Source organism: Pseudomonas sp. QLc11A (genome assembly GCF_052112305.1).
In the GTDB taxonomy this organism is placed as follows: domain Bacteria; phylum Pseudomonadota; class Gammaproteobacteria; order Pseudomonadales; family Pseudomonadaceae; genus Aquipseudomonas; species Aquipseudomonas laurylsulfatiphila.
Genome location: NZ_JAVAJJ010000011.1, coordinates 173015 through 230685, shown reverse-complemented (window position 1 = coordinate 230685; position 57671 = coordinate 173015). Strand labels below are relative to the sequence as shown.

The following is a 57671-nucleotide window of genomic DNA, read 5'->3' as shown; positions in this document are numbered from 1 at the left end:
AACCGGCGCCGGTCGTTGAAGTTGAAGAAAAGAAGCCGGCAAGCCACAGGGAAGTGATCGTCGCCAAGGGCGATACCCTCTCCACGCTGTTCGAGAAAGTCGGGCTTCCAGCCACATCGGTGCATGAAATACTGGCCAGCGACAAGCAGGCCAAGCAGTTCAGCCAGCTCAAGCGCGGCCAAAAACTTGAATTCGAACTGAGCCCTGACGGCCAGTTGACCAACTTGCACAGCAAGCTCAACGACGTCGAAAGCATCAGCCTGACCAGGAACGACAAGGGCTACACGTTCAATCGCATCACTGCGAAACCAACCGTGCGCTCCGCCTATGTTCACGGCGTGATCAACAGTTCGCTGTCGCAGTCCGCAGCCCGAGCGGGCCTGTCCCACAGCCTGACCATGGACATGGCCAGTGTGTTTGGCTACGACGTGGACTTCGCCCAGGACATTCGCCAGGGCGACGAATTCGACGTGATCTACGAGCAAAAAGTGGTCAACGGCAAGGCCGTCGGCAATGGCCCGATCCTGTCAGCGCGCTTTACCAACCGCGGCAAGACCTACACCGCAGTTCGCTACACCAACAAACAAGGCAACAGCAGCTACTACACCGCTGACGGCAACAGCATGCGCAAAGCGTTCATCCGCACACCGGTGGACTTCGCCCGCATCAGCTCGAAATTTTCCATGGGCCGCAAGCACCCGATCCTGAACAAGATCCGCGCCCACAAAGGCGTCGACTACGCAGCACCGCGCGGTACGCCGATCAAGGCCGCCGGTGATGGCAAGGTCTTGCTGGCCGGTCGCCGTGGTGGCTACGGCAATACCGTGGTCCTCCAGCACGGCAACACCTACACCACGCTCTACGGCCACATGCAGGGCTTCGCCAAAGGCGTGAAGACTGGCGGCACGGTGAAGCAGGGCCAGGTGATTGGCTATATCGGCACCACAGGCCTCTCCACTGGCCCGCACCTGCACTACGAGTTCCAGGTCAATGGTGTGCACGTCGACCCGCTGGGCCAGAAACTGCCAATGGCCGATCCGATTGCCAAGGCCGAACGCGCACGCTTCCTCGCCCAAAGCCAGCCCCTGATGGCGCGCATGGATCAGGAAAAAGCCACGATGCTGGCTTCGAGCAAGCGTTAAGTCATGGCGCTCTATATAGGTGTGATGTCCGGGACCAGCCTTGATGGCCTGGATATCGCGCTGATCGAGCAAGCCCCGGCGATCAGGTTGATCGCCTCCCACTACATCCCGATGCCCGACTCCCTGCGCGCCGAGCTGCTCGGCTTGTGCGCCAGCGGCCCGGACGAAATTGCCCGCTCCGCCATCGCCCAGCAGAACTGGGTGAAACTGGCAGCGCAAGGGATTCACACCCTCCTCGCTCAACAGCAACTCAAGCCTGACGACATTCGTGCCATTGGCAGCCATGGCCAGACCATCCGCCATGAACCGGCACGCGGCTTCACCGTGCAGATCGGCAACCCGGCCCTGCTGACGGAGCTGACCGGCATCACCGTGGTCAGCGACTTCCGCAGCCGCGATGTCGCTGCCGGGGGACAAGGTGCACCGCTGGTTCCCGCCTTTCACGAAGCCTTGTTTGAAGAACAGGGCGGGAATCGTGCAGTACTGAACGTAGGCGGCTTCAGCAATCTCAGCCTTATCGAGCCCGGCAAGCCGGTCGCCGGTTTCGACTGCGGCCCGGGCAATGTGCTGCTGGACGCCTGGATTCACCAGCAACGCGGCGACCACTTTGACCGTGACGGCCAATGGGCTGCCAGCGGCAACATTCAACCGGTGCTGTTGAATGCGCTGCTGAGTGACCCGTTCTTTGTGACCAAAGGCCCGAAGAGTACCGGGCGGGAAGTGTTCAACCTGCCATGGCTGACGCAGCATCTGGCGCAGCTGCCAGCCTTCTGCGCCGAAGATGTTCAGGCGACGCTGCTTGAACTGACCGCTCTGACCATCATCGAATCACTGCAAAGCGCCCAGACAGACACGCAGGAACTGCTGGTCTGCGGCGGCGGCGCCCACAACACGGCCTTGATGAACCGCCTGGCCAGCCTGTTGCCAAACGCCAGTGTCAGCAGCACCGCGACTTACGGTGTAGACCCCGACTGGGTCGAAGCCATGGCCTTCGCATGGCTGGCTCATTGCTGCCTCGAAGGCATCGCAGCCAATCGTCCGAGCGTTACCGGTGCCCGCGGGTTGCGCGTACTCGGCGCCATCTACCCCGCATAAATCCTCCACACAGCAAAACGCCGCAAGACCCTGAGGCCGTGCGGCGTTCTGTGAAACAGGTGCGCTGATCAGATCGAGAACGAAGAACCGCAGCCACAGGTGGTGGTCGCATTCGGGTTCTTGATGACGAAGCGCGAACCTTCCAGACCTTCCTGGTAGTCCACCTCGGCACCGGCCAGGTACTGGAAGCTCATCGGATCGACCACCAGGCTCACGCCTTCGCGTTCGACGATGGTGTCGTCATCGGCCACTTCCTCATCGAAAGTGAAACCGTACTGAAAACCTGAACAACCGCCGCCCGTAACGAATACGCGCAGCTTCAAGCGATCATTCCCCTCTTCATCGACCAGGCTCTTCACCTTGTGCGCGGCACCGTGGGTGAATTGCAAAGCCGTGGGGGTGAAGGATTCGACGCTCATGCTGACTATCTCCCGGCGTTACGCCGTCATATTGCGTGATGACGCGCATTATCCGCTTCTCCTAGAAAAGCGGTCAACTATTCTAGGAGCAGCGACAAGCTTCAAGCTGTGAGCTTCAAGCTTGCGGCTTACAACTTGAAGCTTGTAGCTGCTCTCAAGGCAGCATGCCGGCGTGGGAGAGACCCAGACGCTCATCCAGCCCGAACAGAATGTTCATGTTCTGCACGGCCTGCCCCGACGCCCCTTTGACCAGGTTGTCGATCACCGACAGCACCACCACCAGATCACCGTCCTGAGGGCGATGCACGGCAATACGGCAGACGTTGGCACCCCGCACGCTACGCGTCTCCGGATGGCTGCCGGCCGGCATGACATCGACGAACGGTTCGTTGGCATAACGCTTTTCAAACAACGCCTGCAGGTCCACAGAGCGATCAACAACCGTGGCGTAGAGCGTCGAGTGAATGCCGCGAATCATCGGTGTCAGGTGCGGAACGAAGGTCAGTCCGACGTCCTTGCCCGCTGCACGACGCAACCCCTGGCGAATTTCTGGCAGATGACGGTGACCTTTGACCGCATAGGCCTTCATGCTTTCCGACGTCTCGGAGTACAGCGAACCTACGGAAGCACCACGACCGGCACCGCTGACACCGGATTTGCAGTCGGCAATCAGATGCGCAGCATCGGCCAGGCCGGCTTCGAGCAATGGCAGGAAACCCAATTGCGTGGCAGTTGGGTAGCAGCCCGGCACGGCAATCAGGCGCGCTTTCTTGATCTGCTCGCGATTGACTTCCGGCAAGCCGTAGACCGCTTCGTCCAACAACTCCGGTGCACCGTGCGGCTGGCCGTACCACTTGGCCCATTCATCGGCGTCTTGCAGACGGAAGTCGGCCGACAGGTCGATGACCTTGGTCCCGGCCGCCAGCAGTTCGCCCGCCAGGGCATGGGCAACACCGTGCGGCGTGGCGAAGAACACCACATCGCAGGCACCCAGGGTCTTGATGTCCGGAACGCTGAACGCCAGGCCGTCGTAATGGCCTCGCAGGTTCGGGTACATGTCGGCTACGGCCAGGCCAGCCTCGGATCGGGAAGTGATGACAACCACCTCAGCTTGCGGATGTTGCGCCAACAGACGCAGCAGTTCGACACCGGTGTAACCCGTGCCGCCGACGATTCCGACCTTGACCATAAACCTGCCCTCAACGAACCCACTGGAAAGCCGTCGATAATAGGGGCCGCGCGCCCCTGCGACAACCGTCAAGGTGACGTGCGGACGCTCAAGCCTCTACTATTCCCACTACCGTGAATTGGGGAATAACCAAAAATGCTCTATCTGTGGCTCAAAGCGTTTCATATCGTCAGCGTCGTGTGCTGGTTTGCCGGCCTGTTCTACCTGCCAAGACTGTTCGTCTATCACGCACAAAGTGAAGACACGATCAGCAAGGAACGCTTCAGCGTAATGGAGCGCAAGCTGTACCGGGGCATCATGGGTCCGGCAATGATCGCCACGTTGATCTTCGGCGGCTGGCTCATCTACCTCAATCCAGGCATCTTCAGCCAGGGTGGCTGGATACACGCCAAACTGACCCTGGTGGTGATCCTGATCGGCTATCACCACATGTGCGGCGCCCAGGTAAAACGTTTTGCCCGTGGCGAAAACACCCGCAGCCATGTCTTTTATCGCTGGTTCAATGAGGTTCCGGTTCTGATATTGCTGGCAGTCGTAATTCTGGTCGTCGTTCGGCCGTTCTAATTCCAATAGACACAACTCACCGGGGTACTTCCAATGTCGCTGCCCGCTCTGCTCGAACAACGTTTGCGTCTGCCCGTGGTGGCTGCGCCGATGTTCCTGATTTCCAATCCGCAATTGGTACTCGCCTGCTGTCGTCAGGGTGTGGTCGGCAGCTTCCCGGCGCTGAACCAGCGCGAAAGCAGCGGTTTCAAGGCCTGGCTGGAAGAGATCGAAGCCGGACTGGCGACCATGGAAAACCCCGCGCCTTATGCCGTGAACCTGATCGTGCATAACAGCAATCCACGCTTACAGGCGGACCTGGAGATCTGTGTAGAGCACAAAGTGCCGATCGTGATCACCAGCCTCGGCGCCGTGAAAGAACTGGTCGATGCGGTGCACAGCTACGGCGGCCTGGTGTTCCATGACGTGACGACACGTCGTCATGCCGAGAAAGCGGCCGAAGCCGGCGTGGATGGATTAATCGCCGTGGCTGCCGGGGCCGGTGGACACGCCGGGACCTGGAGCCCGTTCTCGCTGATTGCCGAAATCCGCCAGTTCTTCGACAAGACCCTGTTGCTGGCCGGCTGCTTGAACCACGGACATGAAATTCTTGCCGCGCAATTGCTCGGCGCGGATCTGGCCTACTTTGGCACTCGGTTTATCGGCACGACCGAAAGTCACGCGCCCGAGGCCTACAAAGAAATGCTGCTGACATCCAAAGCTGCAGACATCATCCATACTCCAGCCGTGTCAGGTGTCCCCGCGAGTTTCATGCGCCAGAGCCTGGAAGCCGCCGGTTTCGACATGGCCGCGTTGCAGGGCAAGGGTGAGATCAACTTCGGTTCCAAGCTCAAACCCGTGAGCGATGAGGCCAAAGCCTGGAAAACCGTTTGGTCTGCAGGTCAGGGCGTGGGAGAAATCGAGGACTTGCCGAGTGTCGAGCAGTTGATTGCACGTCTCGACGCCGAGTACCGCCAAGCCCTGGAGCATGCCGCCCAGCTGCCAAAACGCTGGCCGCGCTGACAGCAAATCTTGGCCAGCCCCTCCCGGCTGGCCTTACACTCATTCGGACACAACCTTCTTTCAACCTCTCGCGACAAGGATGCTTCGCACATGGGCGAAAATCGTTTCAAGATCGTATTCGAAGGTGCCTTGCTGCCCGGTGTTGACATCACCACGGCAAAGCTCAATCTCGCCGATTTGTTCAAAAGCGATGTCACAGCCATCGAGCGCTTGTTCGCCGGGCGCCCGGTAGCGCTCAAACGCAACCTGACGCAGGCCGATGCCCAAACCTATCTCCAGGCGCTGAGCAAGACCGGTATCGACGCGCGCATCGAAGCCGAAACACCGATCGAGTTGAATCTCGCCGACGTGCATGACCATACCCCGGCAAGTAACCAGGCGGCCTTGGCAGAACCGCAGTCTCCTTACGCTGCGCCTCACGCGCCCGTCGGCGAATCCGTGGCGGAATTCGCCACGCTCCAGCCATTCAGTTTCGATGGCCGTATCGGTCGCTTGCGTTATCTTGCCTGGACACTGGTGCTGACACTGGTGCTCTCGGCTGTTTGCGGGGTGTTTGCATTGGTCGCCCTGGCCCTCATCGGTGCGGATTCAACCGCCGGCCTGATCCTGGGTGGCTTGCTGGCCCTTATCCTGTTTGTCGGATTTGCCTTCGTCAGCATCCAGATCACCGTTCAACGTTTGCACGATGTCGGCTGGTCCGGCTGGCTGTGGCTGCTGAACCTGGTGCCGTTTGTGGGCAGTTTCTTTCCGTTCGTGATCATGGTCGTACCGGGCAACGAACTGGCCAACCGCTACGGTCCACCTCCTCCGCCGAACAGTACCGCGGTCAAAGTATTGTCTTCGCTGTGGCTGGTCGTCATCGCACTGATCCTGGTCGGTTCCCTGGCCGGTGGTCTCTCGGCGGTACAGGAGGAATACGAAAACGCCGTCCAGAGCAGCTACGACAGCAGTTCGGTCACCACCGATGAAATCGACGTCGAGGTCGAACCGGTGCCAATTTCCGCCGACGATGCAGCCGAAGAGGCCCAGCCCCCTGTAGACTCTGCGAAAGAATGAACAGCGCTCCTGGCCCGTGACACCTGCGTCGCGGCGCGGAGCTGTTGCGATGGAGAACTGCATGACCCGTTACGCTCTGATCACTGGCGCCTCCAGCGGCATCGGCCTGGCAATGGCCGAAGCGTTGGCCCGGCGCGGCCGCAGCCTGATTCTGGTGGCCCGACAACGTGATCAGCTGGAAAGCATTGCGATTGAATTGACCCAAAGGTTCGGCGTGGAAGTGCTGTTCCGTGCCTGTGACCTGGGCGAACCGTTGCGTCTGTCCGGATTCCTGCTGGAGCTGGAAGAAGGCGACCGGCAAATCGATCTGTTGGTCAATTGCGCCGGTATCGGTACATGCGGCCCGTTTCTGGCCCAGGACTGGATGACCGAGCAAGACCTGATCGAAGTGAACATCCTCGCCCTCACCCGCCTGTGCCATGCCATCGGCAACAGCATGGCCCTGCAAGGCGGTGGGCAGATTCTGAATGTGGCCTCGGTGGCAGCGTTTCAGCCGGGACCATGGATGAGCACCTATTACGCCAGCAAGGCGTATGTGCTGCACTTTTCCGAGGGATTGCGCGTCGAGCTAAAAAAGTGCGCGATCAAGGTTTCGGTGCTCTGCCCCGGGCCGACCCGCACAGCATTCTTCCGTACCGCGCAACTCGACAACGACAAACTGACCAACAGCAAACTGTTGATGAGCCCCGAGGAAGTGGCGCTCTACACCGTGCGCGCCCTGGAAAAGAATCAAGCGATCATTATTCCGGGGCGGCGCAACCGCTGGTTCGCTTTCCTGCCGAGGCTCGGCTCACGCTGGCTGACTCGCACAATCGCCGGCATGGTCAACAAGGCCTACTGCCCGCGCTGATCCAACTCAAGGTAAAAGGCTGGGCGCTGGCATACGCCATGAGTACACTCAGACCAGCCCAAACAACGGAGAAAACAGCTGTGGATACTCTGTTCACCAAGATCATCAACCGGGAAATCCCGGCGAAGATCATTTACGAGGACGACCAGGTACTGGCCTTCCACGACATTTCCCCACAGGCACCGGTACATTTCCTGGTGATCCCGAAGAAGCCGGTTCGCACCCTGAACGATCTGACGGAGGACGACAAGACACTGGCCGGACACATTCTGTTCACCGCCCAGCGCCTGGCCCTGGAACTGGGCTGCGAAAAAGGCTTCCGCGTCGTCATGAACTGCAATGAAGAAGGCGGGCAAACCGTCTACCACATTCATATGCACGTGCTTGGCCAGCGCCAGATGCACTGGCCGCCGGGCTGATTGCTGGCCCCCCTTGTGGGAGCGGCGGTGCGGCGATCCGACTTGCTCGCGAAGAGGGCCTCACTTTCAACATCTTTGTTGACTGACACCCCGACTTCGCGAGCAAGCCCGCTCCCACAAAAGGCATCACAACACTGTCACAGCCTTAGCATCACAATGACCCAGCGCAAACCATCCCCGGCCGATTGGGTTAAACTGGCCACCGAAATTCCCCCGGAGGTCAGCATGACTACCCAACGTCACTACTCGCCCATTGACCGCCTTCTGCTGCAAGCCGATGCCGCGATGCGCACCCTGCTGCCCTTCAGCGGCCAGCCGTACCGTCCGTCGCCGGCCATCGTGCAGCCCGATGCGAAAATGAGCGACGAAGACACGCGCCACGTTGCCGGCCTGATGCGCATCAACCATACCGGCGAAGTCTGCGCCCAGGCGTTGTATCAGGGGCAGGCGCTGACCGCCAGACTGCCGCAGGTGCGTGCTGCCATGGAACACGCCGCCGAAGAAGAAATCGATCATCTGGTCTGGTGCGAACAACGCATCCATCAACTGGGCAGCCACACCAGCATCCTTAATCCGCTGTTTTATGGCATGTCGTTCGGAATTGGCGCCGTGGCCGGCCTGATCAGCGACAAAGTCAGCCTGGGCTTCGTGGCGGCAACGGAAGACCAGGTGTGCAAACACCTGAACGAACACCTGGAGCAATTGCCGGCCGAGGATGAAAAATCCCGGGCGATTCTTGAGCAGATGCGTATCGATGAAGAACAGCATGCCGAAAGCGCGCTGGAGGCTGGCGGGTTCCGCTTTCCGGCGCCGGTGAAGTTCGGGATGAGTCTGATGGCCAAGGTGATGACCAAGAGTACTTATCGGATCTGATATCCCGGTCGCCTGTGAGGGCCTCTTCGCGGGCAAGCCCGCTCCCACAGGGGGCCGCGCTTCGGCAATAAAAAAGGCGACTGCCGTGAGGTAGTCGCCTTTTTTTGTGTTCGAGAACCTTACGCCATGTTGCGCGCGTAGAAGATTTCGAGCATTTCGTGTTTCACCCGCTCGGTCACCTGGGCACGTTGCTCAGAGGACAGGTTGCTGGTGGCATCACCGAACAGGTAGTTATCCAGTTCGAAGTTCTTCAGCAGCATTTTGGTGTGGAACAGGTTTTCCTGATACACGTTCACGTCGGTCATCTGGTACGCGTCGCGAGTGTCATCGGAGAGGTAGTTCTGGATCGAGTTGATCTCGTGGTCGATGAAGTGCTTTTTGCCTTCAACGTCACGGGTGAAGCCGCGCACACGGTAGTCCACGGTCACGATGTCCGAATCGAACTGGTGAATCAGGAAGTTGAGCGCTTTAAGCGGTGAAATGACCCCGCAAGTCGACACGTCGATGTCCACACGGAAGGTTGCAATACCGCTGACCGGATGGATTTCCGGGTAGGTGTGCACCGTGATGTGGCTCTTGTCGAGGTGGGCCAGAATGATTTCTGGCAGCGGGCCCGGAGACTCTTCGATCTGACTGTCGGTCGGGGTTACCGGCTCTTCGGAGATCAGGATCGTGACGCTGGCGCCCTGCGGCTCATAGTCCTGACTGGCAATGTTCAGGATGTTGGCACCAATGATATCGACAACTTCCGTGAGGATCTGCGTCAGGCGTTTCGCGTTGTACTCTTTATTGATGTACTCGACGTAAGCCTGCTGGTCTTGCGGGGTTTCCGCGTAGCAGATGTCATAGATGTTGAAGCTCAAGGTCTTTGTCAGGTTATTGAACCCGTGGAGCTTGAGTTTGCTTTTCACCGTTAAAAACTCTCTATGTGTTTGCGGCCCGGCCGCGTGATCAAGCATGCCCGTCAGATGCGAACAACGCACCTGCGTAGGACGGTTAACACCTCTTCGCGATGGCGATTTTGGTTGTCTGTTCGGGTGCGAGGCCTGTCGGCTGACGGGCCACTACCCTGAAAAAAGTGGCGCATTATGCAGACGTCAGCTTGGGATCGCCAGAGTCTGCACTGCTTTTATGATAGTTGAATGTCGATTCAACCGAGCTCGATGATCTCGTAGTCGTGGGTAATTGCCACGCCAGCCGCGCCGAGCATGATCGAGGCCGAGCAATACTTCTCGGCAGACAATTCGATGGCGCGCTTGACCTGGGCTTCTTTCAGCCCGCGGCCCTTGACCACGAAGTGCATGTGGATCTTGGTGAAAACCTTTGGATCTTCCGTCGCGCGCTCGGCTTCGAGGAAGGCTTCGCAGCTCTCGACGGCCTGGCGGGACTTCTTGAGGATGCTGACCACGTCGAAATTGCTGCAACCGCCGACACCCAGCAGTAGCATTTCCATCGGCCGGACACCCAGGTTACGTCCGCCGGCATCGGGCGGACCGTCCATGACCACGACATGACCGCTACCGGATTCGCCGAGGAACATGGCTTCGCCAGCCCATTGGATGCGTGCCTTCATCGCCAAGACTCCACTGTATAAAAAAGGGTCGCCAGCTTAGCACAGCCCCCGAGATTGACAGCGCCCGGCGTCCTAGGACATATCCCACTGCCTTGTAGGTAAATGCTCGAATATTTCAGGAAGTGTCTGGTAAGCTGACGCCAATTCAATGGCGCATGGCCAGCCTCACTCCAGCGTTCGCTATTTATAAAAACCATACCGTGCAGTCATTTCGGGATACAACCATGGTTGCTATTGCCCCCAACCCCAAGCTCAAGAACCTCGACAAGCTGTTGATGCATTGCCAGCGCCGCCGCTATCAGGCCAAGAGCAACATCATTTGTGCCGGTGACCGCTCGGAAACGCTGTTCTTCATCATCAAAGGCTCAGTCACCATCCTGATCGAGGATGACGACGGGCGGGAAATGATCATTTCCTACCTGAACGCCGGGGACTTTTTTGGTGAGTTGGGCCTGTTTGAGCAAGCCGGCCTGGAGCAGGAGCGCAGTGCCTGGGTGCGGGCCAAGGTCGAATGCGAAGTTGCGGAAATCAGCTACGCAAAATTCCGCGAGTTGTCTCAGCAGGATCCGGACATTCTTTACGTCCTCAGCGGACAAATCGCACAGCGCCTGCGCAACACCACGCGCAAGGTTGGTGACCTGGCATTTTTTGACGTGACCGGCCGCGTTGCCCGCTGCCTGCTGGAGCTGTGCAAGCAGCCAGACGCCATGACCCACCCCGATGGCATGCAAATCAAGGTGACCCGTCAGGAAATCGGGCGGATTGTCGGCTGTTCCCGGGAGATGGTCGGTCGCGTGCTCAAGGATCTGGAAGATCGCAACCTGGTGGACGTCAAAGGCAAGACCATGGTGGTCTTCGGTACGCGATAAACTCGAAAACCTAGCCGCTGAACATCTGTGCCAGCATCAACCGGTAGAGTTCGTCGAGGCGCGCCAGTGCATCGGGTGCTGTGAACTTCTCATGCAATGCGATGTGGCTTTCGGCGCGTACTCGTTGCTCCAGACCACAGGCATCGTTGAAGCGATTGACCGCGGCGACCATTGACACCCGATCGTTATCCATCAGCATCGCACCGTGCACCAGGCCCACCGGACGCTGCCCCCCCTGGCTCTGACGCCAGCGCTGGGCGGTGCCAACCATTTTGCGCCCGTCGAGATTGACGTTGAAGCGGCCATCGCAGAACGCACCGTCGATTTCACCAAGGGACGACGAGCCACCCAATTCATCCAGCAACTGGCAGATGGGGTCGCACAGGCGCCGGTAACCGGCTTCGATGCGGTTCAAATCGCCTTCGCTGCGTGGTGGCGCGTAAACCAGGGCGATATTGATCGTGGTGGCCGATTGTGGAACCGGCTCACCGCCGGTATCGCGCAACAGCACCGGCCAACCTGCCGCCGCCGACACTTCACAGGCAGCCTCGAAACCTGGCAAGCGATTCAAGCGGCGCGGCATGACCAATGCCTGATCACTCGGCTGCCAGAACAACAGGCCGAACTCCGCGTCGCCGGCGCAAACCGAGGCCAACAGATCTTGTTCGGCTTGCAGGCCGGCTTCGATGGTCAGGGAGGTTGGCAGCGACATGGAAGGCTCCGACAGACCTGAGGTCTCTAGGGGATTTGCGGACCTCTTCGCGGGCAAGCCCGCTCCCACAGTGGAAGCGGGCTCGCCTGTGAAGATGTGTTTAGTCGAGGGGCGAGCCGCTGACTGGAACGCCGCGCTCGGGGAAGAACAGTCGCTGCAACTCGGTACCCGGGCTTTCGGCGCGCATGAAGGCTTCGCCGACCAGGAACGCGTAGACGTCGCTGATTTCCATCAGTTCGACATCAGCGCGGTTGAGAATGCCGCTCTCGGTGATGACCAGTCGATCACGCGGAATACGCGGCAACAGGTCAAGGGTGGTTTCCAGGCTGACATCGAAGGTATGCAGGTTGCGGTTGTTCACGCCAACCAGCGGAGTATCGAGGGTTTTCAAGGCCCGCTCCAACTCATCGCCGTCGTGGACTTCCACCAGTACGTCGAGGTTGACGCTTTTGGCCACGGCCGCCAGTTCGGCCATTTTCACGTCATCCAGCGCGGACACGATCAACAGCACGCAATCGGCACCCAGGGCACGGGCTTCGACGATCTGGTAGGGATCGATCATGAAGTCCTTGCGGATCACCGGCAGCTTGCAGGCCGCGCGGGCCTGCTGCAGGTACGCATCGGCGCCCTGGAAGTAGTCGATGTCGGTGAGTACCGACAGGCAGGTCGCACCGCCCTTCTCGTAGCTTCTGGCGATATCGGCGGGCACGAAGTTCTCGCGGATCACGCCTTTGCTCGGCGAGGCTTTCTTGATTTCGGCAATGACTGCCGGTTGCTTCTGCTTGGCCTGAGCCAGCAATGCCTTGGCAAAACCACGAGGTGCATCGGCCGTCCTGGCCAGGCTTTCCAGCTCGGCGAGGCTGACGCGAGCGCTGCGCTCGGCCACTTCCTCAACTTTGCGCGCCAGAATCTTTTCCAGAACCGTCGGTACACTCATCCTTCATTCTCCACTTTGAATACCGCGGTAAATGCACCCAACTCCTCTAGCTTTTCTCGAGCGAGGCCGGTGTGCAGCGCATCGTGCGCAAGTGCAACTCCCTCTTTCAAACTGCTGGCATGGTCGGCCGCATACAGGGCGGCACCGGCATTGAGCATGATCATTTCGGCCGCTTTCTGACCGTTCTCGGTCTTGCGCTTGCCCAGGGCATCGCGAATCAACTCCAGAGACGCTGCCGGGCTTTCCACGGCCAGGCCGTGCAGGCTCTGGCTCTTCATGCCCAGGTCTTCCGGTTCGACCCAATACTCGGTGATCTGGTCATCCTTGAGCTCTGCGACAAACGTCGGAGCAGCCAGGCTGAATTCGTCCAGTCCATCCTTCGAATGCACCACCAGCACATGCTTGCTGCCCAGGCGCTGCAACACTTCCGCCAGCGGTCGGCACAAGGCCTGGGTGAATACGCCTACCACCTGATGCTTCACACCGGCCGGATTCGTAAGCGGGCCGAGCATGTTGAACAAAGTGCGCAAGCCCAGTTCACGACGCGGGCTGGCGGCGTATTTCATCGCAGAGTGATGAGTCTGGGCAAACATGAAGCCAATACCAACGTTGTCAATGCAGCGCGCCACTTGCACCGGCGTCAGGTTCAGGTAGATGCCGGCCGCCTCCAGCAGATCGGCACTGCCGCTCTTGCCCGAGACTGCACGGTTGCCATGCTTGGCCACGGTGCAGCCAGCAGCGGCAACCACGAAAGCGGAAGCGGTCGACACGTTGAAGATATTGGCACCGTCGCCGCCGGTGCCCACCACATCGACCACACCGTCGAGGGTCTTGAGTTCGACCTTGTCCGCCAGTTCGCGCATCACCGACACCGCGCCGACGATTTCGTCGATGCTTTCGCTCTTCATGCGCATGGCCATCATGAACGCACCGATCTGTGCGTCCGTGCATTGCCCGGTCATGATTTCGCGCATCACGTCGCGCATTTCATCGGTGCTGAGGTCGAGGTGATCGACGATACGGCCCAGGGCTGTCTTGATGTTCATGTTTAGTCCTTAGCGCGTGCCGCCGGTTTGTTTGAGGAAGTTGGCGAACAGTTCGTGGCCCTGCTCGGTGAGGATCGACTCAGGGTGGAACTGCACGCCCTCGATGTTCAGGGTCTTGTGACGCAGGCCCATGATTTCGTCGACCGAGCCGTCTTCAAGCTGCGTCCAGGCCGTCAGCTCCAGGCAATCGGGCAGGGTTTCGCGCTTGACGATCAATGAATGATAGCGGGTCACCGTCAGCGGACGGTTCAGGCCTGCGAATACACCCTTGTCCTCGTGAAATACCGGACTAGTCTTACCGTGCATCACTTGGCGGGCGCGCACTACATCGCCGCCAAAGGCCTGGCCGATGGATTGGTGACCCAGGCAGACGCCAAGAATCGGCAGTTTGCCGGCGAAATGCTTGATCGCTTCAATCGAGATGCCGGCTTCGGTCGGGGTGCAAGGACCGGGGGATACAACGATGCGTTCAGGATTGAGGGCTTCGATTTCAGCGATGGTCAGTTCATCGTTGCGCACGACTTTGACCTGGGAGCCGAGCTCGCCCAGGTACTGCACAACGTTGTAGGTAAAGGAGTCGTAGTTATCGATCATCAGCAACATGGCGTTAAGAACCTCTTGAATTCACTGACTTTAAAGATGGCCTTCGAATGATTGACCCGCAGAGTGCTGCGCTTTGTCAGGTGCTGGAGGAGCGCCAGCAAAGCGGCATTTCAAACAGGTAAAGAAGGCGAAGCGGTACAGGTCCGGCGAGGCCGGCAAAAGAATTCAGGCGCGCCAACGCCAGCGGGCGTGTGCCTTGATGGCTTGATCCAGGAGTTTGCTGATGATCAACACGGGGAAGGTCTCGTTCGTACGTCCCGGCACAGTATCGTAGCTGGGCAGAGCGTGCAATATCGCCGGGGCTACTGCCCGCGAAACTCTTAAAGGCTTCGCGACAGATGGCAAAAGGCCAAAAGTTTTTGGTACTGTCGTTTCGTTCACTACAACAATAAATAAACGGACTTGCTCATGATCAAACAGTCGTTGTTTGTACCGCTCGCAGGGTGCTTGCTCGCGATGGCATGCGCCCAGGCGTACGCCGCACCCAATCCTTATACAAACTTCGTGGTTTTCGGGGACAGCCTCAACGACGCCGGGACCTTTGCCGACACCGGCGGGCCTGCCGGGGCGACACAGCGCTTTACCAACCGGACAGGACCGGTGTATCTGGATGGCAGCGGCGAAGTCCGCTCGCTCAACTCCACGCAGATACTGGGTGGAAAACTCGGGTTCTCGGCGGACCAGACCGCGTCATCATCTTCGGCGGTGCGTGCCAGCAATGGCCAGCCCGATGGCAACAACTGGGCCGTCGGCGGTTACCGCACGGATCAGATCCTGGATTCGATCACCAGCGTTTCCGCCACCGGCGAACGCACCCGCGCCGGCTACCTGCCGTCGAACAACTTCCGTGCCGACCCGAACGCACTGTATTACCTGTCGGGTGGTGGTAACGACTTCCTGCAAGGTCGCGTCACCAGCCTGCCCCAGGCCAGCGCTGCAGCCGATCGACTGGCCGACAGCGTGCAGACACTGCAAACCGCCGGCGCCAAATACGTCATGGTCTGGTTGCTGCCCGATATCGGCTTCACCCCGGCGTTCAATGGCACCCCGCTGCAAGCGTTCACGTCCCAACTCAGCGCCCAGTTCAATAGTGAACTGGTGAGCCGACTGCAGAACATCAATGCCGAAGTCATCCCGCTCAACATTCCGGTATTGCTCAAAGAGACGTTCGCCAACCCGGCGCAGTTTGGCCTGGCCACCGACCAGAACCTCATCACTACCTGCTTCAGCGGCAACGGTTGTACCGAGAATGCCCGTTACGGCATCAACAGCGCCACGCCGGACCCGACCAAGCTGATCTACAACGACTCCGTGCACCCCACAGAAGCCGGGCAGCGCCTGATTGCCGACTACGCGTACTCCCTGTTGGCAGCACCCTGGGAGCTGACATTACTGCCGGAAATGGCCCAAGGCACCGTGCGCGCTCATCAGGATGAATTGCGCAACCAGTGGCTGGCCGATTGGCAAAACTGGCAGGGCGTCGGCCAATGGCGAGCCATTGTTTCCGGCGGCGGACAGCATCAGGACTTTGACAGTCAGGACAGCGCGGTCAGTGCCGACGGCAACGGAGCCAACCTGAACATCGGGGGCAGCTACCGCATCGATGATGCCTGGCGCGTCGGCCTGGCGGCTGGTTTCTATAACCAGAAACTCGAAGCCGGCAGCAACGACTCCGACTACAAGCTCAACTCTTACCTGGGCACGGCATTCGCCCAATACCAGCAAAACCGTGTCTGGGCGGACGTGGCGTTGACGGCCGGCCATCTGGATTACGACAGCCTCAAGCGCAAGTTCCAGTTGGGTGCCAACGAACGCAGTGAAAAAGGCGATACCAGCGGCTACATCGAAGCCTTCAGCGCTCGCCTGGGTTACGACATTGCACAACATGCCAGCAGCCCCTGGCACGTGTCGCCGTTTATCAGCGCTGATTTCTCCAAGGCGAAAGTCGACGGCTACTCGGAGGACGGCAACGATTCCACGGCACTGACCTTTGCCGATCAGGAAGTGATTTCCCGACGCCTGGGAGCTGGCCTGCAGGGCAAATACCAGATCACCCCGCAAACCCAGGTGTTCGGCGAGGCGGCAATCGAACGCGAGTACAACGACGATACCCAGGACGTGGGCATCAACCTCAACAGCTTGCCGAACAACCAGTTCACGCTGGAAGGCTACACCCCGCAAAGCCACTTGCAGCGCGTGAACCTGGGGGTGAGCCATAACCTCACCCGCGACCTGGCATTGCGCGCCAGCTACAACATTCGCAGGGACGACGACTTCACCCAACAGGGCATCAACGTAGGTGTTGCTCTGGACTTCTGATGTACAGGCAATAAAAAACGCGGCGCCCTCACAGGCGCCGCGTTTTTTTATGGTGGTGTAATCCCTGTAGGAGCGAGCTTGCTCGCGATTGCGGTGGGTCAGACAACATCAATGTGGTAGTGATGGCCCCATCGCGAGCAAGCTCGCTCCCACAGGGCTTTGCGTGAAATCAGGTGTTCGGGGTTTGCTCGGCCAGTGCCACGGCGCGGAACATTGCGCGGCGCTTGTTCAGGGTTTCTTCCCATTCCAATGACGGCACCGAGTCGGCGACGATGCCGCCACCGGCCTGCACATGCAGCTCACCGTTCTTGATCACCGCTGTGCGGATCGCAATCGCGGTGTCCATGTTGCCGTTCCAGGCGAAGTAACCGACCGCACCGCCGTAGACACCACGCTTGACCGGCTCCAGTTCGTCGATGATTTCCATCGCGCGAATCTTCGGTGCGCCAGACAAGGTGCCCGCCGGCAGAATGGCGCGCAGTGCGTCCATTGCCGTCAACCCAGCCTTTAGTTGCCCGGTAACGTTGGACACGATGTGCATCACGTTGGAGTAACGCTCGATGACCATTTTCTCGGTGAGCTTCACCGAGCCGATTTCCGATACGCGACCAGTGTCGTTGCGACCGAGGTCGATCAGCATCAAGTGTTCGGCGATTTCCTTGTCGTCCGACAGCAGGTCTTTTTCCAGCGCCAGGTCAGCTTCTTCATTGGCACCGCGTGGGCGGGTGCCGGCAATCGGCCGTACAGTAATCAGGTTGTCTTCGACCCGCACCAGCACTTCCGGCGAACTGCCGACGACGTGGAAGTCGCCAAAGTTGAAGAAGTACATGTAAGGCGTCGGGTTGAAGCAGCGCAGTGCGCGGTACAGATCGATCGGCGCGGCCTTGAAGTCGATCGACATGCGCTGGGACGGCACGACCTGCATGCAGTCACCGGCCAGGATGTATTCCTTGATCGTGTCGACCGCTTTTTCGTAATCGTCCTGGGTGAAGCTGGAACGAAATACCGGATCAGCCGATTGTTGCTGGCTGAAGTCCAGGCCACGGCGCGGGGTGATGGGCTGGCGCAGTTTTTCCAGCAGCTCTTCCAGGCGCGCGCGGCCTTGCTCGAAGGCGTCTTCCTGCGCCGGGTCGGCCAGCACGATGGCGTGCATCTTGCCAGCGAGGTTGTCGAACACCACGACGGCGTCGGAGACCATCAGCAGAATGTCCGGCACGCCCAGCGGATCCGGGTTCGGGCACTTGCCCAGACGCTTCTCCACATAACGCACGCAGTCATAACCGAAGTAACCCACCAGACCGCCGTTGAAACGCGGCAGGCCGGCGATGGTCGGCACGTTGTAGCGGGCCTTGAAGGTTTCGACAAAAGCCAGCGGGTCTTCCACGTCGTGGCTTTCGGTCTCGACGCCGTCGACGGTCACGCTGACGTGATGGTCATGAACCCGCAGCACAGTGCGGCATGGCAGGCCGATGATCGAGTAACGGCCCCACTTCTCGCCCCCCTGTACGGACTCCAGCAAGTAGGAATTGGGCTCGTCGGCCAGCTTCAGGTAGATCGACAGCGGCGTGTCGAAGTCGGCCAGGGTTTCGCAGGCAAGCGGAATGCGGTTGTAGCCGGCAGCGGCCAAACGCAGGAATTCTTCGCGGATCATGAGGTGCCTCGTGGCTTGAGGGTCGAACAGTCAGGTATGCAAACGCGCCGGAAACCGGCCAGGATCAAGTCAGGCGCGCCAACGCCAGCGGGCCAGGGCCTTGATGACTTTCATCCAGAGTTTGCGAGTGACCACCACGATGGCGTTTCCAGAAGGGGGTTTGACAGCGTCGGCCAACGTTATCTCAGCGGCCGGATCCAGGCAACCGGGAATTAGCTTGCGCAGGTCGTCGATCACCAGCGCCGGCGATTCTTCGGCGATCGGCCGCCCATGGTTATAGCCGTAGCTCAGGGCCACACACTTGACCCCCGCCGCTTTCGCCGCCAGCACATCGCTGCGTGAATCGCCGACGAACAACGACTGCGAAGCCGGAATGTTGGCCATTTTCATTACGAAAAACAGCGCGGCCGGATCGGGTTTTTTCTGTGGCAGGGTGTCGCCGCCGATGATCCAGCGGAAATAACGGCCGATCTTCATCTGATCCAGCAGCGGCGCGACGAAACGCTCCGGCTTGTTGGTGATCAGCGCCATCTCGACACCCTGCTTTTGCAGCCATTTGAGGGTATCGCGCACGCCGGGGTAAACCACCGTCAGCTCATGGCTCTCGCTATAGGCCTGCATGAAATACTCCAGCGCCCGTTCGGCCTCGGCGTTATCGACCGCCGAATGATCGATGCCGCCGGCCAGCGCACGACGTACCAATACCGGCGCGCCATTGCCGACCCATTCGCGCACTGCTTCCAGGCCGGCGGGTTGGCGACCGAGATTGAGCAGCATCTTGTCCACAGCCACTGCCAGGTCCGGGACCGAATCGATCAACGTGCCGTCCAGATCGAACATCACCAGCCGTGGCAGTTGCCCCGGGAACAGCTGCTCAAAGCCACTCATGGGCGAGCCAGCGCCAGTTCGGAGCGCATCTTGTCGATGACTTCCTGATAGTTCGGCGCATTGAAGATGGCCGAACCGGCGACGAAGGTGTCAGCACCAGCCGCAGCGATTTCGCGAATGTTGTTGACGTTCACGCCTCCGTCGATTTCCAGGCGAATGTCACGGCCCGACGCATCGATCAAGGCCCGCGCTTCACGCAGTTTGTCGAGGGTGCCGGGGATGAACTTCTGCCCGCCGAAGCCCGGGTTGACGCTCATCAGCAGGATCATGTCGACCTTGTCCATCACGTACTTGAGCACGTCCAGCGGGGTCGCCGGGTTGAACACCAGGCCCGACTTGCAGCCGCCTTCACGGATCAGTTGCAGGGAGCGGTCGACGTGCTGGGTGGCTTCCGGGTGGAAGGTGATGTAGGTCGCACCGGCTTCGATGAAGTCGCCGACGATGCGGTCCACCGGGCTGACCATCAGGTGCGCGTCGATCGGCGCGGTCACGCCGTACTTGCGCAGTGCCGAGCAGACCATCGGGCCGATGGTCAGATTCGGTACGTAGTGATTGTCCATGACATCGAAGTGCACGAAGTCGGCGCCGGCGGCCAGGACGTTGTCCACTTCTTCACCCAGGCGGGCGAAGTCGGCGGAGAGAATCGACGGAGCAATTACGAAGGGCTGCATGACGCACCTTTTCTGAGCAGAATCACGATGGCGCGCATTGTATACCTCATGCTTTGACGCGCGCACCGTGAGCGCGATGATTGGACCCTGCCATCATCCATCGACGGCAGCGCCTCTAGTACGCCGCGCGATAGATCTTCTCGATATCGACGGCACTCAACTTGCGCGGGTTATTGCGCATCAGGCGCTCGATCCCCGCCGCTTCCACGGCCATGGACGCGATGGCGTCCTCGGGTACACCGAAACTGCGCAGCCCCTGGGGAATTTCCACGGCGGCACACAGCTCGGTCATGGCTTGCACGGCTTTGTCAGCCGCTTCGTTGACACTCAGATGAGCAATCTTTACACCCATGGCCTCAGCGATATCCTGCATCCGTTCGATGCAGGCCATCTTGTTCCAGGTCATGACATAGGGCAGTAGCAGGGCATTACTCACGCCATGGGCAATGTTGAAACGTCCGCCCAGCGGATACGCCAGCGCATGCACCGCGCCGACCCCGGCATTGCCGAACGCCATGCCGGCCATCAGGCTGGCGGTGGCCATGTCTTCCCGGGCTTGCAGGTTCGACGGGTTGGCGTAGGCCTTGGGCAAGGCCTTGGCGATCAACTTGATGGCGCCGATGGCCAGGGCATCGGTAATCGGTGAGGCATTGACCGACAGATAGGATTCGATGGCATGCACCAGCGCATCGACGCCGCTGGCCGCCGTGACGCTGCGCGGACAGGTCAGGGTCATTTGCGGACTGACCAGCGCCACATCCGGCAACAGGTAGTCGCTGACGATGCCCTTTTTCAGTTGCGCGACCTTGTCGGAAAGGATGGCGACGTTGGTCACTTCCGAACCGGTGCCGGCCGTGGTCGGAATCGCGATCAACGGCGGGCCTTTGCGCGGGACCTGATCGATACCGAACAGATCCTCCAGCGCGCCGTGGTATCCGGCATAGGCCGCCACGCTCTTGGCAATGTCGATGGCACTGCCGCCGCCCAGGCCGATCAGGCCGTCATGCCCGCCCTCGCGATACACCTGCATGCAATCTTCGACGATGGCGATTTCCGGGTCCGGCAGTACCCGGTCGAAAATCTCGTAGCTGCGTTCGCCCAACTGCGCCAGCGCCAGTTCTACCGTGCCGGACTTGACCAGGGCGGCATCGGTGACGATCAGCGGATTATCAATGTCCAGACGTGCCAGCTCGGCGGACAGTTGCTCGATGGCACCTGCGCCGGTGATCAGTTTGTGAGCGATCTTGAAAGAGGAAAGACTCATGTGCGCAGCCTCTTATAGGTAGGGGAGCTGGGCACAATAGTAGCTGGGGATTGGGGTTTGTCTGGTATTCAGGCGGTGAATGTCCGAACAGACACTGGAGAACCCATGTAGGAGCGAGCTTGCTCGCGATGGACTTGAAAACGCCGCTGGGTGTCAGGCTTCCAGCGTTATCGTTGACGACCATCGCGAGCAGGCTCGCTCCCACAGTTGATCGGGGTGAGTCGTTAAACCTGCGCAGTACGCAGTTTCTCGCTACGCCCACGCAGCCATTCCAGGGTCAGCAACAGGATCACCGAGAAGGCAATCAGCAGCGTCGCGGCGGCGGCGATGGTCGGGCTGAGGTTTTCGCGGATGCCGCTGAACATCTGCCGTGGCAGGGTCGCTTGTTCAGGGCCGGCGAGGAACAGCGTCACCACCACCTCATCGAACGACGTCGCGAAGGCGAACAGCGCTCCCGAGATCACGCCCGGCGCGATCAGCGGCAAGGTCACCCGCCGGAACGTGGTCAGCGGCGAAGCACCCAGGCTCGCAGCAGCCCGCACCAGATTGTGGTTGAACCCCTGCAAGGTCGCCGACACGGTAATGATCACAAACGGCACACCCAACACCGCATGCACCACGATCAGCGAGAAGAAGCTGTTACCCAGCCCCAGCGGAGCGAAGAACAGGTAACTGGCCACACCGATGATCACCACTGGCACCACCATCGGCGAAATCACCAGCGCCATCACCAGCGCCTTGCCGGGGAAATCGCCGCGGGTCAGGCCGATCGCCGCCAGCGTACCGAAAACCATGGCCAGCACCGTGGCCGCCGGGGCGACGATGATGCTGTTCTTCAGGGCACGCATCCACTCCGCCGAGGCGAAGAAATCGTGGTACCACTGCAGCGAGAAACCTTGCAGCGGGTACACCAGGAAACTGCCGGAGTTGAACGACAGCGGAATGATCACCAGCACCGGCAGGATCAGGAACAACAGAATCAAGCCGCAGAGAATCCGCAAGCTGTAGAACCACACCCGTTCAATGGGCGACATGTAAGGACTCAGCATTTCGTTCTCCCCTTAGCTCAGGCGCAGGCGGCTCGCGCCCACCAGCCAGCTGTAAATCAGATAAAGCACGACCGTTGCGAGCAACAGCAGCCCACCGAGTGCGGTCGCCATGCCCCAGTTGATGCTGGTGTTGGTGTAGAAGGCGACGAAGTAGCTGACCATCTGATCGTTCGGGCTGCCCAGCAATGCCGGGGTGATGTAGTAGCCGATGGCGAGGATGAACACCAACAGGCAACCGGCGCCGACACCGGCATAGGTCTGCGGGAAGTACACCCGCCAGAAACTGGCGAACGGATGGCAGCCGAGGGAAATCGCGGCGCGCATGTAAGTCGGCGAGATGCCTTTCATCACGCTGTAGATCGGCAGGATCATGAACGGCAGCAGGATGTGCACCATGGAGATGTAGACACCGACGCGGTTGAACACCAGTTCGATCGGCTTGTCGATGATGCCCATGGCCATCAGGCCGCTGTTGATCAGGCCGCCCGACTGCAGCAATACGATCCACGCCGCGACCCGTACCAGGATCGAGGTCCAGAACGGCAACAGCACCAGAATCATCAGCAGGTTACTCTGGCGCGACGGCAGATTGGCCAGCAGGTAAGCCAGTGGGTACGCCAGCACCAGGCAAATCACGGTGATGACCAGGCCCATCCAGAAGGTGCGGGCGAAGATGTCGAGGTAGATCGCCTGGTCCGGGGTGGCCGGGGCGATTTCGCCGAGGTCGTCGATGCGATGATCGACAGCCGCCAGCAGGTAATACGGGGTGATGCTGCTAGTGTTGCGTCGCACCGCTTGCCAGTAGGCCGGGTCGCCCCAGCGCTCATCGAGGCCTTCCAGCGCTTCTTTATAAGAGGCCGGCTCGGTGGCGAGCGGCAAGGCGCGGGCGGTTTTGGTCAGCAGACTGCGGTAGCCGGCCAGCTCCATGTTCAGGCGCTTGGACAGATCGCCCAGGGTCTGATTCTTGCGGGCTTCGGCGAGGTCTTCGGCCGCCGCTTTGTAAACCGGTTCAGCGGGCAGGCCGCGGCCGTCCCAGCTGGCGATGGCGGTCACGGTACGCGGCATGCCGCCGACCACTTCCGGGTTGCCAACGCTTTTGTAGAGCAGCGCCACGATTGGCACCAGGAACACCAGCAACAGAAACAGCACCAGCGGCGCGATCAACGCCTGGGCCTTCCAGCGGTTGACCCGCTCGGCGTGCTTGAGCCGCTGCTTCAAGGTGGGGCTGGTGCCCTCGTTCAGGGGAACGGCGATAGCCATGACGTACTCCGGGAATCTTTGATCAATCGTTAAAGTGGGAGCGAACTTGTGGCGAGGGGGCTTGCCCCCGTTGGGTCGCGAAGCGGCCCTGAAACCAGCGCTCCCGATGCATCAGATACACCGCATGCAATGGTTTGACGACTGCTACGCAGCCGAACGGGGGCGAGCCCCCTCGCCACAAAAGCCCGCCCTCACAGGAGGGCGAGCCCTCTGGTTACTTCGCCGCCCAGGCGTTGAAGCGCTGTTCCAGTTGCTCGCCGTTGTCAGCCCAGAAGCTGACGTCGATCTGCACCTGGTTGGCGATGTTTTCCGGGGTGGTCGGCATGTCTTTCAGGACATCCTTGGCCAGCAACGGCACGGCTTGGGTGTTGGCCGGGCCGTAGGCGATGTTTTCCGAGTAGGTCTTCTGCTGCTGTGGCATCACCGAGAAGGCGATGAACTTCTTAGCGGCTTCAGCACGCTTGGCATCCAGACCTTTTGGAATGGCCCATGCGTCGAAGTCGTAGATGCCACCGTTCCACACGACTTTCAGGTTGCTTTCTTTCTGCACGGCAGCGATCCGGCCGTTGTAGGCCGAACTCATGACCACGTCACCGGAAGCAAGGTATTGCGGCGGTTGTGCACCGGCTTCCCACCACTGGATGTTCGGCTTGAGTTCATCGAGCTTCTTGAACGCGCGGTCTTGACCGTCTTTGCCGGCCAGCACTTTGTAGACGTCCTTCGGCGCAACGCCGTCGGCCATCAGAGCGAATTCCAGGGTGTACTTGGCGCCTTTACGCAGGCCACGCTTGCCCGGGAACTGCTTGGTGTCCCAGAAATCCACCCAACTGGTCGGTGCGGTTTTCAGCTTGTCGGCGTTGTAGGCCAGCACGGTCGACCATACGAAGAAACCCACGCCGCACGGCTGGATGGCGCCCTTGACGTAGTCTTCGGTCTTGCCGAACAACTTCGGATCAAGCTGTTCGAACATGTCTTCGTCACAACCACGGGACAGTTCCGGCGACTCAACCTCTACCAGATCCCAGGACACGCTCTTGGTGTCGACCATGGCCTTGACCTTGGCCATTTCGCCGTTGTACTCGCCGGCCACGATCTTGCCGTTGCCTGCCGCTTCCCACGGTGCGTAGAAGGCTTTGACCTGAGCCGCCTTGTTCGCCCCGCCAAAGGACACCACGGTCAGGTCAGGGCCGGCCGCCATTGCGTGTGCCGCGCCCATCATGCCCAGTGCCAAAGCGGTGAATTTCAGGGATCTCAACATTTATTGTTCTCTCCACGTGCAGGGTTGGTGTTGGTATTGCCGGGGCGATCAGTTCGCCTCTAAAAGAGGATCAAGCGCGCGCACGTGCTCGACCTGCCAGCCAAGCGGTACCACGTCTCCGACGGCGAGCGCAGGATCAAGCTCGGCAATCGGCTGTTTCACGAAGAAGTCGGTCTTGCCGCAGACTTCCATGCGCACCCGGACGTGGTCGCCCAGATAGATGAATTCCTCGACCCGCCCGGAGAAGCGGTTGACGCATTGGTCGCTGGAGCCGTTGAGGCTCACTCGTTCCGGACGAATGGACAGGGTCACCGGTTCGCCGGTCTGGCCAACGTTGACCGCCAGGGCTTCCACCTTCTCACCGCGCCCGAGTTCCACAATGCAACGGTCGCCGGTTTGGCTGTGCAGGCGGCCATTGAGACGGTTGTTCTCGCCGATGAAGTTGGCGACGAAGGTGTTTTTCGGCTCTTCGTAGAGGGTGCGCGGCGGCGCGATCTGCTGGATTTCGCCCTGATGGAACACCGCCACACGGTCGGACATGGTCAGGGCTTCGCCCTGATCGTGGGTCACGTAGACCACGGTGACGCCCAGGCGCTGGTGCAGGTGCTTGATTTCCATCTGCATGTGTTCACGCAGTTGTTTGTCGAGTGCGCCGAGGGGTTCGTCCATCAGCACCAGTTGCGGCTCGAACACCAGCGCACGGGCCAATGCCACACGCTGTTGCTGACCACCGGAGAGCTGCGCCGGGTAACGCTGGGCGAAGCTGTCGAGCTGGACCATGCTCAGCACGCGCTTGACCCGGGCGCTGACGTCGCTCTTGTTCATGCCGCGCACGGTCAGCGGGAACGCCAGGTTCTCGGCCACCGTCATGTGCGGGAACAAGGCGTAGTTCTGAAACACCATGCCGATGTCGCGTTTGTGCGGTGGCACGTTGTTGATGGCGCGCCCGGCCAACAGAATTTCGCCCGCGGTCGGCGTTTCGAAGCCGGCGAGCATCATCAGGCTGGTGGTCTTGCCGGAGCCGGACGGCCCGAGCAACGTGAGGAATTCGCCTTTGCGAATGTCCAGGTTGAGGTCTTTGACGATCAGGTTCTCGCCGTCGTAGCTCTTCTGCACTCCACGAAAGCTGACCAGAACATCATTGGCCCCTGCGCTTGAATCGACCTGGCTCATACCCACACCTTTGTTATTGATGACTGCTGTGGGGTTAAGCCTAGTGGACGCTGGGGACCACGCAAATCGGGGGGCAAGAGAGATTCGCCTCAGCCGGATGGAAGGCTGGGGGTAGGGATTGCCCTACAAGGATGGCGCGTTTTGGCAAACGCAGTGACCGGCGGTCAGCTGCAAGCCGCAAGTAAAGGCAAAAGCGGGTTTGCAGGATGTCGCAAATGGACATGCCAACACGACACCTGTGGGAGCGAGCCTGCTCGCGAAGGCAGTGTGTCAGTCGACATGAATATAGATTGATCAGACGCCTTCGCGAGCAGGCTCGCTCCCACAAGGTAAGGCGGTAGTGTTTAGAGCAGCTTGTGCTCCATCGCGTACTTCACCAGCTCCGCCAGCGAGGTGATGTTGAGCTTCTGCATCAGCCGCGCCTTATGGGTGCTGATGGTCTTGCTGCTCAGTGCCAGTTGCTGGGCAATGTCGTTGACGTTGGCGCCCTGGGCCAGGCGTTCGAACACGGAAAACTCGCGCTCGGAGAGCAACGAATGCAATGGCCTCGAGTCGGTCAGGCCGACCTCGAAGACCATGCGGTCGGCCAGTTCCGGGTCGATATAACGCCCGCCTGACGCCACTTTGCGAATGGCCGTCAGCAACAGTGCCGGATCGCTGTCCTTGGTTGCATAACCGGCGGCCCCGACCTTCAGCGCCCGGGCGGCCATTTGCGCTTCGTCGTGCATCGACAACACCAGGATCGCCGGCGGATTGTTCAGGGCGCGAATCCGCGGAATGGCCTCCAAGCCATTGACGCCCGGCATGGAAATGTCCAGCAACACCACCTCGCAGGGCACATGACGCAAGGTGTCGAGCAACTGTTCGCCATTGCTCGCCTCCCCCACCACCAGCAAGTCCTTGGCCAGGCCAATCAGTTGCTTGATGCCTTCGCGGACAATGGTGTGGTCTTCGGCTACCAGTACACGGATCACGTTCTTCTCCAGATTCAAGATCATTCGCGAGCAAGCCCGCTCTCACATTGGATTTGGGCATCTACACAAAACATTGTGGGAGCGGGCTTGCCCGCGAAGGCGTCGGTACAGTCAACACAACCTGTTCAGGCTGCATCCAGCGGAACGCGCACACTCAGCGTCGTGCCTTCACCCGGCTCACTCTCAAGGGATAACTCACCCCCCATGATCAACACCCGCTCACGCATTCCGACGATCCCAAAGGACGTTGGCCTGCCAGGCGCAGCTACAAATCCTACGCCATCATCGGCGACCGTCAGACACAACTCGTTGCCTTCCAGTGCCAGCGTCAGTTCAACAGTATGCGCCTGAGCATGGCGCATGACATTGGTCAGTGCTTCCTGAAGGATCCGGAACAGGCCGATGGCCTTGGCATCGCTGAGCACCGGCAGATTGTCCGGCACCTGCACCAGACATGGAATCTGCGTACGCGCCTCGAATCGTCGGGCCTGCCATTCGATGGCCGAGGCAATGCCGGCATCGAGAATCGGCGGGCGCAATGCAGTCGCCACGTCGCGAACCAACTGGAAGAGCTGGGCGATCAGGCGTTTCATGCTGCCCAGGCGCTCATTAAGGCCCGGATCAAGTTGCGCGTAAGCCAGTTCGCACATGGAGGTTTCCAGCTTGAGCACGGTCAGCATCTGCCCCAGTTCATCGTGAACCTCACGGGCGATGCGCGCTTTTTCCTCTTCGCGCACGCTTTCCAGGTGCGCGGACAGCTCGCGCAGTTGTTCCCGGGAACTGGCCAGCTCAAGCTCGATGCGCTTGCTCTCGCTGATGTCCCAGACGATGCCGTCCCAGACATAGGCGCCATCTTCCAGCCGACGGGTGATGGCCTTGATTTCCGCCCAGCGCTGCTCCCCCTGACGCGTGAGGATTCGCCCTTGCCACGACCAGTCGCTGTCGGTATCCAGCGCATGGTCCTGGGTCTGGTGATAACTGGCCTTGTCATCCGGATGCACCAGGCTGCGCAGGCCTTTGTCGCGATGCGCCAGTGTGGCCGGTGAATAACCCACCAGGCTTTCGCTGCCTTCGCTGATGTAGGCAAAGTCGATCTGGCCAGTCACCGGTGCCCGCTCCAGGCGGAAAACCAGCCCCGGAACGTTGGCGGCGATGCCTTGCAGCCGCGCCTCGCTTTCCTGCAAAGCGGCCAGGGCGCGGCGCCGCTCGGTGACATCGTTGAGGTAAACCACCAGGTATTCGCCATCGCGAAAACGCAGAAAACTCAACGAAACATCGGCTGGCAAGATGCTGCCGTCGGCGCGCACGCAGTTGGTTTCGAAGCTTTGCGGCCCTTCTTCACTGGCTCGGGCGCGCTTCCACAGATTGAGCCAACGATCCATGTGCAGGCCAGGTTCGAAATCGATCAAGGGCCGATCGATGATCGCGCCGGCTGGATAGCCGAGCATGCTTTCCGCCGCACGATTGGCGTAGCGCACATGGCTGTCCCAGTTGACCCAGAGGATGCCGACGGTGCTTTGATCGATGGAAAACTGGGTGAGCCGCAGCGCCTCTTCGCTGGCGGCACGCAAGGCAATGTCCTCCTGCGCGGCCATCAGGCGTTGTTCCAGGCTGTGCTGCTGGCGACGCTGCCAGAACACGATGGCCATGCAACTCAACGCCAGCACGGCCAGCAACAGGCAGAGGTTTTGCCAGAACCCCGGCGACTCGGTGAGGCGTGGATACTTGGGCTGCAGCCATTGATTGTGCAGTTGCTCCAGATCCTTGGCCGGAATCGCCCGCAACGCGCTTTCGACGATACCCACCAGTTCCGGTTTATCGCGACGCGTGGCTACCCGCAGCAGCTGCGGCAGGCCGACATCCCCGACTACCACCAACCCGGCAAACTCCGGCTCGACGGACAGGCGCCCCAATTGCGCCTCATCGACCACCGCATAAGCCGCCTGCTGGCCCGTCAGTAATTGCAATGCCTGGCGCTCCATCGGGACGCCTTGCAAATTCAGGTGCGGATAGTTGCTGTGCAGGTAATCGGCGATAACGCTGGGCATGCGCACGGCGACGCGGGTCTGGCTGTCGAGCTTTTCCAGTTCGATCGCCCCGGCGCTTTTCTGGTCGCTGACCACCAGTTGCGGCACCCGCATGTAGGGGTCGGAGAATTGCCAGAGGCGCAGCCCGCCAGGTGTCTGGGTCAATCCCGGGGCGATATCGATTTCGCCTTCGCGTGCGGCAGCTTCCAGTTGTTCAAGGTCGGAAAAGTTGCGCCAGCTCAGCTCGACATTGAGGGTCTTTGCCAGGCGCTTCATCAAGTCGACATTCACCCCGGAGAGGCGCTGCAAGCGGCGATCGTATTGCGCATAGGGTGCCTGCAACACCAGTCCGACCCGCAACTCGCCCTGCTGCGTCAGCCAGTGCTGTTGTTTCGGGGTCAGTTGGGCAACGTGCGCCGGGGGCACGACTGCCGCCCAACCCATCAAGGGAAACCACAAACAGCCGATAACCCACAGGCAGCGAAAACGCATCATTGAACTCTCACACACTGACAAATACTGACCAACCCATTAGGCTGCCGGAACAACTTCTGGCCTGGAATATCCGATGCCCCCTGTCTACCGCCTGGCACTGCCAGCATTGTGCCTGTCGTTGATCCTGCCTTGCGCTTTTTCCGTCGAGGCGGCCGAACCGGCGCCTGTCGCAGCAGAAAAGGCCGCCGAAGAAAAACCACTCGAACGTCAGCCACTGCCTGAGCGTAGTCAGGAAGAAGCGGCTGCCCTTGAGCGAAAAATCCCGGCTCAGGAACAGCAACAACTGCAAGCGGGCACCGAGACGTTTCTGGCCTTGTGGAAACCGGCCAATACCGCCGAACCCAAAGGCGCGGTGATTATCATCCCGGGCGCCGGCGAAACCGTTGACTGGCCGCAAGCAGTCGGTCCTTTGCGGCGCAAATTGCCGGACGCCGAGTGGAGCAGCCTGAGTATCACCTTGCCGGACTTGCAAAGCGATGCCATTGCGCCACGAATCGTGGAGGCAACTCCGGCTCCCAAAGCCCCCGAAGCCGACAGCAAGGACTCGACCACCGCAGCCCCGATCGAACAGGTGGCCGGAGGCGAGGCCGATGTGGCCGACAAGGCCATCGCCGAAACCACCGAAGAACAATCCAAAGCAGATGCCGAGCGCATCTTCGCCCGGATCGACGCCGCGATCGCGTTTGCCGAACAACAAAGCGCCCGCAGCATCGTGGTGCTGGGGCATGGCACTGGTGCCTATTGGGCGGCGCGCTACCTGAGCGAGAAGCAGCCATCGCAAGTCGAGAAACTGGTCATGGTCGCCACTCGCACACCGGTGGAAGAGAAGCCCGAGCTGGCGGAACTGACCCCGACCCTGAAACTGCCGACCGCCGATTTTTACTACAAAGACAAAGCGCTGGACCGCAACGCCGCGCTGGAACGCCTGCAGGCCAGCAAACGCTTGAAGTCCTCGACATTCAGCCAGGTCGCGCTCAAGGCCTTGCCCGATAGCAAGGCCGAACAGGAGCAATTGTTCCGGCGTGTGCGAGGTTGGTTGAATCCGCAGCCTGCGACAGACTGACAGACTCTGTCGCCTTCATCGCGGGCAAGCCACGCTTCCACAGGTTTTATGTCGATCACGAAATGGCGGACGACATCAAACCTGTGGGAGCGAGCTTGCTCGCGATAGCGGTATCACTGGCGACGCAAGTTTTCCGGGCTAGCGAAAGTCCCGCCGCTCCCGAATCAGCGTATAGGCACTATGCAGTTCACGCGTTCTCTCGGTTGCCTCACGCACCTGCGTCGCCGTCGCGCCACTGCCGGCGATCTTGTCCGGATGATGGCGACTGAGCAGGCGCCGGTAAGCACGCTTGATCTGCGCCGGTTCAGTGGTGGCCGACACCCCCAACAACTTCAAGGCGTCCTGATAGCTTGGCACGCTGTTGCCCAATGGCCGCTTCTGCGGCTCATAATCGTGGGCCAACGCCTGTACCTGATGCGGCGTCCAGCCCAGCCACTGCCCCCACTGGCGGATCAACTCACGCTCACCGCTGCCTGCACGACCATCGGCCCATACCATTCGCCAGCAGGCGCGTAACACGCCTTCCGCCGCATGGGGCTGGGCACTCAGGCGACGCAGATAACCGCGTAGCCGGTCACGACCCGACTTGCCACGGTTGAACGCGGCAATTGCACGGCGCTGAGCCGGCCCGGACATGTCCAGCGAGCGCATTTCCGCCCGGGCCTGTTCGATGTGCCCGGCCATCACCTGGCCGTCGCACTTGGCCAGGCGTCCCAGCAGGACAAACAGCAACTCATCGTTGCGCAGCACCGGGCGGCCGCCCAGTTTTTCCCGCAAGTGCCCCCAGCTCTGCAGGTGCAAGCGCCGGTCCAGCGCCTGCCCCAACAACGCGCCGAGCATGGCCCCCGGAATACTGGCTATGGCAAAGCCCGCTCCGGCTCCGATCAGAGTCCCTGGCCACAGCATGTCAGCGGCTCGCTTCTATTAATGTTTCAACTTCGGCCAGACGCTCGTGAGTACCGACATCGACCCAGTGCCCCCTCAACTGCTCGCCGGTCACCAGCCCGTCAGCCATGGCTTTGCGCAACAGCGGCGCGAGTTTGAAGGCCCCTGCGGTGCAACCGTCGAACAACTGCGGATGCAGCACGGCGATGCCGCTGTAGGTCAGGGTAGGAGCCTGCGGTTGACCGTCGTGCACCTGGCTTCCGACCAGGCTGAAGTCCCCGGCCGGATGATGCGGCGGGTTGCTGGCCAGCACCAGGTGCGCCAGGCCGTTGATGGGTTGATGCAGCACACTGAAGTCGTAATCGGTCCAGATATCGCCGTTGACCACCACAAAGGCTTCATCTCCCAACAACGGCAAGGCGCGGAAAATCCCGCCGCCGGTTTCCAGGGGTTCCCCCTCCGCCGAGTACTGAATGCTCACGCCATAACGCGAACCGTCGCCCAGATAGTCTTCGATCTGCTGACCGAGCCAGGCGTGGTTGATCACGATGTCGGTGAACCCGCCGGCAGCCAGCGCCCGCAGGTGATACTCGATCAGCGGCACGCCGCCGGCACGCACCAGCGGCTTGGGTGTGGTCAGGGTCAGCGGGCGCATGCGTTCGCCTTTGCCCGCAGCCAGAATCATTGCCTTCATGCTTTCACTCCGGCACGCAGGCTGGCCAGCAGCACATCCAGCTCGGCCAGTTCGGGGCGGCGAGCGATCACGGCATCTATATACGCAAAGAAACGCGGAACATCGCCCAGATAACGCGGTTTGCCGTCGCGATGGCAGATGCGCGCGAAAATACCGATGACTTTCAGGTGACGTTGCGCGCCCATCAAGTCGCTGGCACGCAGAAAGTCCTCGAACTCGGGCTGAACCGGAATACCGAGGGCCCCCGCCTGCTGCCAGTAGCTTTCCAGCCAGCCGCGTACGCGTTCCTCGGGCCAACTGAGGAAGGCGTCCTTGAACAGGCAGGTCACGTCGTAGGTCACCGGGCCATATACCGCATCCTGGAAATCCAGCACGCCGGGGTTGGGCTCGCTGAGCATCAGGTTGCGCGGCATGTAGTCGCGATGCACCAGGACTTTTGGCTGTGCCAGGGCGCTGTCGATCAACAGATCGCTGACCTGCTGCCAGAGCACTTGCTGCGCCGCGTCGAATTCGATGCCCAATTCGCGCTTCACGTACCACTCGGGGAACAGTTCCAGTTCGCGACGCAGTAATGCCACGTCATAGCTCGGCAGCGGTGCAACCATCGGCAACTGCTGGAAAGCCAGCAACGCCTGCAGGGCATCCTTGAACAAATCGTCGGCGTTTTCGCTGTCGATGACATCCAGATAGGTCTTGTTGCCCAGGTCATTGAGCAAAAGAAACCCGCGCTCGAGGTCTTCGGCATAAATTTTCGGCACATTTATTCCGGATTTCGCCAGCAAAAAGGCGATATCCACGAAAGGTTTGCAGTTTTCCTGGGGCGGAGGCGCGTCCATCACGATGAAGCTTTTGCCATCGCCTTCCCAGCGGAAGTACCGCCGGAAACTCGCGTCGCTGCTGGCCGCGGTCAACGTGGCCGGGGGTACGACGCCCCAGCCCTGCTCGGCAAAATGGGTCGCCAATTGTTCATCGAGCCAAACTTTCAGGTGTTGCAAGCGTACATCTTGATCAGGCATTGCAAGGGTCTCCGACGGCGCTAGCCGTCAAGCGGGTCATGCTTTATTATCCAGCATCTTTTTCAGACCATCGAGAGGCGTGCGGCCCACACCGCGGGCAGATGGCACGCAGGAAGCCCGGACTAATAAGATGGCATTGAAATCCCCCGCGTTTCGTAAAAAATTTCCGTTGTTGGTTACCGGCAGTTTGCTGGCGCTGCAACCCCTTGCCACTTCCTACGTGGTCGCCGCGGAACAGTTTGACTGCTCAGTCTCTGCTTCGGGTTCCTGGGACTGCGCGCCAAAGACGCCGGCGGCTGCATTACCACCGCGTCCCGTCCATGACGGCAGCGCAGTTTCCGCCACTGGCGAAGCCTCGGCCGAGAACGGTTCCAGTGAAGACACTGGCGCCAAGCCGGTGCTCGTCACCGAATCCAAAGGCCGTGGCCTGAAGTCGCGTAGCGAAGACTACAGTCACCTCGACTGGGTTCCCCGCGAGCAGCTCACCGCCGCACAATTGGCTGAAACCGGTCCTTATTGCTCTGGTTCCTATATCGAACCGATTCGTCCTGGCATGAATGACAAGACGGATAAAAGTGACGCACCTACCTTTATCGGCGCAAAAGCCTCCCGCTATAAGCAGGATGAGCAGGTCGCAACCCTGGCCGGCGACGTCGTCATGCGCCAGGGCAGCATGCAGGTCGAAGCCGACGAAGCCAACCTGTACCAGGCCGAGAACCGTGGCGACCTGAATGGCAACGTGCGCATTCGCGACAACGGCGCCCTGATCGTCGGCGACCACGCCGACGTGCAGCTCGACACCGGTGAAGCCAAGGTCGACAACGCCGAATACGTGATGCACAAATCACGCATCCGCGGTAATGCGCTGTACGCCAAACGTGCCGAGAACGCTATCATCCGCCTCAAGGACGGTACGTACACCACGTGCGAACCGAACAGCAACGCCTGGCAGCTCAAGGGTAACAACATCACCCTGAACCCGGCCACCGGTTTCGGTACGGCGACCAACGTGACACTGCGGGTCAAGGACATTCCGGTCCTATACACGCCGTACATCTATTTCCCGATCGACGACCGTCGCCAGTCCGGCTTCCTGCCGCCGACCATCGGCACCGGCAGCGATACCGGCTTCATGCTGGTCACCCCGTACTACTTCAACCTGGCGCCGAACTACGATGCCACGTTGTACCCGCGCTACATGGAAAAGCACGGTTTGTTGATGGAAGGCGAGTTCCGCTACCTGACCAAGTCCAGCGAAGGCCAGTTCGGTGCGGCGTACCTCAACGACGAAAGCGACGAACGCGACAAGCAGTCCGACGCCGAAAAAACCCGCTACATGTACAACTGGCAGCACAAGGGTGGCCTCGACTCGCGAGTACTCACGCAAGTCGACTACACCAAGATCAGCGATCCGTATTACTTCCAGGATCTGCAGACCGACCAGATTGGCGTGAAAAGCAACGACTATGTGAACCAGCAGGGTTCCGTGACCTATCGCGGCGACAGCTATACCGCTCGCGCAAACGCCCAGGCATACCAACTGGCAAGCGTATCGAACATTACGCCGTATGACCGCCTGCCGCAGCTCACCCTCGACGGTATGCTGCCTTATCATCCGGAAGGCCTGGATTTCACGTACAACACCGAACTCGTGCGGTTTGACCGGGATCTGCAGAACGGGACCTACTTTGACGAAGATGGCTTCGGTGAACCCCGTATCGATAACAACATTCAAGGTCTGGCTCGCGCCAATGGCGACCGCCTGAATCTCGCGCCCGCCATGAGCCTGCCGATGAACACGACTTACGGCTTCCTGACTCCGAAGCTCAAGTACCAGTACACCCAGTACCAACTGGATCTGGACGGTACCGGCAAAACTCAAATCGCTCAGCAAAATCAAAACGCAGCTGAAAACGGGACTAAAAATTTCAACGGTCAGTTCGACAGCAACCAGAACCGCGGCGTGCCGATCGCCAGTATCGACAGCGGCCTGTACTTCGATCGCAATACCCAGTACTTCGGCAAGAACTACCGCCAGACTCTAGAGCCGCGCCTGTTCTACCTGTACGTGCCTGAGGTCGACCAGGAAGACATCCCGGTATTCGACACCAGCGAATACACCTTCAACTATGCGTCGCTGTTCCGTGACAACCGCTTCTCCGGTTCCGACCGTGTCGGCGACGAGAACAAACTGTCCCTGGGCGTGACCAGCCGCTGGATCGAAGACAACGGTTTCGAGCGCCAACGCATCAGTGTTGGCCAGGCCCTGTACTTCAAGGACCGCGAAGTTCAGTTGCCAGGGATCAACCCAGAAACCCGCGCCGATGCACATTCGAATGTTTCGCCTTATGCGCTGGAATACGAATATCGCTGGAACCGCGACTGGCGTACCACGGCCGACTACAACTGGGACCCGGACAGCCGCAGCCCTCGCTCGGGCAGCGCGATGTTCCACTACCAGCCAGAGGACAACCCGAACAAGATCGTCAACCTCGGCTATCGCTATCGTAACGACCAGGTGATCTACAACCAGAACACCGGTCAATGGCAGTTCGGCGGTGACTACGGCACCCCTGGGCAGCCTGGCTACGTGAAGGACTACTACAAGATCGAACAGCACGACTTCTCGGTGATCTGGCCGATCGTGCCGCAATGGAGCGCTATCAGCCGCTGGCAGTATGACTACAACCGCAACCGTACCCTGGAAGCCTTCGGTGGTTTCGAGTACGACAGCTGCTGCTGGAAACTGCGCCTGATCAACCGTTACTTCGTTGATTACGACGAGTTCAGCCAGCAAGCACCGGAAAACGAAAAAGGCGACCATGGCGTCTTCCTCCAAATTGTTCTGAAGGGACTCGGCGGCCTCACCGGCGCCAAGGCAGAGAGCTTCCTCGACAAAGGCATTCAAGGTTATCGTGAACGTGAAGACCAAGCTTTCTGATTGTCTGCGCCCGCTGATGCTGGGCGCGCTGTTTCTGAGTACGGCGGCCAGTGCCGCCGTGCAGTCCATCGATAAAGTGGTGGCCATCGTCGACAACGACGTGGTCATGCAGAGCCAACTGGACCGACGCGTTCATGAAGTTCAGCAAACCATTGCCAAGCGTGGTTCTGCCGTGCCGCCGGCCAGCGTGCTGGAGCAACAGGTACTTGAGCGCCTGATCGTCGAAAACCTGCAATTGCAGATCGGCGAGCGTTCCGGCATCCGCATTACCGATGAAGAGCTGAACCAGGCCGTGGGCACCATTGCCCAGCGCAACAACATGTCGATCGAGCAGTTCCGCGCAGCCCTGACTCGCGACGGTCTGTCCTATGAAGACGCACGTGAGCAGATTCGCCGCGAAATGGTCATCAGCCGCGTGCGCCAGCGCCGGGTCGCCGAACGCATTCAGGTCTCCGAGCAGGAAGTGAAGAACTTCCTGGCATCTGACCTGGGCAAAATGCAGCTGTCCGAAGAGTTCCACCTGGCCAACATCCTGATTCCTACACCGGAAAGCGCCAACTCCGAAGCGATTCAGAGTGCCGCCAAACAGGCCGATGCGATTTACCAGCAGCTCAAGCAAGGCGCTGACTTCAGTCAGTTGGCAATCGCCAAATCCGCCAGCGAAACCGCTCTGGAAGGTGGTGACATGGGCTGGCGTAAAGCCGCTCAATTGCCTCCGCCGTTCGATCGCCTGCTGAGCACCATGCCGGTGGGTGATGTCACCCAGCCAATGCGTACCCCGGGCGGCTTCATCATCCTGAAGATCCTCGACAAGCGTGGCGGCGAGACCCAGATGCGCGATGAAGTGCATGTGCGTCACATCCTGGTCAAGCCGAGCCCGATCCGAGACGAAGCGAAAACCAAGGCCCTGGCCGAATCGCTCTACAGCCGTATCGAGGCTGGCGAAGACTTCGCCGAGCTGGCGAAAAACTACTCGGAAGACCCGGGTTCCGCCCTCAACGGCGGCGACCTGAACTGGATCGACCCGAACGCGCTGGTACCCGAGTTCCGCGAAGTGATGGCCAAGACCCCACAAGGTCAGCTGTCCAGGCCGTTCCAGACTCAATACGGCTGGCATGTCCTGGAAGTCCTTGGCCGTCGCGCCACCGACAGCACCAGCCAGGCTCGCGAGCAGCAAGCCATGACCGTTTTGCGTAACCGCAAATACGACGAAGAGCTGCAAACCTGGCTGCGTCAGATCCGTGACGAAGCGTACGTGGAAATCAAACTCCCTGGCGCCGACCAGGCAGCGCAGTGAAACCCCAACGTTTCGCGCTGACACCCGGCGAACCAGCCGGCATAGGTCCCGACCTGTGCCTGCTGCTCGCCTCGCAAGCCCAGCCCTATCCCCTGATTGCCATTACCAGTCGCGACCTGCTCATCGAGCGGGCTGCGCAACTGGGCGTGGCGGTCGACTTGCTGCCGGTCACCCCGGACAACTGGCCGGATGCCCCAGCGCCAGCCAACAGCCTGTATGTCTGGGACACACCGCTCAACGCCAAGGTCATCGCCGGACAACTGGACAAGGCCAACGCTGCGTTCGTCCTGGAAACCCTGACCCGGGCCGGCCAAGGCTGCCTGAGCGGGGATTTTGCCGGCATGATTACCGCACCCGTGCACAAAGGCGTCATCAACGAATCCGGCATCGCCTTTTCCGGGCACACGGAATTCCTTGCCGACCTGACCCATACCGCGCAAGTGGTGATGCTGCTGGCCACTCGTGGCTTGCGCGTGGCCCTGGTGACCACTCACCTGCCCCTTCGCGAGATTGCCGATGCCATCACGCCGGAGCGCCTGGAACGCGTCACGCGAATCCTGCACGCCGACCTGCAAAACAAGTTCGGCATCGCCCGGCCGCGCATCCTGGTCTGCGGGCTCAACCCGCATGCAGGTGAAGGCGGACACCTGGGCCATGAAGAAATCGATATCATCGAACCCACATTAGAGCGCCTGCGCGGCGAGGGCATGGACCTTCGCGGCCCCCTGCCCGCCGACACTCTGTTTACCCCCAAATATCTGGAGCACTGCGATGCGGTGCTGGCGATGTACCACGACCAGGGCCTGCCGGTGCTGAAATACAAAGGCTTCGGCGCGGCAGTCAACGTGACCCTCGGCTTGCCGATCATCCGCACCTCGGTCGACCACGGCACCGCCCTGGATCTGGCCGGCAGCGGCAAGATCGACACCGGCAGCCTGCAAGTCGCCCTGGAAACCGCCTACCAGATGGCCGAGACCCGTTTATGACCGAGCACTACCAACACAAGGCGCGCAAACGCTTTGGCCAGAACTTCCTGCACGATGCCGGCGTTATCGACCGCATCCTGCGCTCCATTCATGCCAAGGCAGAAGACCGCCTGCTGGAAATCGGCCCGGGCCAGGGCGCACTGACCCAAGGCCTGCTCAGCAGCGGCGCGCAACTCGACGTGGTGGAACTGGACAAGGACCTGATCCCGATCCTCAACCAGCAGTTTGCCGACAAGAGCAACTTCAACCTGCATCAGGGCGATGCGCTGAAGTTCGACTTCAACAGCCTGAATGCCGCGCCAGGCAGCCTGCGAGTGGTCGGCAACCTGCCGTACAATATCTCCACGCCGCTGATTTTTCACCTGCTGCACAACTCGCACCTGATCCGCGACATGCACTTCATGCTGCAAAAGGAAGTGGTCGAGCGCCTGGCTGCCGGCCCGGGTGGTGGTGACTGGGGCCGTCTGTCGATCATGGTTCAGTACCATTGCCGGGTCGAGCACCTGTTCAACGTCGGCCCGGGCGCGTTCAACCCGCCACCGAAAGTCGATTCGGCCATCGTGCGCCTGGTACCCCACGCAGTACTGCCGCACCCGGCCAAGGATCACCGTCTGCTGGAGCGCGTCGTGCGCGAAGCGTTCAACCAGCGCCGCAAAACCCTGCGCAACACCCTCAAGCTGCTGCTGAGCAATGCCGAAATCGAAGCCGCCGGCGTCGATGGCAGCCTGCGTCCCGAGCAGCTCGACCTGGCCGCCTTCGTGCGCCTGGCTGACAAGCTCAGCGAGCAAGCGCCACAAAAGCCTGCCACTGACTGACAGGCGATGAGCGCTATCGGGTAGGACGCCACTCTGGTCTACTACCCGATACTTGGCCTAGACTGAACTCCATCAGCTACGCCCCGCGTCCCGCTTCGTTTTTAAGGCCCCTTGAATGTCCGATCCTCGTTATCAGGTCGACGTCAGCGTCGTCACCCGCTATCTGGCAGAACAATCGCAACCCGAGCACCACCGCTTTGCCTTCGCCTACACCATTACCGTGCAAAACAATGGCGAAATGCCCGCCAAACTGCTTTCACGGCACTGGGTCATCACCGATGGTGACGGACATGTCGAAGAAGTCCGCGGCGCAGGGGTGGTCGGCCAGCAACCGCTGATCGAACCGGGCAAGAGCCACACCTACAGCAGCGGCACGGTGATGACCACCAAGGTCGGCACCATGCAAGGCACCTACCAGATGCTTTCCGACGACGGCAAACATTTCGATGCCATCATCGCGCCCTTCCGCCTGGCGGTGCCCGGAGCCCTGCACTGATGGCAACCTACGCTGTCGGCGACCTGCAAGGCTGCCTTCAGGCCCTGCAATGCCTACTCAAACAAGTGGCGTTCGACCCTCAACGCGATCGCCTGTGGCTGGTGGGCGACCTGGTCAACCGCGGCCCGCAGTCGCTGGAAACCCTGCGCTTCCTCTATAGCATCCGCGAATCGCTGGTGTGCGTGCTCGGCAACCACGACCTGCACCTGCTGGCGGCCGGACGCAACATCGAACGCCTGAAGAAGGCCGACACCCTGCACGAGATCATTGAAGCGCCGGATAGCGCCGAACTGCTCGAATGGCTGCGCCAGCAAAAGCTCATGCACTACGACGAACAACGCAACGTGGCACTGGTCCATGCCGGCATTCCACCCCAGTGGTCGCTGCGCAAAGCCTTGAAGTGTGCCGCCGAAGTCGAGACCGCCTTGCGTGACGACAACCTGCTGCCACCCTACCTCGATGGCATGTACGGCAACGATCCAGCGAAATGGGACAATGACCTCAAAGGCGTGACGCGCCTGCGGGTGATCACCAATTATTTCACCCGCATGCGTTTTTGCACCGCCGAAGGCAAACTCGACCTCAAGAGCAAGGAAGGCCTCGGTACCGCACCACCCGGCTACAAACCCTGGTTCCAGCACAAGGAACGCAAGACCAAGGGCCTGAAGATCATCTTCGGTCACTGGGCAGCACTGGAAGGCAATATCAATGAGCCTGGCATCTCGGCCCTCGACACTGGCTGCGTCTGGGGCGGCGCCCTGACCCTGATGAACGTCGACAGCTTTGAGCGCCTGTCCTGCAAATGCGACGAACACGGCCATGCCGTGCCGCCAGTCGCCTCATCCATTCCCCAAACATCGCCAGCCAGCGCACCGCGCTAGACTGCCCATTCTGCCGAGCCACAGGAGCCCGCCATGAGCGAATTCAAACGTATCCCCCCGGAACAGGCCCAGGCCCTGCGCGAACAAGGCGCAGTGGTGGTCGACGTCCGCGACCCGGCCACTTTTGCCGCCCTGCATATCGCAGGCTCGAAGCATCTGGACAATCATTCCCTGCACGCTTTCATCCAGGGCGCCGACCTCGACGCACCGACCGTGGTGGTCTGTTATCACGGCAATTCCAGCCAGGGTGCGGCCGCCTACCTGATCAGCCAGGGCTTCTCCGACGTCTACAGCATGGATGGCGGATTCGAGTTGTGGCGTACGACCTATCCGACGGAAACGGCGCAAGGCACTTCCGAATAATTTTTTTGTAACGTTGCAGGCCCCGGCTCCCGCGGGCTAGCGCGGTGGCAGACGAACGGTCTGCCACAACTAATTACGTATCTCGCCTTTACCTCCCGAATTCCCAACTATCCTTAAGCCCAGGCCATCCAAAACAGGGGAGAGCCGGTACACCGGCGCACGGGTCATCGGGAGTAGCTTTCGGAGTCGTCAGCTCCGGGAGAGTTCTGGGGGGTAAACAGCAATCGCCTGTTCGGTTGCTGCCAGCATCGACTGAGTGATCCGGCGTCGGCTCCACGTATCGAGCGAGGTGACGTCATGAGTATCTTTAGCCACTTCCAACAACGCTTCGAGTCCACACGCCAGGAAGAACTCTCACTGCAAGAGTATCTTGAACTGTGCAAAAAAGACCGCAGCGCCTACGTTTCCGCCGCCGAGCGTCTACTGCTGGCCATCGGTGAACCGGAACTGCTCGACACCTCGACCAACTCGAGGCTTTCGCGCATCTTCTCCAACAAGGTAATCCGCCGCTATCCGGCCTTTGAAGACTTCCACGGGATGGAAGAATGCATCGACCAGATCGTGTCGTATTTCCGTCACGCCGCTCAAGGCCTGGAGGAGAAGAAACAAATCCTGTACCTGCTCGGCCCTGTCGGTGGCGGTAAATCGTCCCTGGCCGAGAAGCTCAAGCAGCTGATGGAAAAAGTGCCCTTCTACGCGATCAAGGGCTCGCCGGTATTCGAGTCGCCCCTGGGTCTGTTCAACTCCACTGAAGATGGAGCGATCCTCGAGGAAGACTTTGGCATTCCACGGCGCTACCTCAACACCATCATGTCGCCATGGGCGACCAAGCGCCTGGCCGAATTCGGTGGCGACATCAGCCAGTTCCGCGTGGTGAAACTCTACCCGTCGATCCTCAACCAGATCGCCGTGGCCAAGACCGAACCTGGTGACGAAAACAACCAGGACATTTCGGCACTGGTGGGCAAGGTTGATATCCGCAAACTGGAGGAGTTCCCGCAGAACGACGCCGACGCCTACAGCTACTCGGGCGCCCTGTGCCGGGCCAACCAGGGCCTGATGGAATTCGTCGAAATGTTCAAGGCACCGATCAAGGTGCTGCACCCGTTGCTGACTGCCACCCAGGAAGGCAACTACAACAGTACCGAAGGCCTTGGCGCGATTCCGTTCACCGGGATCCTGCTGGCGCACTCCAACGAATCGGAGTGGCACACCTTCCGCAACAACAAGAACAACGAAGCCTTCATCGACCGGATCTACATCGTCAAAGTGCCGTACTGCCTGCGGGTCAGTGACGAAGTGAAGATCTACGACAAGCTGCTGTTCAACAGTTCGCTGGCCAAGGCGCATTGCGCGCCGGATACCCTGAAGATGCTGGCCCAGTTCACCGTGCTCTCGCGTCTTAAAGAGCCGGAAAACTCCAACATCTATTCGAAGATGCGCGTGTACGACGGCGAGAACCTCAAGGACACCGATCCGAAAGCCAAGTCGATCCAGGAATACCGAGACAACGCCGGTGTCGACGAAGGCATGAACGGTCTCTCGACTCGCTTCGCGTTCAAGATCCTGTCGAAGGTGTTCAACTTCGATCCGCACGAAATTGCTGCCAACCCGGTACATCTGCTCTATGTGCTGGAACAGCAGATCGAACAGGAACAGTTCCAGGCTGAGACCCGCGAACGCTATCTGCGCTTCCTCAAGGAGTACCTGGCACCGCGCTACATCGAATTCATCGGCAAGGAGATCCAGACTGCCTACCTCGAATCCTACAGCGAGTACGGCCAGAACATCTTCGATCGCTACGTGTTGTACGCCGACTTCTGGATCCAGGACCAGGAATACCGCGACCCGGAAACCGGCGAAATCCTCAACCGCGTAGCCCTGAACGAAGAACTGGAGAAAATCGAAAAACCGGCCGGCATCAGCAATCCGAAGGATTTCCGCAACGAAATCGTCAACTTCGTCCTGCGCGCCCGGGCCAACAACAACGGCAAGAACCCGACCTGGCTCAGCTACGAAAAACTGCGGGTGGTCATCGAGAAGAAAATGTTCTCCAACACCGAGGACCTGCTACCGGTCATCAGCTTCAACGCCAAGGCCAGCAAGGAGGACCAGCAAAAACACAACGACTTCGTCACACGGATGGTCGAGCGGGGCTACACCGACAAACAGGTACGACTGCTGTCCGAGTGGTACCTGCGGGTCAGAAAATCACAATAACCCGCTGCCGGTCAGACCGGTTGTCGTCAGCCAGAGACCTGTGTGCGCTTTTTCTGTTACACAGGCCTCTGGAAGGTGTTCGAAAGTCGGTAGCGAGTTCAGGCAGCATCCAAGGCGCTTGGGGGAGCGTTCAATATCCCTCGGCTCTCGGTTCGATGCTGTATCACCGCTCGCCCCTTTCAGGACAGCTTCTAAGGAGCAGTCATGAGCTATGTGATCGACCGACGTCTCAATGGCAAGAACAAGAGCACGGTGAACCGCCAGCGGTTTCTGCGGCGCTACCGTGATCACATTAAAAAGGCTGTCGAAGAGGCGGTCAGCCGGCGCTCCATTACCGATATGGAACACGGCGAACAAATCAGCATTCCCGGCCGCGACATCGACGAGCCGGTGCTTCACCACGGCCGCGGTGGCAAGCAGACGGTCGTGCACCCGGGCAACAAGGAGTTCACCAGTGGCGAACATATCGCCCGTCCACCGGGAGGCGGTGGCGGCCGAGGCCCCGGCAAGGCTGGCAATTCCGGCGAAGGGATGGACGAATTCGTCTTCCAGATCACCCAGGAAGAGTTCCTCGAGTTCATGTTCGAGGATCTCGAACTGCCCAACCTGGTAAAACGCAACCTGACCGGCACCGACACCTTCAAGACCGTGCGGGCCGGGATCAGCAACGAGGGCAACCCGTCGCGGATCAACATCATCCGCACCCTGCGCTCAGCCCACGCCCGGCGGATCGCCCTGTCCGGCAGCAGCCGGGCAAAACTGCGTGAGGCCAAGGAAGAACTTCTGCGACTCAAGCAGGAAGAGCCAGACAACTTCGGCGATATTCAGGAAATCGAAGCTGAAATCGAAAAACTCAGCGCGCGCATTCACCGCGTGCCGTTTCTCGACACGTTCGACCTCAAGTACAACCTGCTCATCAAACAACCCAACCCCAGTTCCAAGGCCGTGATGTTCTGCCTGATGGACGTGTCCGGCTCGATGACCCAGGCGACCAAGGACATCGCCAAGCGCTTCTTCATCCTGCTGTACCTGTTTCTCAAGCGTAACTACGACAAGATCGACGTCGTGTTCATCCGCCACCACACCAGTGCCCGCGAAGTGGATGAAGAAGAGTTTTTCTACTCTCGGGAAACCGGCGGTACCATAGTCTCCAGCGCCCTGAAACTGATGCAGGAGATCATGGCCGAGCGCTACCCGAGTAACGAGTGGAACATCTACGCCGCCCAGGCCTCCGATGGCGACAACTGGAACGACGACTCTCCGATCTGCCGCGACATCCTGATCAACCAGATCATGCCATTCGTGCAGTACTACACTTACGTTGAGATCACCCCGCGCGAACACCAGGCCCTTTGGTTCGAATACGAGCGCATCGCCGAAGCCTTTTCCGACACGTTTGCCCAGCAACAACTGGTCTCGGCCGGGGATATCTATCCGGTCTTCCGTGAACTCTTCCAGCGCAGGTTAGTGACATGACCGCCAAAGAGCAGAAGCGCCAACCCATTTCCACCGGCTCCGAATGGACGTTCGAGCTGATCCAGGCGTACGACCGCGAAATCAGCCGCATTGCGGCGGGTTACGCCCTCGATACGTACCCGAACCAGATCGAAGTGATCACCGCCGAGCAGATGATGGATGCCTACGCCTCCGTCGGCATGCCTCTGGGTTATCACCACTGGTCCTACGGCAAGCACTTCCTCAGCACTGAAAAATCCTACACCCGCGGCCAGATGGGTCTGGCGTACGAGATCGTGATCAACTCCGACCCGTGCATCGCCTACCTGATGGAAGAAAACACCATCTGCATGCAGGCGCTGGTGGTGGCCCATGCCTGCTACGGGCACAACAGCTTTTTCAAAGGCAATTACCTGTTCCGCACCTGGACCGACGCCAGCTCGATCATCGATTACCTGGTGTTTGCCAAGCAGTACATCATGCAATGCGAGGAGCGCCACGGCATTGACGCGGTCGAGGACCTGCTCGATTCCTGCCATGCGCTGATGAACTATGGCGTCGACCGCTACAAACGTCCCTATCCGATTTCCGCGGAAGAAGAACGCCGCCGGCAAAAGGACCGGGAGGAGCACTTGCAGAAACAGATCAACGATCTGTGGCGCACCATTCCCAAGGGCGCGGACAAGTACAGCGACAAGGACAACGCACGCTTCCCCGCCGAACCTCAGGAAAACATCCTGTACTTCATTGAAAAACATGCGCCGCTGCTGGAACCATGGCAGCGGGAAATCGTGCGCATCGTGCGCAAGATCGCCCAGTATTTTTATCCACAGCGCCAGACCCAGGTGATGAACGAAGGCTGGGCCACCTTCTGGCACTACACCCTGATGAACGATCTGTACGACGAGGGCCTGGTCACCGACGGCTTCATGATGGAGTTCCTGACGTCCCACACCAGCGTGGTGTTCCAGCCTGGCTTCGACAGCCCCTACTACAGCGGCATCAACCCTTACGCCCTGGGGTTTGCCATGTACCGTGACATCCGTCGCATGTGCGAAGAGCCCACGGAAGAAGATCGCCGCTGGTTCCCCGACATTGCCGGTACCGACTGGCTGGCAGCCATCAAGTTCGCCATGAGCAGCTTCAAGGATGAGAGCTTCATCCTGCAGTACCTCTCACCCAAGGTGATCCGCGACCTCAAGCTGTTCAGCATTCTCGATGACGATCAGAAGGACGACCTGCTGGTGCCCGCCATTCACGACGAAGGTGGCTACCGCATCATCCGGGAAACCCTGGCCGCGCAGTACAACCTGGGCAATCGCGAACCTAACGTGCAGATCTATAGCATCGACCGGCGTGGCGACCGCTCCCTGACCCTGCGTCACCAGCAACACGACCGCAAACCGCTGGGCGACTCGACCGAAGAAGTGCTCAAACACCTGCACCGCCTTTGGGGTTTCGACATTCACCTGGAAACCCTGCAAGGGGACACCGTGATGAAAACCCATCATGTGCCACCCCGAAACGAGCACAGCGAGGGTGATTACGGTCGACTGGACCTGGCTGTCATCCATCTTTGAACCGCTTTACGACTCCGAAAGCTCGATGCAAGGGTTATCCTGTCGAGCTAACGGAGGTTTTTTATGCGTATTTATAAAGTCGGTGGTGCGGTACGTGATCGCCTGCTGGGCAAACCGGTCACCGATATCGACTGGGTCGTGGTCGGCGCCACCACCGAAGAAATGCTCGCCAAGGGTTTTCGCCCGGTGGGTGCGGATTTCCCGGTGTTCCTTCATCCAAAAAGCGGTGAGGAATACGCCCTCGCCCGCACCGAGCGCAAAAGCGGGCGCGGTTACGGCGGGTTCACTTTTCACGCCAGTCCTGAAGTCACCCTTGAAGAAGACCTGATCCGTCGCGACCTGACCATTAACGCCATGGCCGAAGACGATCAGCAGAACCTGACCGACCCCTACCACGGCCAGCGCGATCTCGAAGCGCGCCTGCTGCGCCATGTTTCCCCGGCGTTTGCCGAGGATCCGCTCAGGGTCCTCCGTGTAGCCCGCTTTGCCGCGCGATATGCCGCGCTGGGTTTTACCGTCGCCCCGGAAACCCTTGAACTGATGCGTCAACTCAGCGAGTCAGGCGAGCTTGAGGCACTGACTCCCGAGCGCAGCTGGAAGGAAATCTCCCGCGCCCTGATGGAAGATCAGCCACAGGTGTTTATCGAGGTGTTGCGTGCATGTGGCGCACTCAAGGTGCTGATGCCGGAGGTCGACGCACTGTTCGGCGTCCCGCAGCCCCCGGCCCATCACCCGGAAATCGATACTGGCGCACACACCCTGAGCGTGTTGCAGCAAGCAGCACTGCACAAACAGCCGCTGACCGTGCGCTGGGCCTGCCTGCTGCACGATCTGGGCAAGGGCCTGACGCCAAAGGAGGAATGGCCTCGGCACATTGCCCACGAGTTCAAGGGCCTGAAGCTGATCAAAGCGGTCAACGAACGCTTCAAGGTGCCGAGAGACTGCCAGGAACTGGCAATGCTGGTGGGCGAGTACCACACCCACGGGCATCGCGCCCTGGAGTTAAAGCCATCGACATTGCTGGAATTGTTGCAAAGTTTCGACGTTTACCGTCGACCACAGCGGTTCGAGGAGTTCATCGCGGCATGCGAGATGGATGCGCGCGGACGCGAAGGGCTGGAGCAGAGAAGTTATCCACAGGCGGATTATCTGCGCGGGGCGGCGACTGCGGCGCGCAGCATTGCGGTGCAGCCGCTGCTGGAGAAGGGTTTCAAGGGTCCAGAGTTGGGCGAGGCGATCAAGCGTGAGCGGCTCAAGGCGCTGAAGGCTTACAAAGAAAATGCCTGAAGAGCAAAAGATCGCAGCCTTCGGCAGCTCCTACAGGGAATCGCCTGTGTAGGAGCTGCCGAAGGCTGCGATCTTTTGCTTTAAAGGAAACTGGACGGGGTCAGTTGCTCGCCACGCCACTCAAACGCCACTGGCGCCAATACCTGATCAATCTGCGATTCGGCCCACAACCTGGCGAAACTTTTACCGACACCAGGGTGCACGCGATCCGGCGCGATCAACGATAACGGCCACAGAACAAAAGCATTTTTCAGGATTTCTGCCCGCGGCAAGATCAGGCCATCGAAGTTGCCCACCAGCTCACCGAACAACAACACGTCGATATCCAGCGGCAAACCTCGGCGATCCGGTGCGTAACGACCGTTATCCGCCTCAATGAACTTCAGACGACGATCAAGCTCAATCAGCGGCAGATCGGTATACGCCGACACCACGAAATTGAAGAACGACCCGCTCTTGATGCCCACCGGCTGGCTTTCGAACACCGCCGAACAGTGGATATCGACAAGGAACGCCGCCAATGCATCGAGCCCCGCCCGCAAATGGGCTTCACGCTCGATATTGCTACCGAGCCCGAGGTACACCTGAGTCAGCGACATCCGCGCTCGATCTCCACGCCCACACCACCGGTGGCAGCCGGGACCGCGCCGGGCTTGGTCAGCTTCAGACGCACCCAGGTGATCTTGAATTCGTTCATCAGCACTTCAACCAGACGCTCGGCAAAAGTCTCGACCAGCTGGTATTGCGCCTGCTCGGCAAACGCCTGGATGCGCGAGGAAACACTGGCGTAGTCGAGCGCCAAGGTCAGGTCATCACCGGCTGCGGCCGGGCGATTATCCCAGGCGAAGCTCAGGTCAAGACGCAAGCACTGTCGGATGCCTCGCTCCCAGTCGTAGGCACCAATCACCGTGTCGACTTCCAGGCCCTCGATAAACACTCTGTCCAAGCACTTCTCTCCGCTACACGACAAGGGCGCAATGCGCCGTTAGAATCAGGGCTTCCTCGCCCGGAATAGTTAGCATGTTTTGGTTATTGGCGATCCTCGCCTACCTGCTCGGCTCTCTGTCCTTTGCCATTTTGCTCAGCCGCCTGACCGGTAACCCCGATCCGCGAATGAGTGGCTCGGGCAATGCCGGCGCCACCAACATGTTGCGCCTGGCCGGCAAGAAACTCGCCATCCTGACCCTGCTCGGCGACCTTTGCAAAGGCCTGCTGCCGGTACTGATAGCGCGTCTTGCGGGCCTTTCGCAGCAGGAACAAGCCTGGATCGGCGTCTATGCCGTCATCGGCCATCTGTTTCCGCTGTACTTCCGTTTTCGCGGCGGCAAGGGTGTCGCCACCGCTGCCGGCATGCTGCTGGGGCTGTACCCGCCCGCCGCCCTTCTGGCGGTCTGCGCCTGGCTCTTGACGTTCTACCTGACCCGCACCAGCTCCCTGGCCGCCCTGATTGCCACGCCGCTGACCCTGCCTTTGCTGGCCTGGCAAGAACCGGCGGCCCTGCTGCCCATGAGCACGCTCACCGGACTGATCGTCTGGCGCCATCGCAGCAATCTACGCGACCTGTTTGCCGGGCGCGAACGGCATTTCTAGCGGCCGGAAATAAGCGCCGCTCATCACAACGCCGACAACTGCTCCATCGGCCAGCGTGCCTGCACGCTGATCGCCAGGCTTTCCTGCTGACCGGCCTGCAAGCGCTGGCAGCCGGCAAAGGCGATCATCGCGCCGTTATCGGTACAGAACTGCGGACGGGCATAAAACACATCACCCTTCATATCGCCGAGCATTTTCCCCAGAGAAGCACGCAACGCCTTGTTGGCACTGACGCCCCCGGCGATCACCAGGCGCTTCATGCCGGCGGCTTTAAGGGCACGCTTGCACTTGATGGTCAAAGTCTCCACCACGGCCTGCTGGAACGCCAGTGCGATGTCGCATTGGGCTTGCTCGCCGTCGTCCCCGGCACTGACGCAGTGTTGCCAGGTATTCAAAGCAAAGGTTTTCAGGCCACTGAAGCTGAAATCCAGGCCCGGGCGGTCGCACATCGGACGCGGGAAGACGAAACGCCCCGCAACTCCCTGCTCTGCAAGGCGAGCGATCTCCGGTCCGCCCGGATAATTGAGGCCCATCATCTTGGCCGTCTTGTCGAAAGCTTCGCCGGCAGCATCATCCAGGGTCTCGCCCAAGAGCGTGTACTGACCAATTCCGTCGACCTGAACCAGTTGCGTATGACCACCGGAGACCAACAAAGCGACGAACGGGAATTCCGGCGGTTGCGACTCCAGCATCGGTGCCAGCAAGTGGCCTTCCATGTGGTGTACGCCGAGGGCCGGAATACCCCAGGCAAAGGCCAGCGCCTGGGCGCAGGAAGCCCCCACCAGCAAGGCACCGACCAGGCCAGGACCCGCGGTATAGGCGATGGCGTCGATCTCGGTCGGCACGCAGTCGGCCTCGGCCAACACCTGACGAATCAAGGGCAGCATGCGTTTGACGTGATCGCGCGAGGCCAGCTCCGGCACCACGCCACCATAGGCGCGGTGCAGGTCGATCTGACTGAAAAGCGCATCGGCCAACAGCCCGCGTTCACTGTCATATAATGCGACGCCGGTTTCGTCGCAGGAGGTTTCTAATCCCAGTACTAGCATGGGTTTGCGCCTTGTTTAGGCTGAATTCGAAGGCGCGCATAATAGTCGTCGCGGGATGCCCCGACCAGCGGTTTTCGATCAGAGGCTTTGCATTCCGAGCGATGAGGGGTTAACATCCGCAACCCTTAAAAACCGACGTCTTCAAGTGCTCTTTTGCCGCGAGGATGTTGACCCCGGTAATGAATGAAGGTAGCTCTGGATGCCAGCCGTCAAAGTAAAAGAGAACGAACCCTTCGACGTAGCTCTGCGTCGTTTCAAGCGCTCCTGCGAAAAAGCCGGTGTACTGGCTGAAGTTCGTAGCCGCGAATTTTACGAGAAGCCAACTTCTGAGCGTAAGCGCAAAGCAGCTGCTGCTGTTAAGCGTCACGCCAAGAAAGTTCAGCGCGAACAGCGCCGCGCCGTTCGTCTGTACTAATACACAGACGACCGTAGCAAGCTTCTGCCAAGCCCGGCCCTCAGCCGGGCTTATGGCATTTGCGTAAATCGCTTGATGCTTCACTGTCAAAGCCGCAGACGCGACCGAGACAAATCTGCTTCACCGCGTCAGACCTGGCTCTTTTGCCAGCGGTGCACGTCTTTTCTGACGAGCCTTTCAAGGCTACTGACGAGCACACCCACTGATTCCTCTCACGACGATCAGCCCAAGGCACCTGCTTGCGTGCCGAATGATGAGCTATCCGAGGCCTGTGTTTGGCCGCAGCGGATTCAGCGCAACACATTCAAACAGCCGAATACTGATTGGCATTAACGTCAGTGGATTTTCGGCAGATACACTTCCCGACAGCGATTACGCAGACGACACTGGTCGAGCCGCACACTTTGCGCGCTTCAATCAACGCCCGCGTTCGGTCGCCGTACGTTTCGGGCTCCTTTCAGCGCAGATGACGAGAACGCCATGGCCGGGCTAATTCCCCAGAGCTTCATTGACGACCTTCTGAACCGCACCGACATCGTCGACGTGGTCAGCTCGCGCCTGCAATTGAAAAAGGCCGGCAAGAACCACACCGCCTGCTGCCCGTTCCACAAGGAAAAAACGCCCTCGTTCAGCGTCAGCCCCGACAAGCAGTTCTATTACTGCTTCGGCTGCGGCGCTGGCGGCAACGCCCTCGGCTTCATCATGGACCACGACAACCTGGATTTCGTCCAGGCGGTCGAAGAACTGGCCAAAGCCGCCGGCATGGAAATCCCCCGCGAAGAAAGCGGCCGCCCGCACAAGCCGCGGCAGCCGACCGATTCGCCGCTGTATCCGCTGCTCAGCGCCGCCGCCGACTTTTATCGCCAGGCCTTGAAAAGCCATCCATCGCGCAAGGCCGCCGTGGACTACCTGAAAGGTCGCGGGCTGACCGGCGAAATCGCCCGGGACTTCGGCCTGGGCTTTGCACCGCCTGGCTGGGACAACCTGTTCAAGCACTTGAGCAGCGACACCCTGCAACAAAAAGCCATGATCGATGCCGGCCTGCTGATCGAAAACGCCGAAAGCGGCAAACGTTACGACCGCTTCCGCGACCGAGTGATGTTCCCGATCCGCGACAGCCGCGGGCGCGTCATTGCCTTTGGCGGCCGGGTATTGGGCGACGACAAGCCGAAGTACCTGAACTCCCCGGAAACCCCGGTATTCCATAAAGGGCAGGAACTCTACGGCCTGTACGAAGCGCGCAAGACCAACCGCAACCTCGACGAGATCATCGTCGTCGAGGGCTACATGGACGTCATTGCCCTGGCCCAGCAAGGCCTGCGCAATGCCGTCGCGACCCTGGGTACCGCCACCAGCGAAGAGCACCTCAAGCGGCTGTTTCGCGTCGTGCCCAGCGTGCTGTTCTGCTTCGACGGCGATCAGGCCGGTCGCAATGCGGCATGGCGGGCACTGGAGGCAACACTTTCGAGTCTGCAGGACGGTCGTCGTGCACGTTTTCTGTTCCTGCCCGAGGGCGAAGATCCGGACACCCTGGTCCGCTCCGAAGGCACTGACGCCTTCCGCGCACGGATCAACCAGCATGCACAGCCCCTGGCCGATTACTTCTTCCAGCAATTGACGGAAGAAGCCGACCCGCGCTCGCTCGAGGGCAAGGCCCATATGGCCACCCTCGCCGCGCCGCTGATCGACAAAGTCCCGGGCGCCAACCTGCGCACCCTGATGCGCCAGCGCCTGAGCGAAATCACCGGCTTGAGCGGCGAAGCAGTGAGCCAGCTGGCACAAAGCGCCCCGCAGGAAGCACCACCGGCCTACGACCCGGGCATCGATTACGACGCGATGCCCGACTACAGCGACTATCATCAGCCGCAGGCACAGGACATGTATGTGCCGCAGCAGGAATGGACGCCAAAGAAGCCCGGTGCAGGAGGCAAGAAATGGGACAAGAAACCGTGGGACAAGAATGGCAAACGGGGCGGTGATCGCGATCAACCCCGCGCGCCACGGGTGCCCGCCGCCGTAGAACCGCCGACCCTCGCCGCCTTGCGCACGCTGCTGCATCACCCGCAACTGGCCGAAAAAGTCGAGGATGCCGGGCACTTCGCCGCCGAGGATCACACCAACACACAATTGCTGGTGGCGCTGCTCGAAGCCGTGCAGAAGAATCCCAAGCTAAACTCAATTCAGCTGATTGCCCGCTGGCACGGCACAGAGCAGGGCCGCTTGCTCAAGGCCCTGGCGGAAAAGGAATGGCTGATTGATGGAGACAACCTTGAACAACAGTTTTTCGACACCATTACTAGCTTGTCAGCCCGCCAACGCGAGCGAAACCTGGAACAACTTCTTCGAAAAGCACGTCAAAGTGAATTGAGCACCGAAGAGAAAAACCAACTGCGCGACCTTTTAAGTCGCAATGTTTCCGCATCAAACCCGACCTCAACTGGCGCGTGAGGTCATAGCTCAGGTATAATCCTCGGCTTGTTTTTTGCCCGCCAAGACCTTCAGTGGATAGGGTGTTATGTCCGGAAAAGCGCAACAGCAGTCTCGTATCAAAGAGTTGATCACACTTGGTCGTGAGCAGGGCTACCTGACTTACGCGGAGGTCAACGACCACCTGCCGGAGGATATTTCAGATCCGGAACAGGTGGAAGACATCATCCGCATGATCAATGACATGGGGATCAACGTATTCGAGGTTGCGCCAGATAAGGATTCCCTTATGCTGGCCGACGCCGATACCGACGAAGCCGCAGCCGAAGAGGCCGCTGCAGCGTTGGCTGCGGTCGAGACCGACATTGGTCGCACTACCGACCCGGTGCGCATGTACATGCGCGAAATGGGTACGGTGGAGCTCCTCACACGTGAAGGCGAAATTGAAATCGCCAAGCGTATTGAAGAGGGCATCCGTGAGGTGATGAGCGCAATCGCGCACTTCCCTGGCACGGTTGATCATATTCTCTCCGAGTACACCCGCGTCACCACCGAAGGTGGCCGCCTGTCCGACGTCCTGAGCGGTTATATCGACCCGGACGACGGCATCGCGCCGCCTGCGGCAGAAGTGCCGCCACCGATTGACGCGAAAGCCGTCAAGGCGGATGACGACACCGACGACGAAGACGGTGAAGCCTCGGAAGACGAGGAAGAAGCCGAAAGCGGTCCGGATCCGATCATCGCCGCCCAGCGTTTTGGCGCTGTGGCCGATCAGATGGAAATCACCCGCAAGGCGCTGAAAAAGCACGGTCGTCACAACAAGGCAGCGATTGCCGAGTTGCTGGCCCTGGCCGACCTGTTCATGCCGATCAAACTGGTACCGAAGCAATTCGAAGCCCTGGTCGAGCGTGTTCGCAGTGCCCTGGATCGCCTGCGTCAGCAAGAGCGTGCAATCATGCAGCTCTGCGTTCGTGATGCGCGCATGCCGCGTGCAGACTTCCTGCGCCAGTTCCCGGGCAACGAAGTCGACGAAAGCTGGAGTGACGCCCTGGCCAAAGGCAAAAGCAAATACGCTGAAGCCATTGGCCGCCTGCAGCCGGACATCGTCCGTTGCCAGCAAAAGCTGACCGCGCTGGAAACCGAAACCGGTTTGACCATCGCCGAGATCAAGGACATCAACCGTCGCATGTCGATCGGTGAGGCCAAGGCCCGCCGCGCGAAGAAAGAGATGGTTGAAGCCAACTTGCGTCTGGTGATCTCGATCGCCAAGAAGTACACCAACCGTGGCCTGCAATTCCTCGATCTGATCCAGGAAGGCAACATCGGCTTGATGAAAGCGGTAGACAAGTTCGAATACCGCCGCGGCTACAAGTTCTCGACTTATGCCACCTGGTGGATCCGTCAGGCGATCACTCGCTCGATCGCCGACCAGGCCCGCACCATCCGTATTCCGGTGCACATGATCGAGACGATCAACAAGCTCAACCGCATTTCCCGGCAGATGCTGCAGGAAATGGGTCGCGAACCGACCCCGGAAGAGCTGGGCGAACGCATGGAAATGCCTGAGGACAAGATCCGCAAGGTATTGAAGATCGCTAAAGAGCCGATCTCCATGGAAACCCCGATCGGTGATGACGAAGACTCCCATCTGGGTGACTTCATCGAAGACTCGACCATGCAGTCGCCAATCGATGTTGCAACCGTTGAGAGCCTTAAAGAAGCGACTCGCGAAGTGCTGTCCGGCCTCACTGCCCGTGAAGCCAAGGTACTGCGCATGCGCTTCGGTATCGACATGAATACCGACCACACCCTCGAAGAGGTTGGCAAACAGTTTGACGTGACCCGCGAGCGGATTCGTCAGATCGAAGCCAAGGCGCTGCGCAAGCTGCGCCACCCGACCAGAAGCGAGCATCTGCGCTCCTTCCTCGACGAGTGATCACAGAACCCCCGGCCCAGGCCGGGGGTTTTGTTTTATGGCAGATTAATATCTCCACACCTCCCCTCCGCCCTGTAGCCCGTCTACACTCGAAACATTCCCCAGAGCCATAACGAGACCGTTATGCCCAGACTGCCGACCGTGCTTTTTTTGCTGTCGCTGATGACCTGGACCGCAACGGCTGGCGCGCTGACTCTAACTGAGGATGAACGTAGCTGGCTGGCGGCTCACCCGGACTTGCGCCTGGGTGTCGATGCGTCGTGGCCGCCCTTCGAGTTTCGCGACGATGAGGGCCGCTACCAGGGCCTTGCCGCGGATTACATCGAGGTCATTCGCCAAAGACTGAAAACCCGGCTCACGCCCATCGAGCCGGTGAGCTGGACCGCCGTCCTGGAACAAGCCAAAAAAGGCAAAATCGACCTGCTGCCGGGCATCATGTCGACCCCGGAACGCCAGAAATACCTGTCGTTTACCCGCCCCTATCTGGATTTTCCGATCGTCATCCTGGCCCATGTCAGGGGCGCCCAGCCACACAACCTGCAAGACCTGTATGGCCTGAAAATCGCCGTGGTGGAAAACTACGCCCCCCACGAACTGTTGCGCACCCACAATCCCGACCTGAACCTGGTGGCGATGCCGAACGTCAGCTCGGCGTTACAGGCGCTGGCCACGGGTGCAGTGGATGCGGTGGTGGGCGATCTGGCGTCCAGCGTCTGGAGCCTGCGCCAGCTCAAGCTCGATGGGCTGTATGTCAGCGGTGAAACCCCCTATCGCTATCAACTGGCCATGGCCGTACCCCGCAACAACGCAATCCTCGTCGGCATTCTCGACAAAGTCCTGGCGGACATGAGCCCCGCCGAAATCAGCGCCATTCAGGAGCATTGGGTCGGTAACGTCATCGATCATCGAACATTCTGGAATGACCTGCTGGTGTATGGCCTGCCCGGATTGCTGCTATTGACCCTGGTGCTGGCGGCGGTTATCCGCATCAACCGCCGCTTGAGTTCGGAAATCGCCCGCCGGGTCGATCTTGAACAGGAACTGCGCAGCAGCGAGTACCACTACCGTGGCCTGGTAGAGAGCCTGTCGGCCATCGCCTGGGAAGCCAAGGTCACCGACTACACCTACAGCTACGTATCGCCCCACGCCGAAGATCTTCTTGGCTACCCCCTCTCCCATTGGCTGATTCCGGGCTTCTGGCGCAACATCATTCACCCCGCCGACCTGACTCGTGCCCAGACTTTCTGCGATCACGAAGTGCTGGCCGGGCGCGATCACCGCCTTGATTACCGGGTGATTACCGCCGACGGGCGCTGCCTGTGGGTGCGCGACATCGTCAGCCTGATCGAACACGGGCAAGAGCCGGTGTTGCGCGGGTTGATGATCGACATCACCGACGCCAAGCGCACCGAAGAAGCGCTGCGCCTGTCGGAACAGAAATTCGCTTCCGTGTTCCAGCAATGCCCTGACATTCTGGTGATCGCCCGCCTGAGCGACGGTTGCCTGCTGGAGGTCAACGAAGCGTTCGAAGAACAGATCGGCCTCAAGGCCGAGGACGTCATTGGACTGACCGCCACCGACCTGAACATCTGGGGGATTCCCGGCGTTGGGCCGGGTCTGTTGCAACGCTTGCAGGCCGGCAGCATCCGCAATCTGGAAATGCCCTTTCGTCGCAGCAACGGCCAGGTGTTCACCGGGCTGATCTCCGCCGAACCGTTCGACCTCGACATGACACCGGCGCTGGTGGTCGTAGTGCGGGACATCACCCAGCTCAAGGAAACCCAGCAACAACTGCAAACGTCCGAAGAAAAGTTCGCCAAGGCTTTCCATGCGTCCCCCGACGGCCTGCTGCTGTCGCGGCAAAGTGACGGTTTGCTGATGGAGGTCAACGAGGGTTTCAGTCGCATCACCGGATTCAACAGCGCCATGTCCGTGGATCGTTCGGTGCTGGACCTAGGCATCTGGGTCAATCTCAATGAACGCAAACAAATGCTCGACCTGCTGCATCGGGACGGTTTTGTCCGCGACTTCAGTTGCCATATCCGCCGCAGCGACGGGCAGATCCGCCTCTGTGAAGTGTCCAGCCGTCCGCTGCCGATCGGCGATGACGACTGCATGCTGACCATCGCCCGGGACATCACCGAGCGGCACCTGATGCAGGAAAAACTGCAACAGGCCGCCACCGTGTTCGAAAGCACCGCCGAAGGCGTGTTGATCACCGATACCCAACAGCACATCAGTGCGGTCAACCGTGCCTTCACCGAAATCACCGGTTACAGCGAAAGCGAAGCGCTGGGCCACACGCCACGGCTGCTCGCTTCGGGCTTGCATGACAGCGCGTTCTACGCGGCCATGTGGCATCAATTGACTGCCGAAGGTCATTGGCAGGGCGAGATTTCCAATCGGCGCAAAAATGGCGAGCTGTACCCGAGCTGGCTGACCATCAGTGCCGTACGCAACCGCGACAAGTTCATCACCCACTTTGTCGCGGTATTCGCCGACATCTCCAGCCTCAAGCATGCCCAGGCCAAACTCGACTACCAGGCGCACCACGACCCGCTGACAGGCCTGCCGAACCGCACGCTGTTCGAAAGCCGCTTGTTGACGGCACTCAACAACCAGCAGGAGAACGGCGGCCAGGGCGCCGTGCTGTTCCTTGACCTTGACCGCTTCAAGCACATCAACGACAGCCTCGGCCACCCGGTGGGCGACTTGCTGCTCAAGGGCATTGCCGTACGTCTCAAGGAGCAGTTGCGTGACATCGACACCGTGGCACGCCTGGGCGGTGACGAGTTCATTATCCTGCTGCCAGGCCTGCAACAACCCAGTGACGCCGACAACATTGCCACCAAATTGCTCAATTGTTTCGCCGCGCCGTTCCAGGCCGGCGAACACGA

51 protein-coding genes (2 of these 51 running past the window's edge) are annotated in these 57671 nt (G+C 60.0%); 27 read left to right on the top strand and 24 right to left on the bottom strand.

What is annotated here, in order from left to right:
• Positions 1-1142, top strand: partial view of a peptidoglycan DD-metalloendopeptidase family protein gene (locus Q8X48_RS17740; protein WP_407799906.1) — the 3' portion only. It extends 283 nt beyond the left edge of the window; the window shows 1142 of its 1425 coding nt (coding positions 284-1425); the start codon falls outside the window, past its left edge; the stop codon is at positions 1140-1142.
• Between the two features lie 3 nt (positions 1143-1145).
• A complete protein-coding gene (locus Q8X48_RS17735; RefSeq protein ID WP_126047834.1) occupies positions 1146-2237 on the top strand; it encodes an anhydro-N-acetylmuramic acid kinase in 1092 nt (363 codons plus the stop codon).
• A gap of 68 nt (positions 2238-2305) precedes the next feature.
• Here the strand turns inward: Q8X48_RS17735 and erpA are convergent, their stop codons facing one another.
• Together erpA and argC are read right to left on the bottom strand one after the other, a co-directional pair.
• Positions 2306-2656 (bottom strand): iron-sulfur cluster insertion protein ErpA, encoded by a 351-nt coding sequence (erpA, locus tag Q8X48_RS17730; RefSeq protein ID WP_007906865.1) that lies wholly within the window; start codon positions 2654-2656, stop codon positions 2306-2308.
• A gap of 154 nt (positions 2657-2810) precedes the next feature.
• A complete protein-coding gene (argC, locus tag Q8X48_RS17725; protein WP_007980174.1) occupies positions 2811-3845 on the bottom strand; it encodes an N-acetyl-gamma-glutamyl-phosphate reductase in 1035 nt (344 codons plus the stop codon).
• Between the two features lie 135 nt (positions 3846-3980).
• On the opposite strand from argC, the gene hemJ reads away from it, so the two are divergent.
• The 6 genes from hemJ to coq7 all read left to right on the top strand — a co-directional run bounded on the left by hemJ (position 3981) and on the right by coq7 (position 8609).
• On the top strand, positions 3981-4409 hold the full coding sequence (gene hemJ, locus Q8X48_RS17720; protein ID WP_015097042.1) for a protoporphyrinogen oxidase HemJ: 429 nt from the start codon (positions 3981-3983) through the stop codon (positions 4407-4409).
• Positions 4410-4442: 33 nt separating this feature from the next.
• Complete coding sequence (locus Q8X48_RS17715) at positions 4443-5411, top strand: NAD(P)H-dependent flavin oxidoreductase (protein ID WP_015097043.1); 969 nt, start codon at positions 4443-4445, stop codon at positions 5409-5411.
• Between the two features lie 90 nt (positions 5412-5501).
• The gene (locus Q8X48_RS17710; RefSeq protein WP_407799907.1) at positions 5502-6467 is read left to right on the top strand and encodes a DUF805 domain-containing protein; all 966 of its coding nucleotides are present in this window, start codon (positions 5502-5504) and stop codon (positions 6465-6467) included.
• 61 nt (positions 6468-6528) lie between these two features.
• Positions 6529-7317: an SDR family NAD(P)-dependent oxidoreductase gene (locus Q8X48_RS17705; protein WP_407799908.1), complete on the top strand. Its 789-nt coding sequence runs from the start codon at positions 6529-6531 to the stop codon at positions 7315-7317.
• An 80-nt stretch (positions 7318-7397) separates the two neighbouring features.
• Positions 7398-7736, top strand: coding sequence for a histidine triad nucleotide-binding protein (locus Q8X48_RS17700; protein ID WP_095964066.1), 339 nt, complete (start codon positions 7398-7400; stop codon positions 7734-7736).
• A 225-nt stretch (positions 7737-7961) separates the two neighbouring features.
• Entirely contained in the window at positions 7962-8609 is a 648-nt protein-coding gene (coq7, locus tag Q8X48_RS17695) for a 2-polyprenyl-3-methyl-6-methoxy-1,4-benzoquinone monooxygenase (protein WP_007980187.1), read from the top strand.
• A gap of 119 nt (positions 8610-8728) precedes the next feature.
• Here coq7 and speD read toward each other — a convergent pair whose 3' ends face one another.
• A complete protein-coding gene (gene speD, locus Q8X48_RS17690) occupies positions 8729-9520 on the bottom strand; it encodes an adenosylmethionine decarboxylase (protein WP_007980189.1) in 792 nt (263 codons plus the stop codon).
• Between the two features lie 239 nt (positions 9521-9759).
• The gene (locus Q8X48_RS17685) at positions 9760-10182 is read right to left on the bottom strand and encodes an OsmC family protein (RefSeq protein ID WP_007941657.1); all 423 of its coding nucleotides are present in this window, start codon (positions 10180-10182) and stop codon (positions 9760-9762) included.
• A gap of 224 nt (positions 10183-10406) precedes the next feature.
• Between Q8X48_RS17685 and crp the strand changes: the two genes are divergently transcribed.
• On the top strand, positions 10407-11051 hold the full coding sequence (gene crp, locus Q8X48_RS17680) for a cAMP-activated global transcriptional regulator CRP (RefSeq protein WP_095964067.1): 645 nt from the start codon (positions 10407-10409) through the stop codon (positions 11049-11051).
• 10 nt (positions 11052-11061) lie between these two features.
• Here crp and Q8X48_RS17675 read toward each other — a convergent pair whose 3' ends face one another.
• The 4 genes from Q8X48_RS17675 to Q8X48_RS17660 form a co-directional block, all read right to left on the bottom strand.
• Positions 11062-11763 (bottom strand): lipoate--protein ligase family protein, encoded by a 702-nt coding sequence (locus tag Q8X48_RS17675; protein ID WP_407799909.1) that lies wholly within the window; start codon positions 11761-11763, stop codon positions 11062-11064.
• A 100-nt stretch (positions 11764-11863) separates the two neighbouring features.
• Positions 11864-12700, bottom strand: a complete 837-nt coding sequence (trpC, locus tag Q8X48_RS17670; RefSeq protein ID WP_407799910.1) for an indole-3-glycerol phosphate synthase TrpC — start codon at positions 12698-12700, stop codon at positions 11864-11866.
• The gene (trpD, locus tag Q8X48_RS17665; RefSeq protein ID WP_095964070.1) at positions 12697-13746 is read right to left on the bottom strand and encodes an anthranilate phosphoribosyltransferase; all 1050 of its coding nucleotides are present in this window, start codon (positions 13744-13746) and stop codon (positions 12697-12699) included. The genes trpC and trpD overlap by 4 nt, the downstream gene beginning before the upstream one ends.
• Before the next feature lie 9 nt (positions 13747-13755).
• A complete protein-coding gene (locus Q8X48_RS17660) occupies positions 13756-14349 on the bottom strand; it encodes an aminodeoxychorismate/anthranilate synthase component II (protein WP_007980194.1) in 594 nt (197 codons plus the stop codon).
• A gap of 408 nt (positions 14350-14757) precedes the next feature.
• On the opposite strand from Q8X48_RS17660, the gene estP reads away from it, so the two are divergent.
• Positions 14758-16668, top strand: a complete 1911-nt coding sequence (gene estP, locus Q8X48_RS17655; protein ID WP_126047850.1) for an esterase EstP — start codon at positions 14758-14760, stop codon at positions 16666-16668.
• A 169-nt stretch (positions 16669-16837) separates the two neighbouring features.
• On the opposite strand, the gene trpE is transcribed toward estP, so the two are convergent.
• The 10 genes from trpE to Q8X48_RS17605 all read right to left on the bottom strand — a co-directional run bounded on the left by trpE (position 16838) and on the right by Q8X48_RS17605 (position 29378).
• Positions 16838-18319, bottom strand: a complete 1482-nt coding sequence (gene trpE, locus Q8X48_RS17650) for an anthranilate synthase component I (protein WP_407799911.1) — start codon at positions 18317-18319, stop codon at positions 16838-16840.
• A gap of 69 nt (positions 18320-18388) precedes the next feature.
• Complete coding sequence (locus tag Q8X48_RS17645; RefSeq protein ID WP_407799912.1) at positions 18389-19207, bottom strand: phosphoglycolate phosphatase; 819 nt, start codon at positions 19205-19207, stop codon at positions 18389-18391.
• Positions 19204-19878: a ribulose-phosphate 3-epimerase gene (gene rpe / locus Q8X48_RS17640; RefSeq protein WP_007980198.1), complete on the bottom strand. Its 675-nt coding sequence runs from the start codon at positions 19876-19878 to the stop codon at positions 19204-19206. The genes Q8X48_RS17645 and rpe overlap by 4 nt, the downstream gene beginning before the upstream one ends.
• Positions 19879-19993: 115 nt before the next feature.
• Entirely contained in the window at positions 19994-21142 is a 1149-nt protein-coding gene (locus tag Q8X48_RS17635; RefSeq protein WP_126047856.1) for an iron-containing alcohol dehydrogenase, read from the bottom strand.
• A 224-nt stretch (positions 21143-21366) separates the two neighbouring features.
• The gene (locus Q8X48_RS17630) at positions 21367-22191 is read right to left on the bottom strand and encodes an ABC transporter permease (RefSeq protein WP_007980200.1); all 825 of its coding nucleotides are present in this window, start codon (positions 22189-22191) and stop codon (positions 21367-21369) included.
• A 12-nt stretch (positions 22192-22203) separates the two neighbouring features.
• Complete coding sequence (locus Q8X48_RS17625; protein WP_095964075.1) at positions 22204-23451, bottom strand: ABC transporter permease; 1248 nt, start codon at positions 23449-23451, stop codon at positions 22204-22206.
• Positions 23452-23665: 214 nt separating this feature from the next.
• Positions 23666-24709, bottom strand: coding sequence for an ABC transporter substrate-binding protein (locus tag Q8X48_RS17620; protein WP_056726652.1), 1044 nt, complete (start codon positions 24707-24709; stop codon positions 23666-23668).
• 48 nt (positions 24710-24757) lie between these two features.
• On the bottom strand, positions 24758-25882 hold the full coding sequence (locus Q8X48_RS17615) for an ABC transporter ATP-binding protein (protein ID WP_015097056.1): 1125 nt from the start codon (positions 25880-25882) through the stop codon (positions 24758-24760).
• A 344-nt stretch (positions 25883-26226) separates the two neighbouring features.
• Positions 26227-26880 carry a response regulator gene (locus Q8X48_RS17610; protein WP_007993216.1) on the bottom strand — a complete coding sequence of 218 codons (654 nt, stop codon included), beginning with the start codon at positions 26878-26880 and terminating at the stop codon, positions 26227-26229.
• Between the two features lie 101 nt (positions 26881-26981).
• Complete coding sequence (locus Q8X48_RS17605; RefSeq protein ID WP_407799913.1) at positions 26982-29378, bottom strand: PAS domain-containing sensor histidine kinase; 2397 nt, start codon at positions 29376-29378, stop codon at positions 26982-26984.
• 73 nt (positions 29379-29451) lie between these two features.
• Here Q8X48_RS17605 and Q8X48_RS17600 point away from each other — a divergent pair, with 73 nt between their 5' ends.
• A complete protein-coding gene (locus Q8X48_RS17600) occupies positions 29452-30441 on the top strand; it encodes an alpha/beta hydrolase family protein (RefSeq protein ID WP_407799914.1) in 990 nt (329 codons plus the stop codon).
• Between the two features lie 138 nt (positions 30442-30579).
• Here Q8X48_RS17600 and Q8X48_RS17595 read toward each other — a convergent pair whose 3' ends face one another.
• Genes Q8X48_RS17595 through Q8X48_RS17585 form a run of 3 tightly spaced genes read right to left on the bottom strand, consistent with a single transcriptional unit; the run spans position 30580 to position 33036 of the window.
• Positions 30580-31347: a TerB family tellurite resistance protein gene (locus tag Q8X48_RS17595; RefSeq protein ID WP_015097059.1), complete on the bottom strand. Its 768-nt coding sequence runs from the start codon at positions 31345-31347 to the stop codon at positions 30580-30582.
• A gap of 1 nt (position 31348) precedes the next feature.
• Positions 31349-32020 (bottom strand): N-acetylmuramate alpha-1-phosphate uridylyltransferase MurU, encoded by a 672-nt coding sequence (murU, locus tag Q8X48_RS17590; RefSeq protein ID WP_217836515.1) that lies wholly within the window; start codon positions 32018-32020, stop codon positions 31349-31351.
• Positions 32017-33036, bottom strand: coding sequence for an aminoglycoside phosphotransferase family protein (locus tag Q8X48_RS17585; RefSeq protein WP_407799915.1), 1020 nt, complete (start codon positions 33034-33036; stop codon positions 32017-32019). The genes murU and Q8X48_RS17585 overlap by 4 nt, the downstream gene beginning before the upstream one ends.
• A gap of 130 nt (positions 33037-33166) precedes the next feature.
• Between Q8X48_RS17585 and Q8X48_RS17580 the strand changes: the two genes are divergently transcribed.
• The 11 genes from Q8X48_RS17580 to Q8X48_RS17530 all read left to right on the top strand — a co-directional run bounded on the left by Q8X48_RS17580 (position 33167) and on the right by Q8X48_RS17530 (position 47357).
• Positions 33167-35977: an LPS-assembly protein LptD gene (locus tag Q8X48_RS17580; RefSeq protein WP_407799916.1), complete on the top strand. Its 2811-nt coding sequence runs from the start codon at positions 33167-33169 to the stop codon at positions 35975-35977.
• Positions 35952-37274 carry a peptidylprolyl isomerase SurA gene (gene surA / locus Q8X48_RS17575; RefSeq protein WP_173862082.1) on the top strand — a complete coding sequence of 441 codons (1323 nt, stop codon included), beginning with the start codon at positions 35952-35954 and terminating at the stop codon, positions 37272-37274. The genes Q8X48_RS17580 and surA overlap by 26 nt, the downstream gene beginning before the upstream one ends.
• Positions 37271-38260 (top strand): 4-hydroxythreonine-4-phosphate dehydrogenase PdxA, encoded by a 990-nt coding sequence (gene pdxA / locus Q8X48_RS17570; RefSeq protein ID WP_407799917.1) that lies wholly within the window; start codon positions 37271-37273, stop codon positions 38258-38260. Before surA ends, pdxA begins: the two co-directional genes overlap by 4 nt.
• A complete protein-coding gene (gene rsmA / locus Q8X48_RS17565) occupies positions 38257-39075 on the top strand; it encodes a 16S rRNA (adenine(1518)-N(6)/adenine(1519)-N(6))-dimethyltransferase RsmA (protein ID WP_102674231.1) in 819 nt (272 codons plus the stop codon). Before pdxA ends, rsmA begins: the two co-directional genes overlap by 4 nt.
• Positions 39076-39190: 115 nt before the next feature.
• Positions 39191-39571, top strand: coding sequence for a Co2+/Mg2+ efflux protein ApaG (gene apaG, locus Q8X48_RS17560; protein ID WP_102674230.1), 381 nt, complete (start codon positions 39191-39193; stop codon positions 39569-39571).
• Positions 39571-40452, top strand: a complete 882-nt coding sequence (locus tag Q8X48_RS17555; RefSeq protein WP_015097067.1) for a symmetrical bis(5'-nucleosyl)-tetraphosphatase — start codon at positions 39571-39573, stop codon at positions 40450-40452. The genes apaG and Q8X48_RS17555 overlap by 1 nt, the downstream gene beginning before the upstream one ends.
• A 33-nt stretch (positions 40453-40485) precedes the next feature.
• A complete protein-coding gene (gene glpE / locus Q8X48_RS17550) occupies positions 40486-40815 on the top strand; it encodes a thiosulfate sulfurtransferase GlpE (RefSeq protein WP_015097068.1) in 330 nt (109 codons plus the stop codon).
• 297 nt (positions 40816-41112) lie between these two features.
• Positions 41113-43035 carry a PrkA family serine protein kinase gene (locus Q8X48_RS17545; protein ID WP_007980217.1) on the top strand — a complete coding sequence of 641 codons (1923 nt, stop codon included), beginning with the start codon at positions 41113-41115 and terminating at the stop codon, positions 43033-43035.
• 204 nt (positions 43036-43239) lie between these two features.
• Positions 43240-44511, top strand: a complete 1272-nt coding sequence (locus tag Q8X48_RS17540; protein ID WP_007980218.1) for a YeaH/YhbH family protein — start codon at positions 43240-43242, stop codon at positions 44509-44511.
• Positions 44508-46070 (top strand): SpoVR family protein, encoded by a 1563-nt coding sequence (locus tag Q8X48_RS17535; RefSeq protein ID WP_007980219.1) that lies wholly within the window; start codon positions 44508-44510, stop codon positions 46068-46070. Before Q8X48_RS17540 ends, Q8X48_RS17535 begins: the two co-directional genes overlap by 4 nt.
• A 63-nt stretch (positions 46071-46133) precedes the next feature.
• Positions 46134-47357 carry a multifunctional CCA addition/repair protein gene (locus Q8X48_RS17530; protein WP_407799918.1) on the top strand — a complete coding sequence of 408 codons (1224 nt, stop codon included), beginning with the start codon at positions 46134-46136 and terminating at the stop codon, positions 47355-47357.
• A gap of 80 nt (positions 47358-47437) precedes the next feature.
• Here the strand turns inward: Q8X48_RS17530 and folK are convergent, their stop codons facing one another.
• Entirely contained in the window at positions 47438-47956 is a 519-nt protein-coding gene (folK, locus tag Q8X48_RS17525; RefSeq protein WP_407799919.1) for a 2-amino-4-hydroxy-6-hydroxymethyldihydropteridine diphosphokinase, read from the bottom strand.
• Positions 47947-48303, bottom strand: coding sequence for a dihydroneopterin aldolase (gene folB, locus Q8X48_RS17520; protein WP_407799920.1), 357 nt, complete (start codon positions 48301-48303; stop codon positions 47947-47949). Before folB ends, folK begins: the two co-directional genes overlap by 10 nt.
• Positions 48304-48377: 74 nt before the next feature.
• Between folB and plsY the strand changes: the two genes are divergently transcribed.
• Positions 48378-48947 (top strand): glycerol-3-phosphate 1-O-acyltransferase PlsY, encoded by a 570-nt coding sequence (gene plsY, locus Q8X48_RS17515; RefSeq protein ID WP_015097072.1) that lies wholly within the window; start codon positions 48378-48380, stop codon positions 48945-48947.
• Positions 48948-48970: 23 nt separating this feature from the next.
• Here plsY and tsaD read toward each other — a convergent pair whose 3' ends face one another.
• On the bottom strand, positions 48971-49996 hold the full coding sequence (gene tsaD, locus Q8X48_RS17510; RefSeq protein ID WP_407799921.1) for a tRNA (adenosine(37)-N6)-threonylcarbamoyltransferase complex transferase subunit TsaD: 1026 nt from the start codon (positions 49994-49996) through the stop codon (positions 48971-48973).
• Between the two features lie 199 nt (positions 49997-50195).
• On the opposite strand from tsaD, the gene rpsU reads away from it, so the two are divergent.
• From rpsU to Q8X48_RS17490, 4 genes are all read left to right on the top strand, one after another.
• Entirely contained in the window at positions 50196-50411 is a 216-nt protein-coding gene (gene rpsU / locus Q8X48_RS17505) for a 30S ribosomal protein S21 (RefSeq protein WP_002551877.1), read from the top strand.
• A gap of 480 nt (positions 50412-50891) precedes the next feature.
• Positions 50892-52859, top strand: a complete 1968-nt coding sequence (dnaG, locus tag Q8X48_RS17500) for a DNA primase (RefSeq protein ID WP_007980233.1) — start codon at positions 50892-50894, stop codon at positions 52857-52859.
• A 67-nt stretch (positions 52860-52926) separates the two neighbouring features.
• Positions 52927-54774, top strand: coding sequence for an RNA polymerase sigma factor RpoD (gene rpoD / locus Q8X48_RS17495; RefSeq protein WP_407799922.1), 1848 nt, complete (start codon positions 52927-52929; stop codon positions 54772-54774).
• 123 nt (positions 54775-54897) lie between these two features.
• Positions 54898-57671 carry the 5' portion of an EAL domain-containing protein gene (locus Q8X48_RS17490; RefSeq protein ID WP_407799923.1) on the top strand. Its footprint extends 973 nt past the window's final position, so only the first 2774 of its 3747 coding nucleotides appear in the window; the start codon lies at positions 54898-54900; its stop codon lies off the right edge, out of view.

Coding starts and splice junctions, on each gene's coding strand:
- folK (WP_407799919.1), bottom strand. CDS start 47,956: ATGTCGCTGACTCAGGTGTACCTCGGGCTCGGTAGCAATATCGAGCGT.
- trpD (WP_095964070.1), bottom strand. CDS start 13,746: ATGAACATCAAGACAGCCCTGGGCCGTATCGTCGATCACCTCGACCTC.
- Q8X48_RS17545 (WP_007980217.1), top strand. CDS start 41,113: ATGAGTATCTTTAGCCACTTCCAACAACGCTTCGAGTCCACACGCCAG.
- Q8X48_RS17620 (WP_056726652.1), bottom strand. CDS start 24,709: ATGTTGAGATCCCTGAAATTCACCGCTTTGGCACTGGGCATGATGGGC.
- hemJ (WP_015097042.1), top strand. CDS start 3,981: ATGCTCTATCTGTGGCTCAAAGCGTTTCATATCGTCAGCGTCGTGTGC.
- Q8X48_RS17535 (WP_007980219.1), top strand. CDS start 44,508: ATGACCGCCAAAGAGCAGAAGCGCCAACCCATTTCCACCGGCTCCGAA.
- rpsU (WP_002551877.1), top strand. CDS start 50,196: ATGCCAGCCGTCAAAGTAAAAGAGAACGAACCCTTCGACGTAGCTCTG.
- Q8X48_RS17555 (WP_015097067.1), top strand. CDS start 39,571: ATGGCAACCTACGCTGTCGGCGACCTGCAAGGCTGCCTTCAGGCCCTG.
- Q8X48_RS17635 (WP_126047856.1), bottom strand. CDS start 21,142: ATGAGTCTTTCCTCTTTCAAGATCGCTCACAAACTGATCACCGGCGCA.
- Q8X48_RS17595 (WP_015097059.1), bottom strand. CDS start 31,347: ATGCTGTGGCCAGGGACTCTGATCGGAGCCGGAGCGGGCTTTGCCATA.
- Q8X48_RS17630 (WP_007980200.1), bottom strand. CDS start 22,191: ATGCTGAGTCCTTACATGTCGCCCATTGAACGGGTGTGGTTCTACAGC.
- Q8X48_RS17710 (WP_407799907.1), top strand. CDS start 5,502: ATGGGCGAAAATCGTTTCAAGATCGTATTCGAAGGTGCCTTGCTGCCC.
- Q8X48_RS17615 (WP_015097056.1), bottom strand. CDS start 25,882: ATGAGCCAGGTCGATTCAAGCGCAGGGGCCAATGATGTTCTGGTCAGC.
- Q8X48_RS17600 (WP_407799914.1), top strand. CDS start 29,452: ATGCCCCCTGTCTACCGCCTGGCACTGCCAGCATTGTGCCTGTCGTTG.
- tsaD (WP_407799921.1), bottom strand. CDS start 49,996: ATGCTAGTACTGGGATTAGAAACCTCCTGCGACGAAACCGGCGTCGCA.
- erpA (WP_007906865.1), bottom strand. CDS start 2,656: ATGAGCGTCGAATCCTTCACCCCCACGGCTTTGCAATTCACCCACGGT.
- Q8X48_RS17580 (WP_407799916.1), top strand. CDS start 33,167: ATGGCATTGAAATCCCCCGCGTTTCGTAAAAAATTTCCGTTGTTGGTT.
- Q8X48_RS17715 (WP_015097043.1), top strand. CDS start 4,443: ATGTCGCTGCCCGCTCTGCTCGAACAACGTTTGCGTCTGCCCGTGGTG.
- crp (WP_095964067.1), top strand. CDS start 10,407: ATGGTTGCTATTGCCCCCAACCCCAAGCTCAAGAACCTCGACAAGCTG.
- argC (WP_007980174.1), bottom strand. CDS start 3,845: ATGGTCAAGGTCGGAATCGTCGGCGGCACGGGTTACACCGGTGTCGAA.
- Q8X48_RS17675 (WP_407799909.1), bottom strand. CDS start 11,763: ATGTCGCTGCCAACCTCCCTGACCATCGAAGCCGGCCTGCAAGCCGAA.
- Q8X48_RS17660 (WP_007980194.1), bottom strand. CDS start 14,349: ATGTTGCTGATGATCGATAACTACGACTCCTTTACCTACAACGTTGTG.
- Q8X48_RS17645 (WP_407799912.1), bottom strand. CDS start 19,207: ATGAGTGGCTTTGAGCAGCTGTTCCCGGGGCAACTGCCACGGCTGGTG.
- Q8X48_RS17610 (WP_007993216.1), bottom strand. CDS start 26,880: ATGATCTTGAATCTGGAGAAGAACGTGATCCGTGTACTGGTAGCCGAA.
- rpoD (WP_407799922.1), top strand. CDS start 52,927: ATGTCCGGAAAAGCGCAACAGCAGTCTCGTATCAAAGAGTTGATCACA.
- Q8X48_RS17605 (WP_407799913.1), bottom strand. CDS start 29,378: ATGATGCGTTTTCGCTGCCTGTGGGTTATCGGCTGTTTGTGGTTTCCC.
- rsmA (WP_102674231.1), top strand. CDS start 38,257: ATGACCGAGCACTACCAACACAAGGCGCGCAAACGCTTTGGCCAGAAC.
- Q8X48_RS17585 (WP_407799915.1), bottom strand. CDS start 33,036: ATGCCTGATCAAGATGTACGCTTGCAACACCTGAAAGTTTGGCTCGAT.
- Q8X48_RS17540 (WP_007980218.1), top strand. CDS start 43,240: ATGAGCTATGTGATCGACCGACGTCTCAATGGCAAGAACAAGAGCACG.
- Q8X48_RS17625 (WP_095964075.1), bottom strand. CDS start 23,451: ATGGCTATCGCCGTTCCCCTGAACGAGGGCACCAGCCCCACCTTGAAG.
- trpC (WP_407799910.1), bottom strand. CDS start 12,700: ATGAGTGTACCGACGGTTCTGGAAAAGATTCTGGCGCGCAAAGTTGAG.
- rpe (WP_007980198.1), bottom strand. CDS start 19,878: ATGCAGCCCTTCGTAATTGCTCCGTCGATTCTCTCCGCCGACTTCGCC.
- trpE (WP_407799911.1), bottom strand. CDS start 18,319: ATGATCCGCGAAGAATTCCTGCGTTTGGCCGCTGCCGGCTACAACCGC.
- Q8X48_RS17685 (WP_007941657.1), bottom strand. CDS start 10,182: ATGAAGGCACGCATCCAATGGGCTGGCGAAGCCATGTTCCTCGGCGAA.
- plsY (WP_015097072.1), top strand. CDS start 48,378: ATGTTTTGGTTATTGGCGATCCTCGCCTACCTGCTCGGCTCTCTGTCC.
- dnaG (WP_007980233.1), top strand. CDS start 50,892: ATGGCCGGGCTAATTCCCCAGAGCTTCATTGACGACCTTCTGAACCGC.
- Q8X48_RS17705 (WP_407799908.1), top strand. CDS start 6,529: ATGACCCGTTACGCTCTGATCACTGGCGCCTCCAGCGGCATCGGCCTG.
- coq7 (WP_007980187.1), top strand. CDS start 7,962: ATGACTACCCAACGTCACTACTCGCCCATTGACCGCCTTCTGCTGCAA.
- glpE (WP_015097068.1), top strand. CDS start 40,486: ATGAGCGAATTCAAACGTATCCCCCCGGAACAGGCCCAGGCCCTGCGC.
- Q8X48_RS17735 (WP_126047834.1), top strand. CDS start 1,146: ATGGCGCTCTATATAGGTGTGATGTCCGGGACCAGCCTTGATGGCCTG.
- Q8X48_RS17530 (WP_407799918.1), top strand. CDS start 46,134: ATGCGTATTTATAAAGTCGGTGGTGCGGTACGTGATCGCCTGCTGGGC.
- apaG (WP_102674230.1), top strand. CDS start 39,191: ATGTCCGATCCTCGTTATCAGGTCGACGTCAGCGTCGTCACCCGCTAT.
- estP (WP_126047850.1), top strand. CDS start 14,758: ATGATCAAACAGTCGTTGTTTGTACCGCTCGCAGGGTGCTTGCTCGCG.
- murU (WP_217836515.1), bottom strand. CDS start 32,020: ATGAAGGCAATGATTCTGGCTGCGGGCAAAGGCGAACGCATGCGCCCG.